A 57,671-nucleotide genomic window follows, 5' to 3' on the forward strand; every position below is an offset into this window, starting at 1 on the left:
TCGGGGGTTGGGGGGCCTCCTGATTAAAAATACAATTACTCCTGGATTCTATTTTTTATTTTGGAAGTCGTGAATGCCCTGGCATTTCTGAAAGCAATTCACAACCTCGCTTTACCAACTAGATAGTGTTGATGGAATCCCAAAATAGGTATAAGTTTGTTGTGCTTTGAGTCAATAATATACAAACTGTAGGACAACCAACTACAAACTAAAAATTACAGGCTTTCAAAATTACTCCCAGGAAAGCCCCCTTCGGGGGTTGGGGGGCCTCCTGATTAAAAATACAATTACTCCTGGATTCTATTTTTTATTTTGGAAGTCGTGAATGCTCTGGCATTTCTGAAAGCAATTCACAACCTCGCTTTTCCAACTGGATAGTGTTGATGGAATCCCAAAATAGGTATAAGTTTGTTGTGCTTTGAGTCAATAATATACAAACTGTAGGACAACCAACTACAAACTAAAAATTACAGGCTTTCAAAATTACTCCCAGGAAAGCCCCCTTCGGGGGTTGGGGGGCCTCCTGATTAAAAATACAATTACTCCTGGATTCTATTTTTTATTTTGGAAGTCGTGAATGCCCTGGCATTTCTGAAAGCAATTCACAACCTCGCTTTTCCAACTGGATAGTGTTGATGGAATCCCAAAATAGGTATAAGTTTGTTGTGCTTTGAGTCAATAATATACAAACTGTAGGACAACCAACTACAGACTAAAAATTACAGGCTTTCAAAATTATTCCCAGGAAAGCCCCCTTCGGGGGTTGGGGGGCTTTCTGTTTAAAAATACTCCCTGCGGTTAGAGGCTGAAAGCAATTCACGATTCTTCATCTTTTTTACTCCTGGAGCAGACTTTTTAATTACTTTCAACATTTTAACGCGATCGAAACTAGTGATTTTTAGGCGATAATAATATTAACATTGTTTTTGCGCAATTCTTCGCGCTTGGCCAGGGGCATGCCATCATCGGTGATAATGGTGTTTACCTTATCAAAACTACAGATAAAGGCAAGACCCGACTTTTCGAATTTTGAACTGTCTGCCACCACAATAACTTCTTCTGCTATTTCAATCATGAGTTGATTTAAATAAGCCTCTTCCATATGATGTGTGAAAATACCATGACCGGTTTTTATACCATCAACACCCAAAAAAAGTTTATTACAATATAATTGTCTTAGATTACGCTCAGCCATAGGACCTACCAACGACATCGAAAATTCCTTTAAGTAGCCGCCAGGCATAAAAACTTCTAGGTTTTTATACTGCGCCAGATTGTTAACAATATCAAGAGCATTGCTAATTACAGTTAGTCTTTCGAAGCCTCCCAGGTTATTGGTGATCTCAAAAGTTGTAGTTCCCGAATCAAGAATAATACTATCTTCTTCATTTATAAGTGAAATGGCTTTTTTTCCTATACGCCGCTTGATGTCAAGATTTATCTTTTTTTTCTCGGTAACAGGGAGGGCGGCATTGTTAGGTTTAAAAGCACCACCATGGGCTCTAACAAGTAAATTATTTTTCTCAAGTTTATCCAGATCATTGCGTATGGTGACTTCACTCACTCCAAGGGCAGCACTCAATTCATTAACATTTACCTGACCATTAGTATCTAACTCTTCAAGGATACGTGATCTACGATATGCGGTTTTTTTCATTTGACTAATTTTGATACTAAAAGTACTTGTGATAGCTTATCAATTTGCAATTTCTTATTTTTTATAATGAAAATAAAAAAGAGCGAAGACATTCTACGCTCTTTAAACCGAAACTATTAAAAAATTGAAACATTTTATTTGAGAGGAAGGTCTAAATTATAGGTATCAACTGCGTTTCGAAAAAAGATCTTATAAAGAACTTCTTCGGGTAATTTAAGACCTTGAAATTTTCCTTCAAATTCTCGAGCTTCCATCCAATTGTCGGTTGCAAAATAGGTCCAATGGTAGTTCCATAAATATTCAAACTTAGAAGCAACTTCCTCAGCTGTCATATTTCCATCATCTATCACATCTGTGCCGTAAATTATTCGATCCTGATAGGCTATAAAAAAATCTCTTACTTTTTCCCGATTTTTCATGCCCTGCAACTGTACGTGACAAATCCGCTCGGCTAAATCTGTTTTTGATTTTGGAAATTTGTCCAGTCGTTTAGCTACTTCATCTAAGCTCCATTCCATGCTAAACAAATGAAGGCCTACATAGTTAAGATCGGGATACCGCTCTAAAACAGTGTCTCTGGCAGTCATATGAGCTTCATAGGATGGGTATTCCCGGTTCTTATACATATGGTATTCTGGATGCTCCTCGAAATAAGCGCGATCAGACAGGACCGTCATTTGTTCTAGAGGGAGCCAGCAATTGCGGGGCTCTCCCTGGTGATTTATAAGTAGAATATCATTGTCACTCAAATATTGAAATATAGGGTCGAACCGGGAATCATCTAATAGAACAAAATTCCCTTCCTTATTCTTAACTCGCGGGTCCATTCCTATATTCTTCCAGATTTTGACAGCTTTTGCACCTTGTGCTATTCCCTGTTTAATTTGCTCTAAGGCGTGGGGAATCCATTTTTCGGTATTCCAATGCTCTATATCAAAGGAGGTGATAAAGAAACTTCTTTTGTCAATTGTATTTAACTCCTGAATTATAGACTGCTGTTTCTCCAAACTATCAAAAAAAGGTATATCTGTATTGATGGAAACGAAATAGGCATCATAATCCCTGGCCAATTTCAATTTTGCTTTAGTAGTGGTATTTAGATGTACGTGTGCATCAATGAATGGCCTTTGCATAATCTTCATTTTTTATCATCTTTAATTTTTCGCTAACCAATCTGGTGATTTCTGCCGTTGCCGGTGGAAATACCTTGCGCAAATCAATTTCTTCAGTAGAAGCAAGATTTTGCTGTAAGGTTGACATAAAGATATTTTTAATTTCAGTAGCCAGATTCACTTTACAAATACCCCGTGTGATTGCTGCCTGTACCTGTGTATGCGGCACTCCACTGCTCCCGTGTAAGACCAAAGTTGCGGGGGTCACGGCTGCAATACGCTCTAAAAGATCGAGATCTAATTTGGGCTCTTCTTTGTAAAAGCCATGTGCGGTTCCTATGGCAATGGCAAGTGCATCTACCCCGGTTGCTTCTACAAATGATTTTGCCTCTTCGGGCTGTGTGAAGCCTTGTGAACCGTGTTGTTGCCCCAATTTTGCAACAAAGCCAAGTTCGGCCTCTACGTGGGCGTCATATGCCCTGGCGCGTTTAACGACCTCTTTTGTAATTTTGATGTTTTCATCAAATGCTAATTCGCTGCCATCTATCATAACCGAATCAAAGCCGGCATCTAAACAGCGTTGAGCTAAATCTACAGAACCGCCGTGATCAAGGTGAATATAACCTTCTACTTCATATTCCTTTAAAGCGGCTCGCCCCAGAGCAACTGCGGTATTAAGTCCCATATAGTCTATAGAGCTTTGGGTAAGCTGTAAAATTATGGGTTCGCCAAGATTAGAAGCGGCTTGTAAAACTCCCTGTAAAGTTTCAAGATTGTAAAAATTGGTGGCTAAAAGGCCGCGCTTGGCCTCGGTGTATTTTAATAATCTGTCAGCTAATTTCATTTTCGGCATTTTTAAGTTTGTTCAACACCTGGAGTAAGTTGTTTTTATCGGTGAAGGCTTGAGTACCACCTGTAGCGGTTGTATTGGCGGCTCCCATAAGGTTGCCCCTTATAAGACTTTCTTTAAAATTTTGTGTTTCTAAAAAATGGGTGATAAAGCCTGCATTAAAAGAATCTCCGGCACCGATAGCATCTACAAATTTTTCGGGGCAGAAGGCTTCAGTTTTAATAAATTCTTGTTGGTGTACCCCTAAACTGCCCTCATTCCCCATTTTAAGAGCCAGGTATTTGCTGTATTTTTTGATTTCTGTAATAGCTTGTTCTACTGTTTCTGTACCGGTTAAGGCCACTAACTCACTTTCGTTAGGTAAAAAAAAGTCGACATAGGCTAAACAATTCTTATAATCGAAATCCCAACGCTCCAAAACATCCCACTGGATGTCTAAAGAGGTGGAAACCCCACAGGATTTTAATTTTTTAAAAATCGGGATAATATGGTCCCGAATACCTTCCTGAACGAAAAAATTGGAAAGATGAACATGGTCAAAATCGGCAATATGATCCCATGGAATATCATTTATGATAAATTCTGCCATCGCTCCGCAATATGTGATATTGGCCCGGTCCTGCTCGTAGTTTAAAATTAGAGTTGCTCCCGTATTTTTTTTAGGTGAAATCGAAATGTAACGGGTGTCTACCTGCATATCGGTTAAGCTTTGCACGCAAAGTTTGCCATAGTCGTCCTGCCCAACCTTTCCACAAAAACTTACCGAAGCCCCAAGGGCGGCAGCATTTGCGGCAAAAATGGCCGAAGAACTTCCCAGGACGACCTTCATAGTGTCTGCAAGAATTTCCTTTCCCATTTGAGGAAAGCCCTGAATGCCATTTAATAAAATATCGACATTAAGCTCGCCTATTACCAGTATTTTTTTAGGCTGTTTCATAAGTTGTTTTTAAAGTCACCTGGGGTAATAATTGCATTACATCCTTTTGGAGAAGCAAGCCTAAATCTTCATGCAGGCAATTTGCAGCACCACAAGCAACCGCATATCTGGCAATATCTGAATCAGAACACTCAAGGGATAGGGCATAAAGTAAACCTGCAGTTAGGCAATCTCCACTTCCCACGGTGCTCTTTACTTCGCTTATGGAAACATTAGCATGAATAATTTTTTGATCTTTATATAAATATAAACCTTCTTTACCCAGGGTAAGAGCTATAAGCTTTACTTTTTCTGAGAGTAAAGAAGTGATATTATTTAAACTTTCCGAGTTAGATAGTTCATAAGCCTCGTGCTGATTGATGTGCAAGCCGAAAAAAGAGGTTGTGGTCAAATTCTTTAGCTGTAAGCCAGAGGCATCTGCTATAAGGTGTTTTTTGTAGTAGTTAGCTAGTTTTGCTAACTGTAAATATCCATCTTCAGGGGCTCCATCAGGTAGAGATCCGCTAATATTGACATATTCTACTGTTTGAATTTCTTCGGTATATATTTTCAAGAAAGCTTTCCAGTCTGAAAGTTTTAAATGAGGCCCTGGGGTAAGTAGTTCGGTGTTGGTAGTGTTTGGATCATCAGATCTAAAGGTATAACAAGACCGGTTTTCTTCCTGAAGAAATATTCCTGTACTTTCAATACCTCTTCTCTGAAGCTCATTGCGAATCCAGTCACCCTTGCTGCCCGCCCAAATGCCTAAAACTTTACAAACTGCTCCCAATTCTTTTAACGCCAAAGCCACATGAATGGCTTTACCGCCTGCATAAGCCTTAGTGCGGCTTATACGGTTAGCCTCACCTGGCACCAATCTGGGGATCCAGGCATAGGTGTCAATTGAGGGGTTGGGACATACACAAAGAATCATGGTTTACTCATAAATGATTACACCTTCTACAACACGGCTAATGGCTCCACTGATAGAGGGATTGTCGGGATTTAGACCTAATTGTACAGACTTAAAAAATCCTAATAACTGGCCAATGAGTGTATAAGGTAATATATACAAACCTTTTGTATCAGGCTGGGTCTTGCCTATTGAGGCGATTGTATTTCGAAGATCCTTATGGCTGTCACAGCCTATGCAAATTGATGGGATTTCCCGCGCATCTTGTGCAATACTTTTGATTAGATCATTTTCATATAATTTGGTGTGCTGGTCGTCTGCGGTTAGATAAATCAATAAAGCATCTTCGTCGGCCACAACTCTAGGGCCATGTCTAAATCCTAAAAATGAATCATGCTTGCAAATTACCTGTCCATCTGTTAGCTCCTGGAGCTTAAGATGACATTCACGGGCGATGCCCAATGCCGGTCCAGAGCCTAAGAATATGGCGCGGTTGAAATTGAGTGAAGCTATTCGTTGCAGATCTTCTGCTTCTTTTAGTATTTCCTTCGCCTCCTGGGCTATTTTCGATACGAGCTTCTCTTTAATCTGCAAATGCTTGAGGTCAAAAATTACCAGGCCGCTTAACAGCATTGATGTAAAACTTCCTGTCATCGCCAGACCCTTGTCATTACTGCGCTCGGGTAAAATTAGGCTATAAGAGTTTTGGTTTTCCCGTCCGTAGGCTGCAACTTCACCTTCCTTGTTACAGGTGATTAATAAATGATGAATTGTGTCACAGTGAGAGTCTAGTAATCGAATAGCTTCTAAGCTTTCGGGACTATTTCCTGACCTTGCGAAAGAGACAGCCAGGGTGGGATGATCTTTAAGCAATGCGTGTTCAGGATGAGTAACAAGGTCGGTTGTAGCAATGGCTTGTGTTAAAACTCCCGTTTGTTGCTGAATTATACCTTGTGCCGCTTCTCCAATAAATGCTGAGGATCCTGCGCCTGTTAGTATAATGCGCAGGTTTTTTTGAGCTAAAATAGGCTCGAGAAACTTTTGGAGTTTCGCTTTTTGACCGACTATTAAGGTGTAGACCTCTAACCATAGTTCAGGTTGGGCAAAAATCTCCTTATAGGTATTACTGTTCTTAATATTATTTTGTGTTCTAATATTCATAAATTTTAAGAAAACCTGCTAGTTTCTAAACTTGGGTTGGAGTTTTTCAAAATCTCAACTTAATTTAGGATTGATTAATGATTCAAAGAAATAAAAATAAAACGAAACAAAAAAATCTTTCGATATTTTTATTTTCTTACATTTACTTTTGATATTTAATTTTAATTTGTTCTTTTGAATTAAATTTAATTTACAGTAAGGCAACGAAAATAACTTTACTTACCTATTAGCTAAGATTTGATAAATGTCTTTGCCTTAACTGTTTTCTAATAAAACATCTGCCCTTTTAAAAACTTAACAAAATTTCTACTATGATTGATTTAAATGCTTTAGACTATCTCTTTATATTCGGTTTTTTTGCAATTACGCTGGGTATTGGATTTTATGTGTCTAAAAAATCTGGTAAAAATTCGTCTGAGTATTTTTTGTCTGGTCGTACAATGCCCTGGTGGCTTCTGGGTGTTTCTATGGTGGCTACAACCTTTTCTACAGATACCCCTAACTTAGTAACAGACATTGTGCGAAATCAGGGTGTTTCAGGCAACTGGGTTTGGTGGACATTTTTAATTACTGGTTTGCTTACTGTTTTTATTTATGCCAAACTCTGGCGTCGCTCTGGGGTAGCAACAGACATTGAATTTTACGAGCTTCGTTATGGAGGTAAACCCGCTCGATTTTTAAGAGCATTCAGGTCTATTTACCTTGGAGTGATTTTTAATGTACTGGCTATGAGCGCGGTAACACTTGCGGCGATTAAGATAGGGCAGGTAATGCTGGGTCTCAGCCCAATAGCAGTAGTAGGGATAGCGGGCTTGGTTACAGTGGTTTTTAGTACTGTAGGTGGTTTTAAAGGGGTGATTTATACCGATTTTATTCTTTTTTTTGTAGCCATGGCCGGGGGGATAGGCGCGGCATATTATCTTATTAATATCCCTGAGGTTGGCGGAATTGCTAAATTATTAAGTCACGAGCAAGTTTCTCAAAAACTGAATATCTTACCGGATATAAAGAATACCAACACTTTGATAACCTTATTGATTATTCCTCTGGCTGTACAATGGTGGAGTGCGTGGTACCCGGGAGCAGAACCAGGAGGAGGAGGGTATATCGCACAGCGTATGCTCGCAGCCAAAAATGAAAATCATGCGATAGGCGCAACTTTTTTCTTTAATATCTTACACTATGCGTTAAGACCCTGGCCTTGGATTTTGGTGGCTTTGGCTTCATTGGTAGTATATCCCGACATTGCCAGTATTCACAGGGCCTTTCCAAATGTGGCAGAAGGGAAGCTGGGTCACGATCTGGCTTATTCTGCAATGCTCACCAAATTACCAAACGGGCTGCTGGGGATTGTACTTACTTCATTGATTGCGGCTTATATGTCGACAATATCTACCCATTTGAATTGGGGTTCATCATATGTTGTCAATGATTTTTATGTACAGCAAATCAACGTGAATGCTTCGCAAAAAGAGTTAGTAAATGTAGGTCGTATATCAACCGTGGTGCTAATGGTAATTTCAGCAGCCCTCGCCCTGGTTCTAAATAACGCGCTGCAGCTTTTCAATATTATTTTAATGTTTGGTGCAGGAACAGGGCTCATTTTTATACTTCGTTGGTTTTGGTGGCGTATTAATGCCTGGAGTGAGATCACTGCTATGTTTGTTTCGGGTTTGATTAGTATTATTCTAAATTTTACCGATACCGGGTTGTACTTGTTCGGGGGGGAAGAAGCGGTTTCAAAACTGGCGGTTGAAGGCTTGATGCCTGGATATATGACTTATCCTTTCGTGGTGGTAATTACAACCATTTCCTGGCTTGCTGTTACCTTTCTTGGAAAACCAGAAGACAATGCTGTGCTTTTTCGATTTTATGAAAAAATTCGTCCCGGCGGTCCCGGGTGGTCGCGGGTTGTTAACCGGGCAAGCAGTGAGCAAATTTCTATGCACGCCCGTGAGGCCAAGTGGAATGTTCCTGCAGGAATAGCTGCAACCCTTGCAGGACTTATCGTGGTCTATGGAGCGCTGTTTGCTACAGGTTATTGGATATACGGCTGGTCTACACTGGCTACCATAACGAGTCTGCTGACTTTAGTTGCAGCATTTGTTTTATTTAAGCTTTGGGGTAGAATTAAAGAAGTTATTTTTTAGTGATTATTTTTTTGGATAGCTCTCAAAAACACGGCCATTAGCCGTGTTTTTTTTTGTTCTATTTTAAAAATAGTTCTTTTTTATTCTGAAAAAAATAGAACTCAAATTGTAAAGCTTTAAAATAAAGGTTGAAAATAATCATAATACTGGCAAATACATAATAGGAGCCTAGAAATCCTACTTGAAACAAATTTTTATTAAAAAGAAAACGAAAGAAAATAATTTCGAAATATTTCCTTTTTAATATAAAATTAATATATTAGCAGGACTTTTAGGTTTTAAGTAATAATTCAAAGAAATATTTCAACTGTTTTCATCAATAAATCCTTTAAAATAGACTATTATGATTAAAACATTTTTTATGCTGGCGCTTATCTTTTGCTGTTGTGGTGCTTTAGTTGCTCAGAATATTCAAGTAAGCGGTACTGTTACTGATGCAGATTCCAGTATTCCCATACCGGGTGTTAACGTTCGAGTTGAGGATTCAAATGTAGGAGTACTAACAGATTTTGATGGAAATTTTGAAATTTCTGTACCGGGTGATGGAGTATTAATATTCAGTTACGTAGGCTTTGAAACTCAAAGAGTCGCTGTAGATGGTCGGTCATCTATATCGATCTCCTTAAGTGGCGCCACATCTGAGTTAGATGAAGTAATGTTGGTGGGTTATGGAACCCAGAAAAAAAGTGATTTGGTGGGGGCTATATCTTCGGTTAAGGGTGAAGAGCTTGTGCTTTCAACTGCGCCTTCTGTAGGCCAGGTTTTGCAGGGAAGAGCTGCAGGTTTGCAAATTACACAAAACAGTGCGCAGCCTGGCGGAGGTCTTGATATCGTTATTCGAGGCGCTGCTTCGGTAAATGCCAGTAATCAACCTTTGGTGGTCGTCGATGGTTTCCCATTGGATGAAAATAATTTTGGGCAGCCTTCTAACAGTAACCGCTATAGCGGGGGTACTCAGGGAATTCTAAATTCATTCAATCCCAATGATATAGAGTCTATAGAAGTGCTTAAAGATGCCAGTGCCACAGCAATTTATGGAGCCCGGGCAGCAAATGGAGTGATTTTAATCACGACTAAAAAAGGTGTTGAAGGAGATGTTCAGGTAAACTATTCCGGTTTTTATTCCTATCAGGCCTATGATGAAGAGGATTATGATGTTTTTGAACTCAAAGAATGGAAGCAACTGCGTAACGAGGCGGCCTTCGAAAATTGGGCCTTTATGAACCGGGTTTTTCCTTATAGTGACCGAACCCTGGAAGAAGCCATTGCAAATCCTGTTAATGGGGTTGAGTTTAGAAGGTTTTATTCAGATGAAGACATTCGTAACAGTGGGTCGGGTACTGACTGGTTGGGGTTAGTAACCCGTGATGGTGGTATTCAGCAACATAATATCTCTCTTAGAGGAGGAAGTGCAAAGACCAAGTACTTTCTTTCAGGAAACTTATTTGAAAACAAAGGTATAATAAAGAAATCGGCATTCGACCGGGTATCGCTTCGATTTAATCTCGATCAGGAAGTTAATGAGTATCTGAAAGTTGGTTTGAACCTTACAAAAAGTAAAATCAATAATAATAATTCTCAATTGTCTACGCGTGAATTATCACAATCAGGAATTGATGGGTTTGAAAACTCAGGGATTATTCGAGCAGCGATACAGCAGGGGCCCCATATTGAGGCTATAGATGAAGATGGCAATTATCCCCTTAATCCAGATAGCGCAGTTGAACCAAACCCGTTTTCATTGTTAAATATCACAGACAACGGAACTGTAGACAGAACTTTAGCCAATTTTTATGTTGAGTTTAGACCTATTGATAAAATCCTGTTTCGAGGTCAATATGGTATAGATCAGGGTTTTAGTGATAGAAGGGCATACTTGCCAACTACTGTCTTTGCAGGAGCCTTAGAGAATGGTCGCGCAGATATAGCTAATCAAAAGAAAAATGACGATCTGGTAGATCTTACTTTAACCTATGATGATATATATGCAGAAAAGCATCAATTAACCTTGCTTCTTGGGTTTTCAAGGCAGAAATTTAGATCTGAAGGCTCTAGTGCTACAGCATCTAATTTTATAACCGATGCATTTTTAGCGAATAATCTTGGAACCGGAGCTAACAGGCCTATCGTGTCATCGTTTAACGGTGAGTACGGTTTCATCTCATATTTCACAAGATTAAATTATATCTTAAACGACAAGTATATTTTTACCGGAACCTTGAGAAGAGATGGCGCAAGTGTATTTGCCGAAAATAATCAGTATGGATTTTTCCCTTCGGCGGCATTTGGTTGGAAGATTTCTGAAGAATCCTTTATGCAGCCCCTGCGGGAAACACTCTCTCAGTTAAAACTACGTGCAAGTTATGGAAAGACCGGTAATTCAAGTGGTCTCACTGGTAATGCTTTTGCAGCGCTAAGAGCCGGACCAGCATATTTGGGGCCAGATGAATCTGTGCTAACTGGGGTTTTTCCCTTGAGACTTGCCAATCCTGATTTAAAATGGGAAACAACCACCGAGGCCAACCTGGGCCTTGACTTTGGACTCTGGAAAAACAGAGTAAACGGAAGTCTTGAATTTTATTACAGAGAAGTCTCAGACTTGCTGCAAATGAAGCCTATAAATTCGTACAACCCTATTGGTCAGGTACTAGCCAATGTAGGCACTACAGAAGGGAGAGGTTTTGAATTTACTTTGAATACCAATAACATTAATACTTCTAATTTTAATTGGAAAACCATATTCACGTTCTCTACTTATAGAAACAATTGGAAAGAACGTGCTCCAGATTTTAGGCCAGCTGTTTTTCAAAGCGATACAGACCCCATACGTGCCCGCTATTCTTACATAGCAGATGGGATTATGCAGGTTGGGGAAGAGGTGCCGGCTCAACCCGATATATTTCCTGGTATGATTAAAATCAAAGATCTTAATGGTTTTGAACGTGACGAAGCCGGTAATCCAGTGGTTGATGAAAACGGGAGATTTATTAGAACTGGTGAACCAGACGGAATCATAGATGAGGCTGACATAGTGATGCTTGGCTCCACCGATCCAGATGTAACTGCTGGATTAGTGAATATCCTAACCTATAAAAATTTTGAACTTAATCTTCAATTTAATGGAATGTTTGGCCGCCAAATTACAGACCTTACCGATTTTACTTACGGCGTAAGCGCTTTTGGCGTGGGAGTGAATGGTAGAAATGCCTTAAGAAGTGTGAATGAACGCTGGACTCCTGAAAATCCATCGACCACAAGACCAGCCTCACATTTTGGATTTTCCAGATATGGCTCTGGAGATTTTTTCCTTCAGGATGCCTGGTTTATAAGATTGCAATATGCATCTCTTGGATACCGCCTGCCAAAGCAATGGTTTGGCAACTTATTGGATAGTGCCTCCCTTAGGCTTGATGGCACCAATTTATTTGTAATCACTCCTTACCAGGGTATCGACCCTGAGACCGATGCCTATACTGCAGCATACCCAAATGTTAGAACTTTTACTTTAGGTTTGGATATTAAATTTTAAACAAAAATAATTATGAAAAAAACATATATCTATTTATTATGTATTCTCAGCACCTTGACTATTAGCTGTGACGACGTTTTAGATCCTGTAAATTTTGATGAAATTAATCCAAGTATATTTCCTGCTTCAGAAGCCGATGTAGATGCTTTGGTTTTTGCATCCTACTATCCGCTTCGTGGCTCATATGGTGATGGTATTCATACAACCTCTGAGAATGGGATCATGTTCATTTCTGATGCAACTACCGAAATTATACAGGGACCTTATGGTATTCAACAAGAGGCAACACTGCATAGTTGGAACCCCTCGACCTTTGGTGTTACTCGCTTCTATGACGTGTTTTACAATCAGATTAGCAATATGACCTTGAATATTGATTTAATCGAAAAGTCATCTGTTCCAGAAACTGCAAAGCAGCGTGCCATTGCCGAAATACGTTGTGCCCGTGGAATATTGGCTTATGAATTATTCGATTTTTATGGCCCTATAGTAGTAGCCCCTCTTGAAGTGTTGCTGAATCCTTTAGAAGAAGCCCCTTTATCCAGATTGAGCAACGATGAAATGGTAAGTTTTATTGAAGCAGACCTGTTAGCTGCAGCAGCAGACTTGCCGGGCCCCGAGGAAGCCAATTATGGAAGGTTTAGTAATGCTACAGCTCGTATGTTGCTAATAAGACTTTATTTACACGAAAAACGTTGGGCCGATGTGGAAGCACAGGCCAATGCCATAATGGATATGAATTATTTTGAACTTGAAGAAGATTACGTAGGGCTATGGGATGTTGATGCGCCTATCGACAGTAAAGAAGTGATTTGGGCAATTCCTGCCGACTATGCCGGTACCAGTGAAAACCAATGGCAGCTCATGGTTTTACCTAATAATTTCCCAGGGAAAAGCGGATTTGGAACAATTCAAAGTTCGTGGTATTTCTATGACTCTTTTGAAGAATCTGATATTCGGAAAACAAATCTCATCGCAGAGTATACCGGTACCGACGGTGTAACCTATAATCGTGAGAATCCGGGTAACCGAATGCAATTGGGGCCTCTCCCACTCAAGATAAATCAGGATTTGGATCGTACTACGGCATTAACTACGGTAGATATAATTATGTATCGTTATGCAGATGTCATCTTATCAAAGGCTGAAGCGATAGCGAATAAATCTGGAAGTCCTAATCAGGAAGCCATTGATCTGATCAATATCATTAGGCGACGCGCTCAAATAAGCGAGGTGACCCTGGCTCAATACCCTGACCTGCAAAGCTTTAATGATTTAGTTTTATTAGAGCGCTCTCATGAATACTGGTGTGAAAATGGTCAGTATCGTTCAGATCTTATAAGGCATGGAAAGTTTGTAGAACGTTGCAACGAATTAAATGGTGTGGCCTGCCAAAGTGCACCATACAAAACAGTCTTTCCTTTTTCTTTAGCTCGAATAAGCGAAGGTAAAGGAGCGTTTATTCAGAATCCAGGTTATAACTAATATAATGAAAACGAAAGGCTATAACATAATAACAAAAGAGGTGGCCATTTGCTTGATTGCATTTCTGATGCTTGCAGGTGGTTGCCAGGGAGGAGATGATGCAAATCAAGGAGAATTCGAGAAAATTGATGAGAATATTGCAGAAATAAATTATGAAGTTTCTACAGAGGTAATATCAAATCCTGATAGAGGTTTTATGCACACTTATAGTGTCATGTCTGAGGGTGAGGCTTTATCTCAAAATATGCTTAATTCTTTAAAGAATGAAAAAGTGACTTTGATTCTTAGAGTCTATTATTTCGATAAATTCAAAGATTCACCACTTAGTCAGGCCGAGCTTGATTTAATAGCAGAAGATTTCAATCGCATTCGTAAGGCAGGTTTAAAAAGCATTCTGCGTTTTGCTTATACTAATCAAATGGATGGTGAAGACGCTCCTATTGAGATTGTAGAGCAACATCTCGACCAGCTCAAAGATGTAGTGATCTCAAATTCAGACATCATCCCTTTCGTGCAGGCTGGTTTTATTGGTGCCTGGGGAGAATGGCACGCATCGAGCAACAATTTAACGACACTCGAAAACAAGCGGCGTGTGGTTAACAAATTGCTGAATACCTTTCCAGAGAGTGTACAAATTCAGCTTCGTAGACCAAAATTTAAACGTGAGATTTTTGAATATACTCAGGCCATCGATGGGAATGTGGGTTATGGTAATTCAGATATAGCCCGGGTTGGTTTTCATAATGATTGTTTTATGGCCAGTACTTCAGATTATGGTACTTACGACAATGTTTCAGAAGAAAAAAAATACATTAGTGATGAAGCATATTTTGTGCCTACGGGAGGAGAGACTTGCCCGCCATCTGGAATACCTTTAGCCAGCTGCACAACGGCAGAGCAGGAAATGAGTCTTTTAAAATGGACATATTTAAATTTAGACTATTATGGACCCGTCTTAAATGGTTGGAGAAATTCGGGTTGCTTTGAGAATTTTGAACGTAAATTGGGCTATAGATTGTCTCTAAGTAAAGCAAAACTTCCTAAAAGCCTTTCAGTTTCAGCTTCTTTAGATTTGGAATTGAGTTTTAATAATGATGGATTTGCACCGGTCTACCTCAGTAAAGATGTCTTCCTGGTATTCAAATCACAAACAGGGAACGAAACCTACGAGAAACCTCTGAATATTGACCTTAGGCGTATAGTACCTGACGGTTCTCTAGATTTCTCAGATTCTATTTCTGTTTCCGGAATACCTGCAGGATCTTATAAGCTTTATTTGGCAATAAAAGATGAAGCAGATAACTTAAAAGATATTTTAGCCTATAACATTCGTTTGGCCAATGTTAATACCTGGGATGATACAGTTGGTATAAATGATTTAAAGCATAATCTGGAAATACAATAATTTTATACGTAATACTATGAAAACACTAATTAAATGCTTGATTTTGTTGAGTTTTATCTCTTATTATAGCTGTGCCAGCGATGATGATGGTGCAACAGAACTAATGCCCGTGGCTGATTTCTCTTTCTCTAACGATGGAAGCACCTTCTCGTTTACTAACTTATCGCAAAATGCGACTTCATATCGATGGGATTTTGGAGATTTAAAGTTCTACGGCGATGAAGAAAACCCGGTCTATACCTATGATATTGGAGGAGAGTTGACAGTCTCCTTAACTGCAATTAATGAAAATGGGCAGGAAGATTTTATATCAAAGACTATTCAGGCTCCCGAAATAATTATTATAGATATTAAAATAGATGGTGGATTTGATGATTGGAATGATGTAGACTATGCATATGAGAGTCCAGATCCTACCAAAGGTTCCATGCAAAAGATGAAGGTTTGGGCCAGGGGTGAAAAGATCAACGTGTACCTTGAAGGGAATACCACTATGAATATGGCTATTGTAGATATGTTTATAAATTCTGATGGAGATGCCTCTTCAGGATTTTTACATTCAAACTGGCCTGCCTCCTCAGGTGCCGACTTCCTGTTTGAGGGACCCTTTGTAAGCAATGGTTGGGGGGCATTTTACCAGCATATAGATCCTAACGGCGGTTGGGGTTGGGCAGCCATACCAGGTTCAGGTTCCAATCTTACGGTTTCCGATCTAATCGTTATAGATGCGAATACACATGCGCTTGAGTTTTCAATGCCCAAATCTCAATTTGGTAGTGTAGGCGATAGTATAGGGCTCGCATTTACAGAACTAACTGAAGGCTGGTCTGCAGTGGCAAATTTCCCCGACGACGACTCTTTTGTAGTTATTGAACTGTAACCTTTAAGCGTTTTATCTTTTAAAGACTTATAGAAGCACTTAATGATTAAAAAAAAGGATAGATTAGATTCTATTGATGTCCTAAGAGGTTTTGATATGTTAATGATCATTGTGGCAGACAAATTCTTTTATCATTTAGATGTAGCGGCCGGGATAAGATTTACTGGTTTTTTAGCCACTCAATTTTCACACCCCGATTGGTACGGATTTCATTTCTACGACATCATTATGCCTTTGTTTTTATTTCTGGTAGGAGTCGTAATTCCGTTCTCGATAGATTCAAGACTGAAAACTGGTCAATTATCCCGCAGGCTTCTTAACCTTCATGTCTTAAGACGATTTTTAATTTTATTTGTTTTAGGATGGATTGTGCAAGGGAACCTTTTAGAATTTGATTTGAACTCATTTAAAATTTTTAGCAACACCCTACAGGCTATTGCGGTAGGCTATGTTTTTAGTACTCTAACCTATATACACCTATCCAGAATTAGCCGGTATGTATTTTTTGCAGTTTGCTTGATTATATATGTGCTATTACTCGAATTTATTCCTGTTCACGGCCACGCTATGGGTGTAGTTGAACCTGAAATAAATCTCGCGATATATGTCGACCGCTTAATTTTCGGAAAATTTGATGATGGTTTACAGTATACCTGGGTGCTGTCCTCTCTGGGCTTTGTAGCGACTACCTTATCCGGATTGTTTGCGGGAGAATTTATTAAGGAAAATGCCCACTTAGAAAAGCGACTAAAAAACCTGATTCTGTACGGAGGCCTACTTCTTATAATGGGAATCTTTTTAAACGCCATACATCCGTTTATAAAAAAGATCTGGACCTCAACTTTTGTTCTTATCACCTCAGGGATCTGCACATTAATGTTGGCACTATTTTTTTGGGTTATTGATATCAAAAAACAAAAGAGTTGGATCCTACCATTCAAAATTATAGGCTCAAATGCGATAGTTGCCTATGTTCTATCGCACGTCATCAATTTTTCTGGTATAGCAGACCAGCTTCTTTTTGGATTAAAGCAATTTTTTAAAGAATATTATGAAAGCATTACAGTACTTGGTGGGTTTGCAATTCTTTATCTATTGCTTTGGTACCTGTATAAGAATAATTCACTTATTAAAATTTAATCCTTAATTGTAAAAACCATAGTCAATATTATATCCTATGAACTCAAGAAGAAATTTCATCAAAACATCAGCAATTGTAGGTACAGGTGTGACGCTAGCTCCTAATCTCGTGTTTCCTTATAATCGGAAACCCTCAAAAGATCGTTTAAAAATAGCCTTTATTGGGGTAGGACTTCGGGGAACCAATCATCTGGTTAATGCAATTCATCGTGAGGATACCGAGATTACGGCCATTTGTGATATTGATCCTAAAAGAATTGAATTAGCGCTGGATCTTATTCAAAAAGATAATCGAAAAAAACCCCTGGTTTTTGATAAAAATGAGAACGATTATCTTAATCTGCTGGACTCTCCAGCAGTTGAGGCGGTTGTAATTTCAACCCCCTGGTTATGGCATACAAAAATGGCCGTGTCGGCTATGAAAGCAGGAGTTTATTCAGGTCTCGAAGTCTCAGCCTCTCAAACCATCGAAGAGTGTTGGGATCTTGTAAACACCCACGAGGCAACTGGTACTCACATGATGTTTTTAGAAAATGTGAATTTTAGAAGGGACGTTTTAGCCGTTTTAAATATGGTAAGACAAAATGTTTTTGGAGAAATGCTCCATTATCGATGTGGATATCAACATGATTTACGTGAAGTAAAATTTAACGACGGAAAGCAGCCTTATGGAGGTGGTGTTGAATTTGGTGAAAAGGGCCTTTCTGAAGCGCGCTGGAGAACAAGGCATTCTGTTCTGCGCAATGCAGATACATATCCCACACACGGGGTAGGACCTATTGCAGCTATGGCCGATATCAACCGGGGTAATCGCTTTACCAGCATGACAGCAAATGCGACAAAAGCAGTAGGTCTTCATAATTATGTGGTAAATCATGGGGGTCCCGATCATCCCAATGCGAAAATTAAATTCAAGCAAGGCGATGTGATAACCTCTATGATCGAATGTGCAAACGGAGAGACCATAATTGTAACTCACGATACTAATCTACCCAGGCCTTACTCACTTGGTTTTAGAGTACAGGGGGCAAATGGACTTTGGGAAAAAGATGGAGACCGTATTTATATAGAAGGAAAATCAAAGCCGCATACCTGGGGCGATTCAGAGGAGTGGCTCAAAAAATACGATCACCCGGTGTGGCAAAAATATGGTGAAAAAGCTGACGGTGCCGGGCATGGTGGGATGGATTACTTTGTAATGAAAGCTTTTGTTGAATCTGCTCTCGAAAATGTAGCTCCACCAATTGATGCCTATGATGCAGCTGCCTGGAGCGCAATAACTCCTTTGTCTGAAGCTTCAATCGAGAATAATGGAGAGCCCCAGGACTTTCCAGATTTTACAAGAGGTCAATGGGTAGCCCGGAAACCTTATGATTGGATGAAAGTAGAATATGGTAAATGATATCATTTGAAAAAAGAGACTAAGTGAAATTAAGTCTCTTTTTTTATCTCTGAAAGCTAAGAATATTTTTTGATCTATAGCTGATTACGGTTTAATTAAAGTCTTTTGATTAATTTAAATAGGTGCTATTAGATGTATTGACTACCTACTTAAGCCCTGGCCAGAAATAGCGGTTTACCTCAAGTCATTGTTTTACATCTAATATTTTGAACAAGCTGTTGCTCCTTTTTTTATATAAATTAAAGTTCTATTCGAAAGTAAGATGGTTCTGGGGGTAGTTAAGCTGCACCAAACGGGGCTATATAGTATAGATTTAAACTAATTAAAGAGCCTGCAAGAACTAAGCTTGTTAGAAGATGCATCTATACTTATTGGATTAGAAATGTTTGTTATATGGGTTGTGCCCATCCTTTAAATTATTTAAAAGACCAATAACTAAATTTTATATAAAATTGATAGTGAGTTAAAATTTAACTAGGTTTGTGCAACATAACGCACGGGGTGCCATCTAAAGAGTGGCTGAGAATATACCCGAGACCTGATTTGGATAATGCCAACGTAGGGATGCCGGCCAAAAGACCTATTTTCTGTTTTATTTCCGTTGTCTTATCCTAAAATGAAGTTTCATTTTTTAATTCGATACTATGGAAATAAAAGAATCTCAAAAAAATCTTATTCCTCAAAGTCAGCAGACCTGGCAAAACCGACCTGAATGGTTCTTTAATCGTCAGCATACAGATACCTATGAACAGTGGTACGAAGGGCGTTATAAACGCGCCGAGGTCTGGCAGAAAAAAATAATGAAAGATCTGGTATCTGCAGATTCTAGAGTGCAAAGCCTTCTCGAATTTGGTTGTGGAACTACCCGGTTTACCCGTTGGTGGCAGGAAATAGGTATTGAGGCTACGGGAGGTGATATTTCGCCTTTAATGCTCTCTCAGGCCATCCATCTTTTTAATGGCGATTTAGTCATGGCCGATTCACATCACATGCCCTTTAAAGATCACAGTTTTGATTGCCTGGCTTTTATTACCACTTTTGAATATTATAAAGACCCCGTTAGAGTGATACGCGAAGCGGCCAGGGTAGGGAAATATGGAATAGCGATGGGAATGATGAACCGGAATTCTCCCAAAGTGGCTCGCAGAAGAATACAGGAAATCTTCGGAAAAAATCCCTTTTATCTAACCGCAACTTTTTATACACCTCAAAAACTTACTGCTATAATTCAGGAAGCTCTGCAAGGTAGAAATTATACAATACGTTGGAAATGTACGGGTCTTCCCAAATGGTTTCCGGTACAGCAATGGAATGTTCCAATTGGGGATTTCTTCGGTCTATATGTTCAATTTAACGATGTGGACTAATGGGTGAAAATCTTGGAAAAATAGAGCGTAATCTGGTCGATGGTTTTATTAAACAAAAGTCGGGCTTTAAACGAGATGAAGTAAAACTGGGACCCGGTTTTGGACAAGATGTATCCCTGGTTGAACTTCCCGGGGAGATGACTTTGGCTATGACCAGTGATCCTTTATCATTAATTCCCGGGCTGGGTCTTGAAGAATCTGCCTGGCTATCTGTGCATCTTATGACCAACGATATGGCTACCACTGGCTTTGCGCCTATGTATGGCCAGTTTGTGCTCAACCTTCCAGCCAGCTTTTCTAAATCAGACTTTAAATTATACTGGAACCATATTCATAATATCTGTGAAGATATCGGAATTGCGATTACCGGTGGTCATACCGGTTTCATCGATGGTCAAAATTCAACCATAGCCGGTGGTGGTACTCTTGTAAGCCTGGCTCCCAAAAGCAGTATGAAGCTTTCAAAGAATGCGAATGTGGGAGATTCAATACTGGTGACTAAATCCTGTGCAATCTCATCGGCCGCCATTCTGGCAATGAGTTTTCCTGAAACGGTAAAAAATAAGGCAGGCATAGATATCTATTGGCAGGCCTGTGAGAGCTTCTATCACACCAGTTCTTTAAAAGAAGCTCTGACCGTTATGAATGGGAATGCAGATAAAATTACTGCCATGCACGATGTGACTGAGGGCGGGGTGCTTGGTGCAATCTATGAAATGGCGGTAGCCTCCAACAATGGCGCCCAGGTGCATGATGAACTGCTTCCAATACAAGACATCCAGAAGCAGGTTTGCGATATATTTGATCTGGACTCACGCTTTTGTGTCGGGGCGGGTTCTATGATTATTTCCTGTACACCCGGAAATGAGAGAGAAATTATTGAAAGTTTAGGAAAACAGAATATTACCTGTGCCCAGGTGGGAAAATTTATTCCATTCGATGGTGGGATAAACCTGGTTGTCAATGGCCAGCATACAAAAATGAAATATTACGAGACAGATCCATATTGGGAAGCCTTTTTTAAAGCCTCTAATTTGGGATGGAAATGAAATATAAAATACAGAAGGGAGGTGTCTACCTGGTTATAGACCCTTCTATGGAAGAAAAAACACTCCTGTCACGAATGGAGAAGGCTTTACATGAAACTATCGTAGCTGTACAGATCTGGGATAATTTTATGAAAGACCAGGACATCCTTGCTCTTGTAGAAAAGGTCTGTAAACTTTGTCATTCCAAAAAGGTTCCTGTACTCATTAATAACCGATGGGAATGCTTGAGTAAGTCCTCGCTTGATGGGATTCATTTCGATGAAATACCAGCAAATATTGAGGCTATTCGAAAACAGGTAAATAGAGCATTTTACGCGGGCCTCACCTGTAATAATAATTTGGAATGGGTTGCCTGGGCACAGGATCACAACCTTGATTATATCTCATTTTGCTCGGTATTTCCTTCTGCTACGAGTAATAGTTGTGAGCTGGTTGAATTCGATACTATTAAGAAGGCCAGGGAATCTTATTCAATTCCTATATTTCTTGCAGGAGGTATAAGTCCAGAAAACATACAAAATCTGGCCAATTTAGAATATGAGGGAATAGCGGTGATCTCTGGAATCATGAATGCAGAAAATCCCAGGAAGGCCGTTCAGAATTACTTGAATAAAATAAATCAAAATAGACTATGAGATTAAAAACAACAGAAAAACTATGTTGCCCTTTCGACAAGGCTGACCTTAAACTCAAGATAATTACTAAGGACACCGATGAAAAGATTCTTGAAGGATTTTTCACCTGTTCTCAATGTAAAAGGATATATCCGATTGTAAAAGGAATTCCAATTATGAACCCCGATGAATACAGGGAGCCTGAATTGGAAAGGCCACTGCTTGAGAGTTGGAAGAACCAGCTTGAAGGCAAAGCGGTTGAGAATTTTAAAATAATAGAATAAATATCTTATAAACTTATTTTAGTAATTCAGAAAAATTAGTGTTTTTCCCAGAAGTTGCAACATCACAATTTATGCTTCGTCTTTTTGGTAGAATGGGCCGTGGGCCTCATAAAACCAATTCAAATGAAAACAATTTTTACGCTTTGCCTGTTATGCCTGTCTTTAAGCTTGCAAGCTCAAAAACTAATTGAAAAAGAGATCGATTATTCCGGAGAGCAGGTAAATTTAAATCTGAAATTCGCCAGCGAGATCGAATTAACTGTGACCGATGAAGCCAAAATAAAGCTGAAAGCCTGGCTTAAAACCTCCCACGAACATTATACAGAGATGATAGATCTGGAAATAAGCGAAGAGACCGGGGAAATTAATATTAGTTCAAATACTCAGGAGGTTTTTCAAGCTTTTCAGGATAATGAGTTGCAAATAGAAGGCGGCTTATTGTATACCAATAATTTAGACCACGAATTCATATATCAAATCCAGGTACCAAAACATATAAAACTAGCGGTTTCAAGTATTACCGCAAATATTAGTTCACCATATTTCACGGGTGAACTTACTACAGATTTGTTTAGTGGAGATATTTATATAGAAAATTTTGAAGGAGTATTAGCTTTGAATACTGTAAGCGGGAATATAGAAATCCCGGTTTTAAATTCCAGCATTCAGGCCAATACTATTGTTGGAAATATCGAGGTAGATAAGGAGTTTGACTATGCGCTTCAGGAAAAATTCGTTGGCAAGGAGCTAAAATTATCCAATGCGAATTATACAAATTCAGCAAAAATCAAATCGGTTAATGGGTTGATAAAATTGCGATAGAACCCAACCCAACATTCATCTATTAATTAGATTTTGATTTAGCCTAATATCAAAACCACAAAAACCTCCCGAAATAGGAGGTTTTTGCTTTTTAGAAAAGGAGATTATGCCTCATATAGCTCTATCTCCTTTTAACCCAAAATTGCATTACTAAACTAAGCATACCTTTATTCACTGGCTTTACCGGCCTTTAAATAAATCATTAAGCGCTTTATCTAAAGTTTAGTTCTAAAGGTTTTTTCTATAGAATATTTAACCCGGAGTTTAAAAACCGGCAAAGGAGTTAACCCTCTATTAACCTTAAACCTGTTTGAGCTTTTTAGTTTTGTTTAAAAATGTAATGCTATGAAAATGAACATTTTAAACGGTTATGATCTTGCGCTCGAGACTATCGCCTTCCCGGTATTTTATGACGCCAGGCAGCAAAGCATACGTGATGCGAACGGACTTATGGTATGCGATATTAAAGGCTGGGGAAAGATTCAGTTTATGGAAAAAGCCGAAGCCCGGCAGGATGCCATAGGTGAACTTATCGCGAACCTTTTAAACGTTTATCAGAAAATCGAAAGTTCTGAACTGGATAAACGCCTGTTTAAGCTGCTAACTGCTTAGAAGATTAAACTTTCCATCTTTTTCAAAATAGATTCAGCGAAAATAAAAAAACCGCCCTGTTTTCAGGACGGTCTTTAAGGGAATATCTATTAACCCCTGGCCGGTTAGTAGGGGATTTGAATGGCCACTCTAAATCCCTTTCCTTCGGCCGAGTCAAAGCTAATACTTCCGTTTACAGAAAAAATACGGGTTTCCACATTTTGGAGTCCGTTTTTGCTTCTGAATTGTTTTAAGTCTGCTCCAATTCCGGTATCGTTAAAATTAATATGCAGCTTATTGGCCTTCTTTTCAAATAACACGGCCACCAGTGGGGCCTGGCTGTGTTTTTTCATATTAATCATCAATTCCTGCAAAACCCTGTAGATCACAATTTTCTTTTCATCTGAAATTTTTTCCCAATCTACCTCGCTTGCCCCCTTTAAAATAAGCCTGGCTCTGCCCGAATTATATTTTAAACTTTCGATGAGATTTCGGCCAAAATCACTTCCGGTGGGGATGGCGGCGTTCTCCCGGGAAATATCTCTGGTGCGTTGATATAGTCTTTCCAGCCTGTCCATACTGCTGTTAGGAGCTATAGGTTCGAGCAGGGTCATTAAATTATAAAGATCATTGGCCAGTTCGTCGTGGATTTTTTTAGAGATCTGGCTCTCGGTTTTATGTACCACCCGAATTTTCTCCTTGCGGTTTCTTTGCCTTAGAAAATAAACGTAGAAAACGGCTCCCAAAACCAGGATTAAAATGATAAGTCCCAGGATGATACTGCGATTCTTTAAATTTTCGGCTTCCAGACGCTGTTGGAGGCTTCGAGTCTGTAAGTTTTGAATTTGTTGCCTGTTGCGCTCCTCATCAAGGCGTATTTTGGCAAAGGCATTTTTCGCCTGCAAATTCGCCCGATTTAAACTATCGTTGAGGCTCACAAACCTGTCAATGTACAACCCATCCCTTTCGGTAGGAGAAAGGTCCAGAAGGTTTTTTAAGGCATCGAGCTCTCCGGTGGCGCTGCCATTAGCTTTAGCCGTATTAAGTTGTTCCCGGGCCATAGCAATTGCCTTTTCGGGATTGCGGTTTTCATAAAATCTGGCCAGGTGCTCATAGCTGGCCTGCATCCCGGTTTTATCGTTTACCGCTTTGCGCAGCTTCAGGGCCTCCAGCAATTCAGCTTCAATATCGGTTTCGGGATTTTCCTGCCAGATTATCCAGGCGAGATTATCTTTATACCGGGCATAGGCTATGCTGTCTTCAGGATTTACTTTTTTAAGAACCTCCAGCATATTTTGCCGGGCTGCTTCATATTTCCCGGCCTGCGAATGCGCCATGGCGATATTGTTAAGGTAACTAAGACTATCGCTGGGTTTGGTGCTGAATTTTAAAGCATTCTCATATTCTCTTACCGCATCAGCTTCAAAACCCTGCTGCCGGTAGGCGATGGCGATAACATTGTGCGCGCTGGAAAGATAGGAGGAATCCAGGGCCTGATTCAAATATTTTAAAGCTTCGGTAGCGGTTTCCTGGCTGCCCGAATAATCGTTCATACGGCTTTGGGCCACTGCCATTTCCAGGCTTCGGCGGGCAAAAGCTGTGCTGTCGCCAATGGCGAGATAATATTTTCGGGATTCAAAGCTGTTTCTAAAATTTTCTTCAGGATTATTCTGAAGCCGGTTTAAAACCGCCCTTCGGTAATAGGCTTTTGCAATTCCGACCGTGTCTTTTCTTCTTGTTGAACTCTGCTGAAGACTGTCTATGTAAAAAGCTGCGCTGTCGTAATTTTTTAGCTGATTGTGATAATAGATTTTATAGTCCAATAGCTGCGAAAGCAAGGTATCGGAATCTGGCCCGGTATTTTTCAGGGCTTTATCCAGCCAGCCGAGTTTTTCTGAAATTGCCGAAGCTTCCCGGGCTTTTTCAAAATAAGAAAAGGCTGAATCTTCGGTGGTTTCTGAAGTGTTTTCAGGTTTTTCAGAACAAGCTGAAAAAATCGCCGAAACCAGGAGTAGGGAAAACAAAATTCGGGGCTGAATCATAGCTCAAAATTAACCAAAAAATCAGGTTATTCAGAAGAAAAAAATAACTGAAGCCGCCATTTTCAACTCACTTCGGTGATTTCCATTACTTTTGTAATTAAGTCTAAAAAATCGAAATCAAATGAAAAAATTAAGCCTGTTTTTAAGCCTGTGCTTCAGCATTTTCAGCTTAACGGCACAAGACCTGGCCTCGCCCAATGGGAATTTAAAGATGAATTTCTCCCTGCAGGAAGATGGAAGCCCGCAGTATGAACTTCAGTATAAAGGAAAAATTGTGGTAAAGCCCAGTAAACTGGGGCTGGAACTCAAAAATGAAGAGCATTCGTTTTTAAACAATTTCAGCATCGTAGAAACCGCAACAAATAGCTTCAGCGAAACCTGGCAGCCGGTTTGGGGCGAAGAAAGCGAAATTGAGAATAATTATAATGAGCTTTTAGTAGAGCTAAAGCAGGAAGATGCCGGCAGGAACTTAAAAATCAGGTTTAGACTTTTCGACACCGGGCTGGGATTTAGGTATGAATTTCCGCTTCAGGAGAATTTAGGGCATTTTGTGATCAAAGAAGAGCGCAGCCAGTTTGCGATGACCGGCGACCATACCGCCTTTTGGATTCCGGGAGATTATGACACCCAGGAGTATGATTATACCGAAAGCAAACTTTCGGAAATTTCTGGTTTGATGGAAAAGGCGATCACCGCTAATGTGTCTCAAACTTCATTTTCGAACACCGGTGTTCAAACCGCGCTGATGATGAAATCTCAGGATGGGTTATATATTAACCTTCACGAGGCGGCGCTTATCGACTACCCGGCAATGCACCTAAACCTTGATGAAGAAACTATGGTCTTTGAGTCCTGGCTTACTCCCGATGTGAACGGCGATAAAGGCTATATGGTGGCCCCCGCCCAAACGCCCTGGAGAACGATTATTGTAAGCGACGAAGCCCGTGAAATACTGGCTTCGCGAATTACCTATAACCTTAATGAACCCAATAAAATTGAAGATGTTTCCTGGATAAAACCCACAAAATATATTGGGGTTTGGTGGGAAATGATCACCGGGAAAAGCGCCTGGAATTACACCGATGAATTTTCGGCCGTGAAACTGGGAGAAACCAATTTTGAAGAAGCTAAACCCAATGGCCGCCACGCTGCCAATACCCCGCACGTGAAAAAGCATATCGACTTCGCTGCCGAGCACGGTTTTGACGGAGTTTTGGTAGAAGGTTGGAATGTAGGCTGGGAAGACTGGTTTGGGAATTCCAAAGATTATGTTTTCGACTTCGTGACTCCCTATCCCGATTTTGATGTGGAAGAAATTCGTGATTACGCCAAAAGTAAGGGGGTAGAAATGATAATGCACCACGAGACTTCGGCTTCGGTGAGAAATTATGAAAGACACTTAGATACAGCTTATGCTTTTATGAAGGCTAATGGTTATAATTCGGTAAAAACAGGCTATGTGGGAGATATTTTGCCAAGAGGTGAAAATCATTACAGCCAGTGGATTGTGAATCACTATCAATATGCCCTGGAGAAGGCCGCAGATTATGAAGTGATGATCAATGCCCATGAGGCGGTGCGCCCCACCGGGATCGCCAGAACCTGGCCTAACCTTATCGCAAACGAATCGGCCAGAGGTACCGAGTACCAGGCTTTTGGAGGCAATAAACCCAATCACGTAACCGTATTGCCATTCACGCGCTTAATCGGTGGGCCTATGGATTATACCCCGGGAATTTTTGTGATGGACATTAGCCAGCTCAATCCCGATAATAATTCTCACGTAAACAGCACGATCGCCAACCAGCTGGCTTTGTATGTAACTATGTACTCGCCTTTACAAATGGCCGCCGACCTGCCCGAACATTACGAGCAGTTTATGGATGCTTTTCAGTTTATCAAAGATGTGGCGATAGACTGGGAGAAAAGTCATTATCTGGAAGCTGAACCCGGTCGCTTTCTTACTATTGCCAGAAAAGAAAAAGAGGGCAATAACTGGTTTGTTGGAAATGTGAATGGCACCCAGGCCAGAACTGCCAATCTAAATTTCGACTTCCTCGAAAAAGGGAAAGATTATGTTGCTACGATCTATGCCGATGCCGAGGATGCTCACTATAAGGAGAATCCGCAGGCTTATGAGATTAGAAAAGTAATTGTAAATCATAGGTCTAAACTGAAGCAAAGATCGGCTCCCGGCGGCGGATTCGCGATTAGCATTATGGAAGCCTCAAAAGACGAGATGAAAGGCCTTAAGAAATTGTAAGTTTATTTCTGAAGGAATAATCAAAAACCCCTTGCCGCAGCCGGTAAGGGGTTTTTAATTTTAGATTGCTTTTGGTGGTAGTGATCTTGTTTTCTTCATCAACTGTTCGTGGCCTAAGAAATAATAGATCACAAAAAACAGAAAATACATCACCATGGTTTTTTGACGAATAATAATTCCCAGGTTAGACATCACAAAAGTCATAGACAGGGAGCTACCTATAAACAACAAAAGACTCATCTTTACCTTGGTTGGTGCCACCTTCAAAAAACTGAAAAAATTCTTTCTGAAAAGCTTTAAAACCAGAACCAGGTATAGCAAATTTTCAGCTGAAACGATGACCCCAAAAAAGCCCGGGGCATCAAAAAACAGCGGCCTGAACCAAAAGGTAAATATCTTTTCGAAAAAGCTATAGTCGTTCATCGCTACCCCCGAAGTGGCACTGCTCAAAGCTTCTGAGCGCTTTTCAGTAAAGGCAAGAAAATCGGCGACCAGGTTTTCAGAATTATTGAGGTTCACCACGGCCAGAATCTGGTCTCTGAACAATAGTAACATCCCGCCTAAAAGACCGAAATACACCAGTTTCTGTTTCCATTCAATGCTTTTCTTTCCTATAAATATTCCAAGTAGCGCCACGCCGGCAAGCATTAGGAAAATATGGGGGCGAATACAAAAAATTAGAATTGAGCCCAGGCTAAGGCGTTGAAACCTTTGCTGCGGATTTTTAATCGCATAGGCAAACATCATCAATCCAAGAAAAATGGGAGCTCCTTTTCCAAAAGAAGCGGTCCAGAAGTGCATATTTGGCAAAAACAGGATGAGATGTAACAGATCTATTTTCCTGAAAACTTTAATTTTATGGTTGAGGTTTTCCTTGAAAATAAGGTAGGCGTACATAAAGCCCAAAAAACCTATCCAGGTAAACAAAAGCATCATCATCTCATAGCTGAAGCCCAGGAAGTTGATAAAAGGATAGGAGAGGAAATCTATAAACCCCGTTCCGGTAGTGGCAAAGTCCAGCCATTCTGCACCTTCTTTTTGAGGCACGCTATAATAACGCTTCGAATCTGAAGGATTGAAAAGCGCATAGCTGTAATACACCATTCCGAAGAAAAGATGATAGAAAAACAGGCTGTTCATAAGCTTGAATGAAAAAAAACTATGACGAGCTTTTAAACGCTTAAAAATTTCCTGATTAATTAAATGCAGGAAAGGAATAAGCAGTAATGCCTGAAGTATATTGAGTACAAATTCTATGTCGTTATACATTTCCAGATTTGATTTACCTGTTTTTTTCAATATCCCTACCACTTTTCGGTTTTTATCCTGAAATTTCTCTTTAGTGCTGTTTTTCAGTCTTTTGGGTTAATTTTCTTTAGATATGAACTAAAACAAGGCAGTGATTGAAACCAGAAAAAGTTTAAAACCTGTGGAAATACATCATAAAACTGTGGAATTTGCTGAAGCTCTAATATTTAGTGAAATAACAGCTTATTAACAGAGGATTTTTGAAGCAGTTCTTAATTTTAATGAAGTAACCTTAAAAAATGATGATTATGAAAACGAAACTAATGATGCTGCTTTTTGGCTTATTTGCCGTTTATAACTTGAACGCACAAACCGCCGAACAGCAGGAATTGATCGATGATGCAGAAAAGGCAAAAGCCGCCTTTATGGCTGAAAATGCTGAAACAGGAAATCTTTTCGATGAAGCTGCGGGCTATGTGATTTTTCCTAATGTTGGGAAAGGGGCCTATATTTTAGGAGGGGCTGCCGGAAACGGAGTGGTTTATCAAAATGGAGAATTAATAGGTTTTGCTGAATTAAGGCAATTGGATATTGGTTTTCAACTGGGGGGTCAGGCTTTTAGACAGGCTATTCTTTTCGAAACCCAGGCCGAATTAGATGAATTCAAGGAAGGTAGCTACAAACTTGCCGGAAATGCCTCGGCAGTAGTTATTGAAAAAGGCAAAGCCAAAAGCCTTGAATTTAAAGACGGGCGGGCTATTATTACGATGCCAAAAGCTGGAGCGATGATAGAAGCCTCGGTTGGTGGTCAGAGATTTGACTACCAGGATATGCAGTAATTCATTCTGAAAATCTAAAAAGCCCGGAATTTGTAAGAATTCCGGGCTTTTTTGTTTTAAAATACTTTGCTTAGAAATTGAAGCCAAGGCTAAACATCACCCGGTCGCCATCGTCTCCAATATAATATCCAATATTTGCGGTGAGGGCGTTGAATCCGTTAATGAAAAACGAACCCCCATAATTGCTGAGCCATTCGTTAGATTCGGGAACTTCGCTCCAAACCCTTCCGTAGTCAAAGCCACCACTTATCCCGAACCGCAGCGGTACAAAATTGGTTCTAATCTGGCTTAGCCCTACGCGCACATCGGTGCTGTGATAGAATGAGCTCTTCCCGTTAAATCTTTCATTTCGGTAACCTCTAAGGCTGTAATTGCCTCCCAGGGTAGCGGCGTGATAGAATTCATAATTGTCTCCAAAAATCATCTCGCTGCCCACTTTAGAAGCTATAGTTGCAATACCACTGGAATGCAGCGGATAATTGATAGAAAGCGAAGGCTTCAAATATCCAAATTGGTTGTTGTATTGGTCGATATTGGTTTTATAACCCGTAGTTACATTAAAATTGAGTCCGCGGCTGGGGAAAGCCGGGTTGTTTTGGTTAAGATATTGATAGCTCACTTCGGTGCCTGCGTATAATTGTTGATTGAAAACATCGTCTTCAGGGTCAAAGGCCAGGCCAATAAAGGCATTTTCATCGTATGCGGTCTCTAAAGATTCAAACATCGCTTTGAGTTCAAAACGGCTTCCACGATTATTGTTGTTTATTAAAGACGGGGCCACAGCAAATTGCTGAATTCGAACCCGGTTATAATCCAGATCTACTGCCTCTTCATCGTAGCTGCTGCTATTTCCGGTTCCAAAGTAGTTTAAGGTATAATTCGGGCTGGTGTATTTGGCGTCAAGTCCAAAATTCCAATTGGGGAAAATATGAGCAAATTCGCCATAGTATTCGGCTGAAAATCCATCGGTGGCAAAAAAGTAATTCAGAGAAACATCGTGTTTCGCGGTAAATGGATTTCTCACCAGGTTATAGGTGGTGAAAGTATTGCGAACGCCTACTTTAAATCCGGCATCGGGGTCAAAACCTATACTTGGAAAAAGCACATTGGTGGTTCTTTTCTTCTTATTTGGGTTATAATTGTTGATCTCGTAAGAATCGGTTAGCAGTTTTGACCCGGTTTTTTCCAGGCTGTTTTTCTTGCTGCGATAATCATACACCTTGGTGCGTCTGGTGTTTTCAAGACTGTAAGTGTCATTGTTTTTTCCGCCTATAAGCTTCAGCTTGATTAGATTATTCCCTTTTCCTGAGCTGGTGAAAGTATCTTTTCCTTCCAGGCCATACACCCAGATTTCTTTGGTTTCAGCAGAATTATATTCTCTGCTGAATTCAGAACCATCCCCGCCTTTTACAGTGATTTCGGTAATGCCGCCGGGTTTACGGAGAATTTCGATTTCATCATCTTCTTCAGTAGCGGTGATCACATCAAATTTTATGAGGTAATCGTAATAGCGTTTAGCAATGCCTTCCAGGTTATCCCGACGGGCTTTTAAAGAACTTTTGATGGTTTCAATGCTTTCATCCTGGACATCTTCGGGCAGTGTGGCAAAGGCAGCTTCAATTTCTTCATCGGTAAGATTCTGCTGAATGTATTCAACCTGCTCTTTCCAATCCTGCCAGGTGGCATTTCGAATAAAGGCTTTATCGAGCGAAAATGCAGATTTATTGAACCATTTTACGTCTTTTAGATCGGCCTCAAAAGTTTGCATGGCCCGCATCTCTGGGAAACCGAATTTCAGCAGTCGCACCATCAAACCATCATATTTTGAAAAAGCCTGGTCCCGGTCTCTGGGAATGGGTTTGTACACCTTGATGCTGTCGTTCTCCTCGAATTCTGCCCAGCGCCACTGGTCTTCGTGCCTGTCCCAGTCTCCAATTAACATATCGGCAAGGCGGGCTTTGATATAGGCCTGTTCATCTACATAGATATTTTTGGTCTCCCGCAACTCAAGCAAAAGGTCTGAAGTACTTATGATATCGTCGGCATTTCCAAAATCGAAAAACTCCTTGTTGTGATCGCCTACGTGTTCTTCAAGCATATAAAGCTTATCACCATAATCTTCGTTAAAGATGTTGAGGTTCTCCTGTTTTGGCAGGTAGTAAAGTTTTGGGTTTGCGTGAAAAATTCCCAGATCTTCCATAATGCTGTTCACCGCAAAGGGCGCATAGGGATGGGCCGTAGTATAAAAATCCTGAACAATTCTTTCGGCTATGGTGTTGTCCATAAATTCCAACACATAATTGGTGGGAATATTTGCCTGGATAAAACGCAATGCGCTTTTTCTAACCTCTCGTAAGGTATATTCGTGATCATCGTCGTCTTTGATACGCAGGGATCGGGATTGCTTCCCGCCGCCTTCGCTTATCGCAACCGGATTGGCGGGAAGTGTATCGATAAACAATACCGGAACTTCTATCTTTCTTCCATAAATATCCCGATAATGTTCACCCCACATTTTGCGGTAGGGGAAAGACTTTTCTACTTCTTCGGTCTCATATACCGAGGCTTTATAGGTAGCTCCAAAATCTTCTTTAGAATGCCAGCTTACCTCGTCCAGGTCTATGCGCTCCCGTTTAATGTATCGGCTTTCCAGCAAATTTGGTCCGTTTTCCCCGGCTTCATAAAAATCTACCACCGAGCTCCCGTCTTCAAAAATATTAAGTTTGCTGAAGCCTGGGGTACTTGAAGCAAAATAATCTTTTTCCTTTTTCACTTTCTGAAGTTTCCCCATCGCCCCGCTAATGATTTGCGGGGTATTGTCATCCAGAATATATTGGAGGTTCCTGTCATTACCCGAAACAAAAATCACATCTTCAAACTGGCGGGAAAGGGTTTTTAACTTTCCGCGAAGTTCTTTCATTAGAGGGTTTTCATAAGATTGCTCGGTGAAGCCACCTATTTTATTGAAAAAACCAAGCCTCGTATTAGACATCACCGGGTGGTGCACGCTTACAATAATGGTTTTTCCCTGTTCATCTTTTAACTCATCTTTAAATTCAATAAAAAATTGCTCCCGTGTTTTGATTTCACATTTATCGTTTATGTAAGGGTGGTCATCCCAGTTTTCCAGAAACCATTGCGAGTCTACCATCACCAGGCGTACGTCATCGTTTAGATCTTCGCCTTCAATGGGGCAACCATCGTTAGGCCAAAATTCAGCTTCGCTTTCATCCTGAAGAAAACTCTCCAGATCATCGATATTCTGGTGGCCTTCTTTGTTCCATTCGTTTCGGCCGGGATTGTAAATGATATTCCCATTAAATCCTTCAAGCGGAGTCATAAGGCTTCGTTTCAGAAAATCTTCTACCTTTTTTCTGTCCTCTTTTTTGGGGGGATAGCCACCTTTAGGAGTGATATTTCCCATTACCACCACGCTGGCTTCAGCGTCATTTTGGGAGGCTTCATTTATCTGAGTAAGAATACGTTTGGAGATTTCTGAATCGTCAAGCCCCGTGTTGGCGGTAAAATAAATGGAATGTATGATTTCTTTACTGTTTTCCTGAGCCTGGCTCTGAATAGAAAAAATCAGAAAAAATAAAAATCCTGAAAGTCTAAGGATAGATTCTGTAGGATGTGAGAAGAATTTCCCGTTCATAGATTTATGATTTGTGAGACCTTAAAGCGTGATTAAAAATAAAGATTCAGAAAAATTTTTTTCTTATTTATAAATTTTAACGCTTTATAACATTTTTCAGGTTTTGCAGGCTTAAAGGTTTGTGAATCCAAATTCGCATTAAAATTCATAGAAAATTGTCTTATTAATTACATCAAATATAATTTGTTAACAGGCCCCGGGAAGGATTGAGCGTAACTCAATTAATCCTAATTTCTTACCTTGACCCACTCTTAAATAAATTAAAATTTTATGCATAATAAGTCTTATCTCATTTTGACTACCATAGTTTCTGCCCTGGGCGGACTGCTATTTGGGTACGATACCGGTGTTATTAATGGATCTCAGTATTATTTCAGCCAGTATTTCGACCTGGATGCAGCGATGAAAGGCTGGGTTGTTGGAAGTGCACTGCTGGGCTGTTTTGTAGGTGCTATTGTCGCTGGGCCTTTAAGCAATATGGTAGGTAGAAAGTATTCGCTTATTATTTCATCTATACTGTTTTCGATTTCGGCCTGGGGTTCAGGTTTGCCTTCATTTTTACCCGAATCGGTTAGCTTATTGGTAGCTTTTAGGCTTATTGGAGGCTTGGGAATTGGCCTGGCGTCTATGAATGCTCCCACTTATATTGCTGAAATCGCCCCTGCTAAAATTCGGGGTACTCTGGTTAGTTACTACCAGCTGGCTATTGTAATTGGATTTTTTGTGGTTTTCCTGGCCACCTATTTTATCGGAAGCAGCAATACCGAAGCTGAAAATATCGAATTTGGCTGGCGTAGTATGTTCTGGTCTGAACTTATCCCCAGCAGCCTTTTCTTAATTCTGCTGTTTTTTGTTCCCCGCAGCCCGCGATGGTTGGCCTTAAAGGGCTTTAAAACCCAGGCCCTGGAAGTGCTTACCAAAATTCACGGAAAAGAAATGGCTAATATCGAATTTCGGGAAATTGAAAATTCCCTGCAAAAAGAAGATAAAAAAGTGAAAGTAAATATCTTCGCCAAAGGGGTTTTCTCGATCATTGCTATTGGAACCGTGCTTTCGATTTTACAGCAGTTTACAGGAATTAATGCCGTGCTTTATTACGGGGCCGATATTTTTGAAAAAGCGCTTGGCTTTGGAAAAGAAGACGTCCTGGCACAGCAAATCTTACTTGCAGCTGTAAACCTGGTATTTACTTTCGTTGCGATGGCTACAGTAGATCGTTTTGGGCGAAAACCACTTATTTACATTGGATCGGTAGGAATGATCGTTGGGTTCTTATTGCTTGGTGGAACCCTAATGACCGGCAATGTTGGTTTGGTATCTCTAATAGGCGTTTTGATGTTTGTGGCAGCCTTTGCAATGTCTATGGGGCCTGTGGTTTGGGTGGTTTTATCTGAAATGTTCCCCAACAAAATTCGTTCAGTAGCTATGTCTATAGCCGTTGCGGCGCAATGGGCAGCCAATTACGTGGTATCTCAAAGTTTCCCGATCGTTGCTGAAAGTGAAATGAACAACTCGGCCTTTTGGAGTGGCTCGCTGCCGTATTTCATCTTTTCGTTCTTCATCCTCGGAATTATATTTTTCACGATGAAATTTATCCCGGAAACCAAAGGAAAATCGCTTGAAGAGCTTGAAAAAATCTGGGATATCCCCGATAAATTGAAAGAAACAAAAGCTTAAAAATAATTACTACAAACCGCCTTCGGGCGGTTTTTTGATTAATTGAGGTTTCGCTTTTCGATAAAGAAACGTTTTAGAAGTGCTGCAGCTTCTTCGGCCAGGATTCCAGATTCTACTTTTGTCTTTGGGTGCAGTTGTACCCCCGTTTTGCGGTATCCCCGTTGGGGGTCTTCCGCAGCAAACACCAGCCGCGAAATCTGGCTCCAGTAAAGCGCGCCGGCACACATTTGGCAGGGCTCCAGGCTTACATACATAGTGCAATTCACGAGGTATTTGCCGCCTAAAAATCCGGCTGCGGCCGTAATCGCCTGCATTTCGGCGTGGGCCGTTACATCGTTAAGGGTTTCGGTAAGATTGTGTCCCCGGGCGATGATGCGATCGTTAATCACCACGACCACCCCCACCGGAATTTCACCTTTGGAGTAAGCTTCTTCAGCTTCGGCCAGGGCTTTCCGCATAAAATATTCGTCGTTGAAAGGACTTTCCATGTCTTTTTTTACTTCGGAAGGATAAAATTAATCAAAGCCATTAACTAAAATGCATAGTCTTTATTTAAAATCAAACTTTAACTTTGCGGCTATGCAAGGAAAAATTCTTGAAAAGATCAATTCACCCGAAGATTTGCGACAGCTTCCCGAAGCGGAACTCAAGCAATTAGCTTCCGAACTGCGACAATTCATCATTGAAATTGTGGCAAGTAAAGAAGGCCATCTGGGGGCCAGCCTCGGAGTGGTAGAATTGACCATTGCCCTGCATTACGTATTTAACACCCCCGATGATCTTTTGGTTTGGGATGTGGGCCACCAGGCCTACGGGCATAAAATTTTAACCGGAAGAAGGGATATTTTTCATACGAACCGACAGCTTGGAGGTATAAGCGGTTTTCCAAAACGCGGGGAAAGCCCCTATGATAGTTTTGGAGTTGGCCATTCTTCAACCTCAGTATCTGCTGCTTTGGGGATGGCTTTGGCTTCAAAGCTCGAAAAGAACCACCAAAGGCAGCATATTGCAATAATTGGAGATGCCTCAATAGCCAGCGGAATGGCCTTTGAAGGCCTTAACCACGCCGGGGTAAGCGATGCCAACTTACTGGTTATTTTAAATGATAATGCAATTGGAATAGATCCCAGCGTAGGTGCCCTTAAGGATTACCTCACCAAAGCCAGGGTGGGTTACAAGCCGAAACAGGCGAATATGATCGAGGCGCTTAACTTTAATTATTTTGGGCCTGTAGATGGGCACGATTTCCCGGCTTTGTTGAAAATTTTAAAAGAATTAAAACAGGTAAAGGGCCCCAAATTTCTGCATCTTATCACCACCAAAGGAAAAGGCCTAAAAAAAGCTGAAGAAGACCAGGTGAAATATCACGCCCCCGGCAAATTTCGTCCCGATACCGGGGAGCTCCTGGCTTATGATACCGAAGGGCTCCCTCTGAAGTATCAGGATGTTTTCGGGTTAACTTTGGTGGAACTGGCCAAAAAAAATGAGAAAATAATCGGTATTACCCCTGCGATGCCTACAGGAAGTTCCCTCAAATTTATGATGGAGGCTTTTCCTGAGAGAGCTTTTGATGTGGGCATAGCCGAGCAACATGCGGTTACCCTGGCCGCAGGGATGGCAACCCGGGGCTTTAGCGTTTTTTGTGCTATTTATTCTACCTTTTTACAGCGGGCTTATGACCAGGTAATCCACGATGTGGCTATACAAAAGCTTCCGGTGATCTTTTGCCTGGATAGAGCAGGTTTGGTGGGGGAAGATGGTGCCACGCATCACGGCTTATTTGATATTGCATATTTGCGCTGCATTCCCAATATGATAATTGCGGCTCCTTCAAACGAAATTCAGCTGCGCAATTTGCTGTATACCGCTCAACTGGGTCTTGTAGCTCCTATAGCGATTAGATACCCCAGGGGACGTGGAGAAGTGGTAGACTGGCAGCAGGATTTCAGAAAAATCGAAATCGGGAACGGAGAATGTCTTTCAGAAGGAGAAAACATCGCCGTGCTAAGCCTGGGAAGTATGACAGGGCTGGTGAGAAAAGCCATTCAGCAAATTTCTGAAGAGAAAATAGGGCATTATGATATGCTCTTTGCGAAACCCTTAGACGAAGAATTATTACATAAAATTTTTAAAAATTATACCCGGCTTATCACTGTTGAAGATGGCGTGAAAGCAGGCGGTTTTGGCAGCGCAGTTCTAGAATTCGCAGCTGCTCATCAATACCGGGTACCTATCCAGTGTCTTGGTATCCCCGATGTATTTCCCGAGCACGGAAGTGTGAGCGAATTACAAGAAATCGCCGGAATTAGCGTTGAACATATACGACGGGCTATAATTTCTCAAATCCGAAAATTATAAATTGAAAATCCGAAGAATCCAGATTATCCATGAAAATCCTACTTACCAGCCTGCTGTTGTGCTTATGCACAATTTCAGGTTATGCTCAAATAGACCCTAACCCGGGAGATACCCTTACCTATTCGGCCAGCGATATAATACGTATGCTTGAACAACGAAGCAAGCTTAAAGCCGTATCGGAAATTAACCGGAGTAAACTTAGAACCCGAAAGATGGAAGCCGATTTAAGACGGCTAACCACCCGCGACAGTGTAAATGCATTGAAACCTACCCGGCATCACGAAAATGTGGTAATCAACTGGACAGAGAAAAATTCGGTGGGAATTAATTTGAATGAGGTGGCTTTTGTTAACTGGAATGCAGGGGGGAATAATTCTATTTCAGCATTGTTTCACGCCAATTTTGCCCGAAATTTTAAAAAGCGGCATACGGTGTGGAAAAATTTAATCAATTGGCGCTACGGGGTAAATGCACAGGAAGGCAGGGAATTAAGAAAAACCGAAGACCTTTTGGAGCTTACCTCCACCTTTAGTTATCGCAAGAACGAGAACTCAAACTGGTTTTATTCTGCCCGGTTTAATTTTAATACCCAATTCAGCAATGGATACCGCTATCCCGATACCGATACGCCCATATCGAGATTTATGGCTCCGGGATACCTGTTCCTGGGGGTTGGTAGTGAGTTTTCACATCCTTCAGAAGATCTTACCGTTTATATGTCTCCTTTAACTCAAAAATCGACTTTCGTTTTTAGCCAGCGCCTGGCCGATGAGGGAATGTTTGGGGTTACCGGTGCAGTTAAAGATGAAGATGGGAACATCATCGAGCGGGGTGAAAATATGAGAACTGAGGTGGGGATTCTGGTCACCAGTGAATTTTCCAAAACTATGTGGGAAAATATAGATGTAAGTAATCGTATAAGCCTATATACCGATTATCTCAATGACTTCGGAAATGTAGATGTAGACTGGCAGTTAAACGTGAATATGAAGGTAAATGACTTTGTTAAGGCCAGCGTGGGGACACATCTTAGGTACGATAATGACGTAAAGGTAAAAAAAGACGTTACCGGTGACGGAAACCTCGAAACCCTGGGAGCCAGAATTCAGTTGAAGCAAACCCTGGGCGTGGGAGTAGTCTATGAATTTTAGTTTACAGCCTTAAACCCTGATATTTTTCGAAAGAAGCAACGGTTAATCCATCGGTAAGCGAGGCGGTGTAGGAGCAGATTTCCATCAAAGTACGGTAGACCGAGGTCTCTTCCTGCAAATGGGCCAGCTTTGGAACAGATTTTAAAACCAAAGCATTATAATTGGAGTTTTCCTGATCTTTCTCCGGGAGAAATGCCCGGGTGTAGGTGTTCAGGAGATGGGCTAACATTTTATAGCCTGCTATCTCTTTATTGATCACTTCCACGCTTTGATAAATCTTTTCCACACTAATTTTAATGATGTCTTTTATCTGGGCCTCATAACTGCTCTTGTCAAATAAGGCTTGCTGAAATTCTCCACTTAAAATAGCTTCTTCATTCCTGATAAAGCAGTCTACAGCTTCGCCAATAAGGGTGTTTATAGCCAGGGCTCTAAGATATGCCAGCCTATCGGCCGTGTTTTGCAGGCTGTGATATTTTTGGGTGTTGATGTTGGCTTTTACAAGATTGATAAGATATTCCAGCGCATATTCCTCGTCGATTAGGCCAAGGTTAATTCCGTCTTCGAAATCTATGATGGTGTAGCAAATATCATCGGCAGCTTCTACCAGGTAGGCGAGCGGATGCCGAGCAAAACCAAGGTCATCTCCCTTGCCCCTTTTAGGCAGGCCTAATTCCTGTGCTACTTCGGCAAATTTTTCGCGTTCGGTTTGAAAAAAGCCAAATTTTTTATCGGCAATGTGCGGGCTGGGTTTATGGGGTAGAGATTCTTTCGGATATTTGGTAAAAGCCCCCAGGGTTGCGTATGAAAGTCGAAGTCCCCCGGCAATGCCGGGCCTGTCTTCGGTGAGTATTTTAAATCCGTTGGCATTCCCTTCAAAATTCACAAGATCGGCATATTCTTTTTCGCTAAGATGTGCTTTAAATCTTTTGCCTTCGCCGTGCCTAAAGTATTCACCAATAGCCTTTTCACCCGAATGCCCAAAGGGAGGATTACCTATATCGTGAGCCAGCGCGGCAGCCGCTACAATAGCTCCAAAATCGTTCATTTTATAGCCGTGAATAGTTTCCAGATGCGGATGTTTTTCTAGAATTTTTTGACCGGCCAGGCGTCCTAAAGATCGTCCTACTACCGAAACCTCGAGGCTATGAGTGAGGCGGGTATGTACAAAATCGGTTTTAGAAAGCGGGATTACCTGGGTTTTATCCTGAAGGCTTCTAAAGGCCGAAGAAAATATGATACGGTCGTAGTCTACCTCGAAACCAAGGCGGGTTTCGTTTTGTTCTTTTCTTAATCTTTTATTGGTGTCTCCAAATCTTTTAAGCGAAAGGAGTTGTTCCCAGTTCATCATAATGCTGTATTTCGGCTAAGGGGTCAAAAATAAGAAACTCTGCGAATAAAAAGGGCCGGCAATACGTGGGGGTATTACCGGCCAATAACTACCGGGGGTAGATTGTATTTTTCGAACTCAATAAACGCCGCGTTGGGGGTCGCGACGTTATTGAGATCGTGAAATGGCATCTTCGCCAAATTCTTTATTTTCTTTAGGGTCTTTTTTACTGTTCTGCTGAAGTTTGCTCGCCCGGCTCTGAGCCAGCGAAATATTTGGCTCTGATAAAACTGCGGTTTCTTCAGCTAAATTCTTGTCAAAACCTAGATTTTGTAAGAGATCTTCGGTAACTAAATTCACATATTGCTGCAAATGCTCCTCCTGCATTTCAATAAGGCTTACCGGGAAATCGTTTAAAAATATCTCCAAACTCAAATTTCGGGTGCCAATAATTATTTGCCGGGCTTTTTCAGCCGACACCTTTTCCTGAAGGTAATCGTTGAAAAGGTCTATCACTAAATTTCGATGAAGACTTTTATCCCGGGAAATTTGATCGCAATAATTTGAAAGCCCGGGCATAATATTCTTTTTCTTCAGAAATATGAGAATTGAAAGCCCGGTAGAAAAGAAGATGGCATTAAATGCGGCAGAGGCTAGCAGAAGTTCGCCAAAACTGGCATTTTTGCTGTATTTCGATATAAATTTTTCAAGCTTTTGAAGCCTGGGAGCCACGGCGGTTACCAGCTTTTTTTCTTCTCTCGGGGTTTGGGTCCAGATACGGCTGAATACTGAAAATGCCTGTAGGTGCACATTTTCGGCCTGTAATAAAAGGTTGATAGAAAACCCGGCTTCAGGTAAAGCGATTTTATTTTGTATGTTTTTGCTTAGGTTTTCAGTAACCTTTTTCTGGGTTCCTGCAAAAAAGGCTAAAAGATTGTTGAGGTATTCGATTTCGGCTTTTGCCGAACGCGGTTTGCGTACTTCTAATTCTTCGGTGGTTTGGGCGGGATCCAGAGTCCAGAGATTCAACTCCAGTTTCTTGTACCAATCCCAAATATCGTGATGTTTAACCGGAAAAATTACAAAACGATTCTTGTCCTGTTGTAGTAAAATTTCCTCTGATGGCATTGACATATTTTAGCTGTAAGAAGCGTTTGTTGTTATATTCTCAACAAATATGTAAAAATAAATTGTTTTTTAAAGATTTAATAATAAAAGCTTTTGAACAAAGTTGTTAACAATTTGAGTCTCAGAGTTTTATAAGCTGTAGAAAGCAAAGGAGAAATTTAACTATAATGTTGAAAATTAAGGGTTTACCCCCGAGTATTTATTAAGTTTTAATTATGAATTGTGTAAGGGCGTAAGAATTAAAAGATGAGGATTTTAACTAAAATGAAAGGGATAGCCTACAAAATCTTTTGCCTGCCTATCCCTTTGATTTATTAGAGATTTCTAAACCATTCTTCAAAGTATTTCCCAAAAATGGGAACCGGTTTTTTTTCGTTATTAATGGCGTGGATAAGTCCCATAATCCACAGATAAAGCAGGAATAAAGTTCCTAAAAAACTTAGAATTCATCCAAGGATGGGAATCATCCCTACAACAAAAAGTCCCAGGCTAAGAACGACCAGGCCCAGGGATTGTTTGATATGGTAAGTTGCGAAATCTTCCTGCTTGTCTTTGTTCATCACAAAGGCTATGGCTAAACCTATGATGGTGAGATAGGCGATTATTGCGATGGTTTTCGCATCAGAGCCTGTGGGTGAGGCCTGGCTTTGAGTGTGTGCATCTTTCATATTTTTGGTTTTTATAGTGAGTTGTAATCGTTTTTATTGATAGTGAGTTGCTGTTTTTCCAGACCTACACATTTCATACTGCCGCTTTCTTTGGGCCTTTTCTTATTCTTAAAATCCATCTCCATCATAAGAGCGTTTCCTTCTTTAAGCCAATCGGCGTTAAAACCTTTAGGGAATTTTACCTGCTTATTTTTCTGCATATTCATAAAACTCACGGGAGCTTCGTTGGTGACATACATCGTCATTAGGTGCTCGTCATCTTCGACCTGGTAGCCTTTGCAGCGATAACCCAGTATTGTTTTCTCACCCAGCTCGGTGATGCGATAATCGTCGAGGTAATCTTCTTCCATATCTGCATCCTCTATATCAAATTTGCTGGCCATTAAAAGTTTATTTCCTTCAGAATTGAAATACATCACGCTAAGGTTTTTATCCATATCGAGCACCATATACATATCGCCGCCTTCTTTCATATGCATTCCGAAATAGGAGTCATTTTCACTTAGAAAATAATTCAAGTTTAAGGTACCCTGTTCGGTGGTCATTTGCATTTGGTAAGCCCAGTCGAATTCATAGCGCTCGGGGACCTCGCTGGCATCTACCCGGTTGGCACCCATAGCCATTGGGCCTTTGCTTAGCTGGGTTTCCCACATCTTGTTGAGGGATTTGTCGGCTTCAGTGGCAGCTTTATCAGCGATATTATCGGTCACCTTTTGCTCTACCCGTCGTTCTACCTTGTCTTTGAGATTTTTTAAAAATTGGGCATTGGAACTAAATACCATACCCAATGCGCAGATAATGCTAAAAATTAAATTTTTCATCACTTAAAATGTTTAAATTTTAAGCAGGTTAGGTAAGGGGGATTCGGGGTTCTGCGGGGCAGGGCAGAAATGCAGGGTAAGTATTATTTCAACAGCAAAAGATAAGGAATTTAAATCGAAGTTTGAAATTAAATCCCTTAAAATGAAGCTTTTAGATCAGGTGATTTTGGATTGAATTTATGCCCGGCTAATCGCAATTATTTCTTCAAATCCCTGGCGGCTTTTTCAAGTTCGGCATACCAGGTCTGGCCAAATTTTCTAATCAGCGCATCTTTTGTGAATTTATATACCGGCACCTGTAGTTCTTTTCCAAGACTGCAGGCATCGTCACAAATTTGCCAGCTGTGATAATTCACGGCCGAAAATTCTGAGTATTCCTGCACTCTTACCGGGTATAAATGGCAGGATACCGGTTTTTTAAAATCGATCTTTCCGGCGTTGTAGGCTTCTTCAATTCCGCATAAGGCGGTGCCTTTATCATCAAAGGTCACATAAGCACAATCGCCCCCATCGATAAGCGGGGTTTCGATTTCATTATTTTCAGTAGTGATATAGGTGCCCTGTGCTTCAATAGCTTTTATTCCTTTTTCCCGCAAATAAGGTTTTACCTCGGGGTAGATTCGGTCCAGAATTTCGCGTTCTTCGGGTTCTACCGGAGCCCCGGCATCGCCTTCAACGCAACAGGCTCCTTTGCAGGAGGCCAGATTACACACAAAATCCTGGCTTATAAGCTCTTCTGAAACTATGGTTTTTCCTAACTGAAACATGGGGCAAAGATAATTTTATGCCGGTAATTCGAAAACAAATGCTCAAAATTAATCTGAACTCACTTCCTGCAGGCTTAGTTCTTCATAAATATAAAACTGGCATCGGTAGGCATGGCGTCCAGACTCGCATATTTAACATCTTTAGCGTAAGCCCTGCCGTCTTTATCGGTAAACAGATCTACCACTTCATATTTTATGAGGTTCCAACCCGGTTTCAGGTCGAGCTCGTAATGTGTGGTGCCTATATAATTTTCACCATTATGCACATAGCTTTCGATGCTACAGCTACCGCTTATTTTCGCTGGTTGGCTTACATAATAATAATCCAGGGTGTATCCATTAACCGCATTTTCCTGGCCAAATGACGAAAAGTAGCTCGCGAATTCTTTTGAGCTAACAGGCATAAAAAAACCTATATTTTCCCGGCCATTGCTATCACTTAATTCAAAAACCCCCATAGTCGATAAATTTGCAACCGGTTGGGCAGCATTCTCATATTGGAGGTCACCGCTGTAGCAGGAAAAGGCTTCATTGAGATTAAGCCGGCGACTGGACCATTGGCCTTCAGGATCGCTTTGTTCATCGGCATTAAAATCGCTGATTTCTACCAGCGGAATATTAAAACTCCCATCGGCATTGATAAGGCCCTGGCGTTCGGGCTCATTGGAATTTCCCATAAAATCGGGTTTTACAATCAGGGCTTCACCCATATTCCAGTCCTGAATTTTTCCTGAAAAACTGTTCTGCGCACCGGCTGTAGAGAAAATTAATCCCGCCAACAACATCAAATAAATTGCTTTCATAAACCTTGAATTTTAAATTATCGGGGGGAGATTTTGACCTGGGGAATTCAAGAGAGAATTTACGAAATTATGCAATATGAAGCTGAATTTTTCTTCTGAAAATCCTTAGGCCCAAGTTTATAATTATTTAATGTTCAGAAGTATGGCCCGGAAAGAAATTAAAATTAGTTTTGCCGAAAATTTGGAGCTATGTGGGAAACTATCAACACCAAAGAGATTTTTGCTGCAAGTATGGTTCTTTTTGCGGTAATTGATATTATTGGGGGCATCCCAATTATCATAGATTTGCGCCAAAAGGCCGGGAAAATTCAAAGTGAAAAGGCTTCTTTAGTCGCCGGGATCTTAATGATCCTGTTTTTATTTGTAGGTAAAGAAATTCTGAATTTAATTGGGATCGATGTAAATTCCTTTGCCGTGGCCGGTGCCTTTATTTTATTCTTTCTGGCTTTGGAGATGATTCTTGGAATTACTTTGTATAAAGACGAGGCCCCTGAAACGGCTTCGGTAGTTCCCCTGGCTTTTCCGTTAATTGCCGGGGCGGGAACCCTAACTTCGATCTTATCGCTAAGGGCCGAATACGCCACCCTGAATATCATCATCGCAATTGTTATAAACATTATTATAGTTTATATAGTTCTAAAATCTTCAGGGAAAATTGAGAGCATCCTGGGCAAACAGGGAATTAATGTGATCAGGAAAATTTTTGGTGTTATCTTGCTGGCCATTGCCGTAAAATTATTTACCGCTAATATTCAAAGTTTATTTTCATGAAATATTTGATTTATACCATCGCAATTCTTGCTGTAGTCCTAACCGGCTATAATCTAACCTATATCGATTTTAATGAGCCTTTAGAAGGCGATAGCGGTACCGCTGTATTACTTAGCGTTGCCGGCCTGTGTGTGATTGTGTTAATGGGAATTCTTCTAATCTCCAGAAAAATAAATGCCAAACATAAATAAACCCGATTTTGATGTGCTTATCGTGGGGGGTGGTGCAGCCGGGCTCTCCTGTGCGCTCATTTTAGGTTCGGCACTGGAGAAAGATTTTGCCCGCAATAAACGAGTGGGCATTGTTTTGCATCAAAAAGCTTCTCATTTACAAAGTGCGCTATTCAATAATGTTCTGGGACTGGAACCCGGCACTACCGGAATGGAAATCCTCAGCACCGCACCCGGGCATTTGGCTCAAAAGTATCCGGGTGTAATTCAGCTGGAAAAGGAGAGGGTAAAAGAAATTCGAATATCGGGACAGGTTTTTGAGATTCTTACCAATAAATCTGAATATACGGCAGCTTCAGTAGTCGTGGCGGTGGGCTATAGCAGCCCTATGAGAATTAAAGGGTTTGAGGAATATATTATTCCGCATAAAAAAGCTAAACCCGAAAAGCAGCGCCTTCAGCTAAAAAATGAAGATCACCTGGGTTTACCGGGATTATATGTTGCGGGTACCCTGGCCGGCTGGAGAAGTCAGTTCGCGATTGCCTGCGGCAGTGGTGCCAGTGTGGCTACCGATATTTTAACCCTGTGGAACGATGGGGAGCACACGAAAGTGCACGATAAACTGCTTTAGTTAAGGATGAAGAATGCCATAATGGTAAGTGGCATACAACAAAACATAAGGACCAGGAAAACCCGGTGTAGCAACCTGAAAATCAGGGCTTTTTGTAAGCTGGATTTAAAGCTCAGGTCCTTGCTGTTCTGAATGTGGTATCTTATACATTTAATGGAAACATTAGAAGAATTTACCAATATTTCTTGTTGAAGCAAAATTAGGGTGCTATTGTCTAAAAGCCTGAAGCTCACTGCGATGATGTAGCAAAGCAGCGGAGAGACCAACATAAAAATTACAAGATTTTCGTAAAATTCGTTCACCTTGCCAATTTAAGGATTTTCAACCGATAATTCTATAAGTTTTTTAATTATCAGGTCATCTTCGTTCTTCAATTTTTCGTAGGCGGTAGTACCAAAAAGCTGCTGGGCCATAGTAGCTTTAAGATAACGAACCAGCACATCTTTGTATTTATAAACCCTGATGCTCAGATTTTCGCCCCGGCCAAACCTAATGAAGTCGTTGATGAGGTCGTCTCCAATTTCAAGTTGTTCGAAGTCTTTTCGGCTAAGCGAATTATAATAACTGCGATCTTCTTCAAGCACTTTAAAAATAAACCTGTCAATAAAACCTCCTTTAAGAAGAATGTTGAGTTGCTCCCTTTCGGTATCTGTATCTTTCGGAACAAAAACATCGGGAATTATGCCCCCGCCGCCATAAACTATGCGCCCTTTAGGGGTTTTGTATTGCAGGGAGTCATCTACACTAATGCTGTCGCGATTATTCAGTTCGCCATTTTTGTAGCGCTGCATATAATCTTTGAAATAGCTCTCATTTCCATTATTATACGGTCTCTGAATTGACCGCCCGGTAGGGGTGTAATAGCGTGCAATGGTAAGTCGCACCGCGCTACCGTCGCCTAACTCCATTTCCCGCTGCACCAGGCCTTTCCCGTAAGATCTGCGGCCTATTATAGTACCCACGTCATTATCCTGAAGCGCTCCTGCCACCACTTCGCTGGCCGATGCCGAATTTTCATTGATAAGAACGTAAACCCCTCCATTCTCAAAATCTCCTTTACGGCGTGCGAAGGTTTCTTCTATGGCCCCGCTTTTGTTTTTGGTGTAAAGTATAGGCTTTCCGTCTTTTATAAATTCATCGGCAATATTGATGGCTTCAGAAAGATAGCCTCCGGGGTTATCGCGCAGGTCTAAGGCAATTTTTTTTGCACCCTGTTTTTTGAGCTGGTCCAGGGCCGCTTTAAATTCCTTGAAAGTACTTTCGGCAAAACGGTTGATCTTTATATATCCCAAATCTTCGGTAAGCATATAAGACGCATCTACACTTTTTAAGGGTACCCGGCCGCGACGCACATTAAAGGTGAGCAAATCTTTAATTCCTTTTCTGAAGACTTTGAGAGTAACTTTTGAGTTTTCTTCTCCTTTTAGATGTCGGGTAAGAGAATCGGCGCTGTATTGTTTGTCGAATAATTGATGGCCATTGGCGTAGAGAATTCGGTCACCCCCGCGAATGCCTATCTTTTCACTGGGACCACCTTCAATGGCCTGAATCACCACCACGGTATCCTGCACATTGTAAAAACTAACGCCAATCCCCACAAAATCTCCCTTCATATTTTCGCTTACATTGGCATATTCAGCTGAAGGGATATAAACCGAATGAGGGTCGAGATTCTCCAAAATCCGGTTTACAGTAAGGTCTACAATGCTATCGGTATTTACATTGTCTACATACTCATAATCTATATAATCGATGAGCCTGTTGAGTTTTTCTTTTTTGGGGTTTGAGGAGAACAGGCCATCTTTTGAAGAGGAAAAATTGAGTTTCCCGCCCAGTAAAATACCAAGGCTGCAGGCCAGGGCCAGCAATAAGGGCAGGTATATTTTCGATTTTCCTTTCAATCTTCCAGTTTTTCTATTTGTTCCAAATTCACTCCGGCTTTGCGAAGAAATTCAAGACCCGAATTGTCTTTGTAATCTATATGGTACACCAGCCTGGTAATGCCCGCCTGATGTATGAGCTTGCTGCATTCCTTGCAGGGGGACATCGTGATATACAGCGTGGCTCCCTGGCAGGTTTGCGTAGACCCCGCTACTTTTAGAATAGCGTTGGCTTCAGCGTGTAAAACGTACCATTTGGTGTATCCTTCATCATCTTCACAATAATTTTCAAAGCCTGTTGGGGTACCGTTATATCCATCAGAAATTATCATTCTGTCTTTTACAATAAGCGCGCCAACCTGTTTGCGTTTGCAATGAGATAATTTACTCCATTCTCTTGCGATTCTTAAATAAGCTTTGTCAAATTTTAGTTGTTTTTCTTTATTCATGATCTCAGGCCACTAAGGCGGTTTTGGGGGGAGAGGTTATACTTGGGTAGCCTGCATAAACTTCAGCTCTAATTTATTAAATCGCGAGAAAATTTTCCTGCAGAATTGGTAAAATAATTCCGACTACCAAACTCGAGCTTACCAGGATCCAATCGCGCTTGCTTACATTAAAAATATTCTGGGCTGCAAATGCTATAATCATTACAGCCAGCACTACGATTATCTGGGCAACTTCTATTCCCAGGGCAAACTCAAGCAAGGGCAGGAATTTGCTATCCTGGTTGGCCGAAACCATTTTAAAATAACTTGAAAAGCCCAGGCCGTGAATTAAGCCAAAGAAAACCGTGCTGAAATACAGCATACTCATATTTCTTTTCGCTTCCTTCTTGCCGGCGGTGAAAATATTATAAAAGGCAGTTAGCAAAATGGTGACCGGTATAAGCAATTCTACCCAGGCCGGGTCTACTTTTACAATTCCGTAAACCGAGAGAAATAAAGCCAGGGTATGCCCCAGGGTAAAAAGGGTGACCAGCCAAATGATTTTCTTCCAGCTGCTAAATCCATAAGCGGCAACCAGTACTATTAAAAACAGAACGTGATCGTAAGCCTGCCAGTCTAAGACATGTTCCAGCCCGAGCCTGAAATACAACCAAAATTGGGACATAGAGTTTTTTTATTAAGAAAAGGCCGAAAGTACAACATATTCAATAATTTGCAAAAACAGGCCGAAGCCTAAAAGATGGCTCTACTTCAGCTTTGGAGCTTGGGCTTTATTGGTTTAATCCTGATAAAACTCAGCTTTTTAAGCGGGCGTATGAAGTATCTTTAACTCAAACTCCAGCCTATGTCGAATTCTGGTTTTGATTTTTGGATGTTTTTCGCCGGTCTTGGGATTTTTCTCTTCGGAATGCGGCATCTCGAAGATGGGATTAAAGGCCTTACCGGGAAGGCATTCAAACAACTTCTGAAACGTTTTACCGGAAAAACCTGGAAAGGCATTCTCACCGGCGCCGGCATTACCGCCATCCTGCAAAGCAGTTCTATGGTGACCTTGCTGGTGCTGGCTTTTCTGGGCAGCGGAATTCTAGGCCTGAAAAGTTCGTTAGGGATTATTTTAGGAGCTAACCTGGGAACCACTATTACAGCCTGGATTGTGGCTACCCTGGGTTTCAAGATGAATATTGCCGATTTTTCCTTTCCTTTTCTCGCAGTAGGGATTTTAAGTTACTTGTTTCTTAACTCCAGACCCATCCTCAAAAACCTTGGCGGATTCCTGGTAGGTTTCGGGCTGCTGTTTCTGGGTCTTGATTTTATGAAAGATGCCATAGAAAACCTGGCCGAACAACTGAATCTAAATTTAGTGGCCTCCTATGGTTTATGGGCATTTTTGCTCGTGGGTATTGTGGTGACTGCTTTGTTGCAATCCAGTTCGGCACTTATCGTGATTATTTTAAGCGCGCTTAACGCAGAACTTATCGATATCGGTCAAGTATAAAAGCAGTAGCGGATTTCAAGGCTATTACCTGTCCGCCACCACCAAAGTTTATTAAATGCACAGACCTTGATTTTACCACTACACCCGCTATTGCTTTTATACAATGTTGTGCGTTCGGTGTTTTTTTTCGGTCGTCTGTCAGCGTTGGTAAAGACATACTCTTTTGCAATTTTGGGCTTGCGTGGTGGCTGGTGCGAATTGCAAATGTGTATGGCTTTTAGCGTTGGCATTACTTTTTTCTTTCCTTATAGATTTGTCTTAATTCTGAAATTTCCTTCAGTTCATCATTGATTTTTATTTTCCAAAATTTCCACCCATTAACACTTAAGTTAACTAATGCCCTTGCTGCACCACTCGGAAATGGATAAAGTTTCTGACTCCCGTCAATTTTCAGGTCAATAAAACCATCTGAATTTATCTTTGCTGTTTTAGTAGGATTAGTGTCAGAATATAAAACTGTTCCATTTTCAATAATTCCTTCGTCTAAAAGCATTTTTAACGTTATTTCAGTCAGGTCATTTGTTTTTGTTTCCATTTTCAAATAATTATATATCCTTAACTGCAAATCTTATATTGTATAGATGCAATAAGGATGATTTTATCGCTTCGTAATGTTGAGAAATTTCAAAAGCATCAAAAAGAACTCTCTCAAAATTTATTCTATCTGCTTGTTCAACTTCTTGTTCTAATGGTAGTCTGTTTCTATTTATGATTGGTTGAAATGATTTGACAATATCTTCTTTTTGCTTAGGTGTCAAATTGCTAATATTTAACACTTTATAGTCGTTCTTAAATTTTGTTGCTCTCAAATCAAGAGCTCCTTGTCCTCTACCAAAACCAAAACTTTCGATAAAAAACATACTTAAAACGCTGTTTAAAATTGCAAGAAATAAAGCTTGATTTTCATTTTTATATTTCTCCTTAATTGCAAATACAATCATCCTTTGATCGATAAACATTTCACCATTCACATAAGATATAAATAAACTTTTGTCATAATTTACGTTAGCGACAAAGTCTCCTTCCTTTTTAGGACGCATCTCATACCATTGCATACCTGTTTTTGCAAGAACTTTAGGTAAAGGTTTTCCTGTTCCATTTTTTTGATTTTCAAAAGATCTAATCCATTCTAAAGTACCGGTGTGCCCAAGAAACTCCAACTCCTCAATAGTCTTTGAACAGCAAAATGCGACTTTATTTGGGACGCTTTTCAGGCTTTTTGTGTTTTTTAAATCTTTCAACAAAGGCTTGAGATAATCTTTTTCAATCTTATTTTTGGAATGTGGATAGAATAGAGCATTTTTTCCTCTTCTTTCACCACGACTAAAACTAAAAAATGATTTTGCGTCAATTAGTTTTGCGCTCACTGAGTTGAGCCAATCAATATTAGTAAATAATGGCATCCAAGGCATACCGAAATCGTGATATACCTTTATTTTTTTTATTGAATAACTTTGTATTCCAATTAATTCATTCTCCTTTTTTAAGAGTATTCTTTCGCTCAATTGTTTAATATCAGGTATTTCGTTTATGCTTTCTTTTAGGGTGCAAAATGAAATTGTTCTGTTTTGGTCTATTGGAGTATTTGGGTTTCGCTTTTTTGCAATTAGGAAAGTAGTTACTACCTCTGCGTTGTCAAACCATTTTCCTTTTCCTGAAATTACAACAGTTTCAATGTCATAGAATTTTTGAATAAGCTCTAAGAAAATTTCTCCATAATCTGTTCCCAACCAAGCATTCGAAAGTATAAGCCCAATTTTTCCGTTTTCAGAAAGTAGCTGATGCAGATAAAAGGGGATGTAAGCGAAAATATCGCTTTTGCCACTTAGTGATTTTGTGGTGTCAGCTTCTTTTTGAATGAAATTGTTTATTTCTGTTATGTTCGGGTTTAATACTTCAATTTCTTTACTCTTGATGAATGGTAAGTTTGAAACAACATAATCTATAGTTGGGAAAATTTTTACAATATCGTTTCCATTGTTTGGGTCTTTGAAAGTTACATTTTGCCCTGTTGCTAATTCAATCACATCTTTTCTAAAAATGTTTAACACCTTGCCAATGTTGTTTGGCTTTGCCAAAGTAAGTGTAGACAATTGAATAGGGAAAGATTGTTTATCTGATGCCCAAATACTGTTTATAATTTGGTCTTGGTTGAACTCGTATTCTTCTTTGAGCAAATATGCTTGATTGATAATTGTTCCTGTTCCGCAACAGGGGTCAATTACAATTCCCTCTTTGTCTTCTATTGTTAACCTAACCAATAAATCGGCTAATTTTTTAGGTGTAGCGAATTGTCCTGCAACTTTCCGTTTTGCTGATACTATCGAAGATTGGAGCAAATTATGGAGGATTTCTATTTCAATTCCTGCAATGTTGATTGATGAAAGAAACTGATTTAACTGGATAATCTGTTTCCAAGCAGAAGTTGAAATGAACTCAATTGCAAGGTTATCGCTGAAAATATTCCAAAAATTACAATGCTCGGATATTGAGGCAATTATTTCCTTCGCTTGCTCAATCGAAGTTTCATTGTTTATTGATTCTATTGCTCTTGCTTCATTAAAATGTCTTTTCAGAACATTTGCGAAGATGATTTTAAAAACCCAATCTGTTAATATTACTTTTGAAAGAGTAGGTAATTTATTTGAAGCGTCTTTTGCTGCTGTCGGATTATAACCATATTCTGTTGCAGAGGATAACCACCAATTATTTATTTGAGCTTCAAGTCTTGAGTTTCTCCTTAAATTAGCCCTTATATTTTCTGCTGTCGAGGATATATTTTCGAGAATAACATCAATGATTGCATCAACAGCTAAAATTTCTGCAGAAACTTCATCCGATATTTCTCCTGATTCAAAATAGCCGTTTAAGTCTGAAAGTATGGTATGCAGTAATGACTTCCAAAGAGATTCTTTTGGTTTTACTTCTGATCGGTTATTAATGTCAATGTCATTCCAAGTTTTTAAAATTGTGAATGAATCTCCTTGTTTAGAATAAAGAACGGCACTCTTTACATTCCACAGAATAAAACTGTCTCTTTGTAAAATTTTGGCTTTTTTGATTGCATTGACAATGAGTTCAGCATCATTAATTGGCGTGTCAGGCATTTTCAATTCCCAACCTTGTAAAATGATATTTCTTGTTTGGTCTTTGAAAATCAACACATCAGGAAATAGACTTGACTTTTCGTTGCTTATGGTACTTTCACCACCTGCACTTTTAAAGTGCCAACTCTTATTTGCAAGGTGTAAGCCTATTTCACTTATTACGTCTATTGCCCAACTTCTTTCGTTGTAAGTAACTTTTGCCATTTCAGGTAGTTCAATTAATAAATTGCTGGACTTGCTTTAGCCTTTCCGTTTTTGTAATTAAGTGTATGATATTTTGCAATTGGCTCATTGAATAATCTTAAAGTTGATTCTTCAATTTCCTTGCGTTTAAGTGTTTCTTGAATTCTGTCAGTGCAAATTTTTATGTAATCAACTGGCTTTACTTTATGTAGCAGAACATCTTCATTCTTTTCAATCCCAATAAATTGTCTGTTTTCAAGAATTGCAGAAAGTAGGAAACTACCACTGCCACAAGCATTGTCAAGAACAACATCTCCTGGTTTTGTAAAGGTCTTTATGAGGTATCTTCCTAATTCAATTGGTTTTTGTGTCGGATGCAAAACAGGCCCTTCGGATTCCGCTGTTTTCACATATACAAAATCGTCAATGGGTTGTTCTTCATAGCAAACAACATCATTCGGGTATCTCTCACCATTGCTTTTTACGTGTTTTGGTTTAAAATCTCCATAACTACCTGTAAATTGGTCTTTTCTAATCCCTTTGTCGTATGCCTCTCCGTTCGTCATCTGAGGATTGTATAATGGTTGTTTTTTATAAAAAAGACAGATATCCTCGTGTTTACGAAGCGGCTGTTTTTTTGCATTAAGGAAATTTGTTGATTTTGACTTAATCCAAACAATTTTGTATTTGAACAATTTTTCGTTGCTCATAATTAACTTAGCTGTAAAAAGTCCTTGTGAGGTCAAGGCTATTGCTCCATTATCTTTGATGATTCTCTCATAATGTTCCCACAGTTGGTCTAAATCAATCACGGAATCCCATTTATTTTGTGTTGTTCCGTATGGTAAATCACAAAGAATCATATCTATTGACTTGCTTGGAATGTTTTTCATAACTTCTAAGCAGTCGCCTTGAATAACTTTGTTTATATATTGCTCTATTGATTTTGCCATTTTTTAAAATTTTAAATTTCCTTGTTTAACCTTAGACAACCTGTAGTATTTTGCCTTTTCCTCTGCCAATGTCAACAATTCTGTTGAGTCTGGAACTCGGTAAATCATTTCAGCGATCTTTTCGCTGTAAAATTCCTTTTCAAGAGATGTAATGTCAAGTTTAAAAACTTTGGCAAGTTTAGGAAGTATTTCCTCTGGAACATTGCGTTTTTTATTTTCAATCTTGGAAAGAGTTGATTGGTCTATATCAAGTGCTGCCGCAAGTTTTGTTAGCGTTAAGCCTTTCTCAATCCGCAAATTGTGAATGTATTCTCCAAATGTTTCTTTCATTACCTTGAATATTTTGCCTTGACAATTTTGTCAAAAATACTAATATTTCTCTACAATCAGAATTCTTGAGAAGTTTTTTTAGCTACGGCTTATGTCAGCGCGGTGGCAAAAAATGGCTCTTTTGGTTTTTTTTTAGCGTTGGCTCGTGTGTCGGAAAAAACCAAATGTGCCATTTGCGGGTCGGCTTTTACACTGACGCACAACTACAGTGCAGTAGCTATGGTGATAGGAGCTAACATAGGCACCACCGCCACTATGGTGATTGGTGCTCTTGGTGGTACCAGCGATAAAAAACGGCTGGCGCTGGCACATGTGACTTTTAATGTGGTTACCGGTACCTTGCTTTTCTTTCTCATAAGGCAGTTGGTAGATGTCACTTATTATTTCTTCGGAATTGAAGATCGTTTAGTGGAGCTGGTATTGCTTAATACCCTGCTTAATCTTATTATGATCGTTTTGTTCTATCCCTTTATCCCGGCTTTTACCCGATTTTTAAAGTCGCGTTTTGTGAGTAAGGTTCCGCAGGGAAGATCTGTGTTTATTCAGAATATCCCTCCTGAAGTGTCCGATGTGGCTATACAGGCATTAGGAGGGGAACTAAGGCAGGTTTACGACCTTACCCGGGCATTTATCAATGACTGTTTCCAGATTGGGAGAAATGCCAAAAGCAGGGAATTTCAGTGGAAAACGATCTTCAGCACCGCCACGAATTTAAGCCGAAAATACGAGGAGATTAAAAGTCTTGAAGATGAGCTTACCGGTTATTATGCGGTAATTCAGGAAAAAAACCTAAGCCCCGAAGAAGCTGCCCGATTGACCTCGGGGATAATGGCCCTGAGGTCTTTGATCTATTCAGCAAAAGATGTGAAGGATATTATGCATAACATTAGATTTATCCTGGACAGCGATGATGAATTTGCCAATAAAATACTGCTTAGGCTAAAAGATTTTGTAGATTCCCGTTTTCAAAAAATCGAGGTTTTTCTGGAGAAAGAGGAGTTTGTGGAGACTTCGGCGGGGATAATCCAGACCTGTCTGGAAGAAAATGAAGAATTTTATGAGAAAAGCATTCAGTTTTTATACGAAAATATTTCCCATAAAAAGCACTTACAGGTGCCGGTTTCTACTTTAACCAATATGATAAGGCAAAGCGTATCTTCAATGAATAATCTTTGTAATGCAATTCTGTATTGGAAATTTGGCCAGAAAGCAGCCAGAGAACAGGAGTATTGAGCCCGGCCTATGCCGACATTCGGGCGACCAAAACCACCGCTAAAATTACCCCGCCAATTAAGAATAGAATTTTTATGATATTTTCAAGCCTGTCATCTCTCATGGAAAATGAAATTATCGGCTAAGCAGGGAAGAAAGGGGGAGTGCACTAAAATTACAAAAATTGTAATCCAATATTTAAAAAACCTGTTAAAATTTGAAAATCAATAAGTTAGATCAGCTGATTTTTCTTCAAGACGCTATGGTAGGAATAGGTCATTTCTCTCAAAAGCCGTTTTTCCCGCTTATCAAAATTTCCCTGAAGCGTTTCGGGGGTTTCGTGAGAATAGTAATGCCAGGCAATAGCTTCGTGTTTATAAAGTTTTTGGATATCATGAGAGCAAACACTGGTGTAGGCTTCTTTAATACCGGAGTACCCTGGAGCATTTAAATTAGAAGGAGATACCACGAAAGTTAAAGCAGTTCGGTTACTAAAAATTATGCTTATACAATCGTCTTTAAGGAGATTAAATTCATTATCGCGTGTTAAAAATACAATTTGATTATCTCCATTAATCGTGCGCAGACCAATCCCGAGATTATTTTGTTGCTCTTCATCGTTAATCCAGAAATTCCCGAGTTTGAGTCCGCTAATACGTGAAAAGCTAAGCGAGGCCCTTTGATTTTTCGCTGGTTTAGAAAATGCTATAAGCGAATCGTTTGAAAAGCTATACACTTTCCAGTTTCCATCTTTAATTATAGTTTCCAGTCTCGGAAGTTCGGGAGTGGCAATGTCGAATTTTGAAGACCAGTTAGATTTAAGTCTGCTTAGAAGATTTCGCATATTTCGATGGTTAATAGAGAATAAAACTACAAAAAATGGTATTCGGGCTTCAAAATATTTTAAGTTTTTTTTAAGATTTAACGTTTAGGAAACCTGGCGGTGAAAAAATTGAAACAATAAAAGCGGGATATGAAGATTTTTTTTACTTTTGCCCTCCAATTCAATTTGCCTTGGTGGCGGAATTGGTAGACGCGCTGGATTCAAAATCCAGTTTCTTCGGAAGTGCGGGTTCGATTCCCGCCCAAGGTACTTGCAAAACCTCTGCTCCCGGCAGGGGTTTTTTTGTGGAAAAAAACTACACCCTTATAAAAAGGATGATATACCTTCAATATAAAATTTAGGGGAACTTATTATAAATTTCTTTTCGATGTAGAATAGTTATGAAATACAATTGGTTGGGTTTTATATACTCCAGGCCAATTCGATATGATTTTAATTTGATTCTATAGTAGCTTTTAAACCCAGCTAATTTTTTCAGGGTCTGAATATGTTTTAAAGATTTTTTTATTGAAGTTTCTATCAAATAATACCTTCATTAAGGTTTTAAATTTTCCATGATGCTTTCCCTGGAAACTGTTTTTCCTGTTTTATCGGCAGCCATTATAGAGCCTAACAGGAAATCTTCTTGTTCTTCTTTGCTTAACTTTCTTCCTTTCTCACCAAGTTTTCTTGCAAGCTCCAGAAGGAGCTCAGCATTGCCACTATTTTTGGTGTTAATAACAATTGTTTCCATTTCAAATAGTTTTATCTCAAATATAACAAAAATCCAGGTAATAAGTTTTGCTCTAAATATATGGAGTTGAATGCACTACACCTCCTGCAACTCCCTTTTATATTTGGCCTGAGGTCTTTTCTTCTTCGCTTTAAACTTCCTTCCGTACCAGAGCAAAAATCCGGTTACCGGCAGGCTGGCGATAAATAAGCTTATGCAAAAGGCTAAAATTTTTCCCGGCAAACCGGCAATGGCGCCCACGTGAATATCGTAGTTCATCCTTAGAATCTTATCGGCTACCCCGGCTTCTTCGTAAACTCCGTAGATGGTTTGACTGGGAATCTCACGAAGGTCGTTTTGATCATAATACCGGTAATCGGCATCGTAATAAATCCCTTCCGAATTTCCCACCTCTACGTACAGGCTGTAGCTGTCATCGTAAGGATAGTGAATTTCAAAATCTTTGGCATCGGGGAATTTAGCTTTTAACATAGGCAGTAATTCCCGAATAGGTTCCTCGCCGGCGGTGGCTTTAAGGACCCCGGTTTCATTTAATGGCACATCGAATATCGCCGATTTCTCTCCACCAATACTTTTGTGAACCGCCTCCTTAAAAGGTTCAAAAGCCATAACCAGTCCTGTAAAAATGAAAATCACCGCGATAAAACTGGCATAAAAACCAATCACCTGGTGCAAATCGTAATTTTTGCGTTTCCAGCCGGTAGTGGCTTTCCACTGAAACCTACTGCGTTTTTTCCAGATTTTCAGGTTTTTTGGCCACCAGAGAATAATTCCCGAAACCAGGATCAAAAAGAAAATCACCGTACTCCAGGCCACGATCTGTTCTCCGATTTCCT

50 protein-coding genes, 1 tRNA gene and 1 riboswitch (1 of these 52 only partly in view) are annotated in these 57,671 nt (G+C 40.1%); of the genes, 24 read left to right on the forward strand and 27 right to left on the reverse strand.

Features of this window, described 5'->3' with window-relative positions:
- Window positions 1-898: 898 nt before the first annotated feature.
- The 6 genes from agaR to ACW6QP_RS01865 form a co-directional block, all read right to left on the reverse strand.
- Entirely contained in the window at window positions 899-1,657 is a 759-nt protein-coding gene (gene agaR / locus ACW6QP_RS01840; protein ID WP_457909125.1) for a transcriptional repressor AgaR, read from the reverse strand.
- Between the two features lie 134 nt (window positions 1,658-1,791).
- Complete coding sequence (locus ACW6QP_RS01845; RefSeq protein ID WP_457909126.1) at window positions 1,792-2,790, reverse strand: amidohydrolase family protein; 999 nt, start codon at window positions 2,788-2,790, stop codon at window positions 1,792-1,794.
- Window positions 2,771-3,613 carry a class II fructose-bisphosphate aldolase gene (locus tag ACW6QP_RS01850; RefSeq protein ID WP_457909127.1) on the reverse strand — a complete coding sequence of 281 codons (843 nt, stop codon included), beginning with the start codon at window positions 3,611-3,613 and terminating at the stop codon, window positions 2,771-2,773. The genes ACW6QP_RS01845 and ACW6QP_RS01850 overlap by 20 nt, the downstream gene beginning before the upstream one ends.
- Window positions 3,600-4,556 carry a carbohydrate kinase family protein gene (locus tag ACW6QP_RS01855; RefSeq protein WP_457909128.1) on the reverse strand — a complete coding sequence of 319 codons (957 nt, stop codon included), beginning with the start codon at window positions 4,554-4,556 and terminating at the stop codon, window positions 3,600-3,602. Before ACW6QP_RS01855 ends, ACW6QP_RS01850 begins: the two co-directional genes overlap by 14 nt.
- Window positions 4,543-5,469 (reverse strand): 1-phosphofructokinase family hexose kinase, encoded by a 927-nt coding sequence (locus ACW6QP_RS01860; RefSeq protein WP_457909129.1) that lies wholly within the window; start codon window positions 5,467-5,469, stop codon window positions 4,543-4,545. The genes ACW6QP_RS01855 and ACW6QP_RS01860 overlap by 14 nt, the downstream gene beginning before the upstream one ends.
- Before the next feature lie 3 nt (window positions 5,470-5,472).
- Window positions 5,473-6,609 (reverse strand): SIS domain-containing protein, encoded by a 1,137-nt coding sequence (locus ACW6QP_RS01865; RefSeq protein WP_457909130.1) that lies wholly within the window; start codon window positions 6,607-6,609, stop codon window positions 5,473-5,475.
- Between the two features lie 311 nt (window positions 6,610-6,920).
- Here ACW6QP_RS01865 and ACW6QP_RS01870 point away from each other — a divergent pair, with 311 nt between their 5' ends.
- The 13 genes from ACW6QP_RS01870 (at window position 6,921) to ACW6QP_RS01930 (ending at window position 23,348) form a co-directional block, all read left to right on the forward strand.
- The gene (locus ACW6QP_RS01870; RefSeq protein WP_457909131.1) at window positions 6,921-8,759 is read left to right on the forward strand and encodes a sodium:solute symporter family protein; all 1,839 of its coding nucleotides are present in this window, start codon (window positions 6,921-6,923) and stop codon (window positions 8,757-8,759) included.
- A 343-nt stretch (window positions 8,760-9,102) separates the two neighbouring features.
- Complete coding sequence (locus ACW6QP_RS01875; protein WP_457909132.1) at window positions 9,103-12,288, forward strand: SusC/RagA family TonB-linked outer membrane protein; 3,186 nt, start codon at window positions 9,103-9,105, stop codon at window positions 12,286-12,288.
- A 12-nt stretch (window positions 12,289-12,300) separates the two neighbouring features.
- Complete coding sequence (locus ACW6QP_RS01880; RefSeq protein WP_457909133.1) at window positions 12,301-13,773, forward strand: RagB/SusD family nutrient uptake outer membrane protein; 1,473 nt, start codon at window positions 12,301-12,303, stop codon at window positions 13,771-13,773.
- A gap of 4 nt (window positions 13,774-13,777) precedes the next feature.
- Window positions 13,778-15,178 (forward strand): DUF4832 domain-containing protein, encoded by a 1,401-nt coding sequence (locus ACW6QP_RS01885; protein ID WP_457909134.1) that lies wholly within the window; start codon window positions 13,778-13,780, stop codon window positions 15,176-15,178.
- Between the two features lie 16 nt (window positions 15,179-15,194).
- On the forward strand, window positions 15,195-16,058 hold the full coding sequence (locus ACW6QP_RS01890; protein ID WP_457909135.1) for a PKD domain-containing protein: 864 nt from the start codon (window positions 15,195-15,197) through the stop codon (window positions 16,056-16,058).
- Between the two features lie 42 nt (window positions 16,059-16,100).
- On the forward strand, window positions 16,101-17,198 hold the full coding sequence (locus tag ACW6QP_RS01895) for an acyltransferase family protein (RefSeq protein ID WP_457909136.1): 1,098 nt from the start codon (window positions 16,101-16,103) through the stop codon (window positions 17,196-17,198).
- Window positions 17,199-17,235: 37 nt separating this feature from the next.
- Window positions 17,236-18,600 carry a Gfo/Idh/MocA family protein gene (locus ACW6QP_RS01900; protein ID WP_457909137.1) on the forward strand — a complete coding sequence of 455 codons (1,365 nt, stop codon included), beginning with the start codon at window positions 17,236-17,238 and terminating at the stop codon, window positions 18,598-18,600.
- A gap of 487 nt (window positions 18,601-19,087) precedes the next feature.
- Window positions 19,088-19,182: riboswitch (TPP riboswitch) on the forward strand.
- 62 nt (window positions 19,183-19,244) lie between these two features.
- Complete coding sequence (locus tag ACW6QP_RS01905) at window positions 19,245-19,967, forward strand: class I SAM-dependent methyltransferase (protein ID WP_457909138.1); 723 nt, start codon at window positions 19,245-19,247, stop codon at window positions 19,965-19,967.
- On the forward strand, window positions 19,967-21,016 hold the full coding sequence (locus ACW6QP_RS01910) for an AIR synthase-related protein (protein ID WP_457909139.1): 1,050 nt from the start codon (window positions 19,967-19,969) through the stop codon (window positions 21,014-21,016). Before ACW6QP_RS01905 ends, ACW6QP_RS01910 begins: the two co-directional genes overlap by 1 nt.
- Window positions 21,013-21,651, forward strand: coding sequence for a thiamine phosphate synthase (locus ACW6QP_RS01915; protein WP_457909140.1), 639 nt, complete (start codon window positions 21,013-21,015; stop codon window positions 21,649-21,651). Before ACW6QP_RS01910 ends, ACW6QP_RS01915 begins: the two co-directional genes overlap by 4 nt.
- A complete protein-coding gene (locus ACW6QP_RS01920; protein WP_457909141.1) occupies window positions 21,648-21,914 on the forward strand; it encodes a Trm112 family protein in 267 nt (88 codons plus the stop codon). The genes ACW6QP_RS01915 and ACW6QP_RS01920 overlap by 4 nt, the downstream gene beginning before the upstream one ends.
- Before the next feature lie 123 nt (window positions 21,915-22,037).
- The gene (locus ACW6QP_RS01925) at window positions 22,038-22,736 is read left to right on the forward strand and encodes a hypothetical protein (RefSeq protein ID WP_457909142.1); all 699 of its coding nucleotides are present in this window, start codon (window positions 22,038-22,040) and stop codon (window positions 22,734-22,736) included.
- A gap of 345 nt (window positions 22,737-23,081) precedes the next feature.
- The gene (locus ACW6QP_RS01930; protein WP_457909143.1) at window positions 23,082-23,348 is read left to right on the forward strand and encodes a hypothetical protein; all 267 of its coding nucleotides are present in this window, start codon (window positions 23,082-23,084) and stop codon (window positions 23,346-23,348) included.
- A gap of 104 nt (window positions 23,349-23,452) precedes the next feature.
- On the opposite strand, the gene ACW6QP_RS01935 is transcribed toward ACW6QP_RS01930, so the two are convergent.
- Complete coding sequence (locus ACW6QP_RS01935) at window positions 23,453-25,369, reverse strand: tetratricopeptide repeat-containing sensor histidine kinase (protein WP_457909144.1); 1,917 nt, start codon at window positions 25,367-25,369, stop codon at window positions 23,453-23,455.
- Between the two features lie 121 nt (window positions 25,370-25,490).
- Between ACW6QP_RS01935 and ACW6QP_RS01940 the strand changes: the two genes are divergently transcribed.
- Window positions 25,491-27,632 carry a glycoside hydrolase family 97 protein gene (locus ACW6QP_RS01940; RefSeq protein WP_457909145.1) on the forward strand — a complete coding sequence of 714 codons (2,142 nt, stop codon included), beginning with the start codon at window positions 25,491-25,493 and terminating at the stop codon, window positions 27,630-27,632.
- Between the two features lie 60 nt (window positions 27,633-27,692).
- Here ACW6QP_RS01940 and ACW6QP_RS01945 read toward each other — a convergent pair whose 3' ends face one another.
- Window positions 27,693-28,901 (reverse strand): hypothetical protein, encoded by a 1,209-nt coding sequence (locus ACW6QP_RS01945; RefSeq protein ID WP_457909146.1) that lies wholly within the window; start codon window positions 28,899-28,901, stop codon window positions 27,693-27,695.
- A 287-nt stretch (window positions 28,902-29,188) separates the two neighbouring features.
- Between ACW6QP_RS01945 and ACW6QP_RS01950 the strand changes: the two genes are divergently transcribed.
- Window positions 29,189-29,719 (forward strand): lipid-binding SYLF domain-containing protein, encoded by a 531-nt coding sequence (locus ACW6QP_RS01950; protein ID WP_457909147.1) that lies wholly within the window; start codon window positions 29,189-29,191, stop codon window positions 29,717-29,719.
- A gap of 70 nt (window positions 29,720-29,789) precedes the next feature.
- Here ACW6QP_RS01950 and ACW6QP_RS01955 read toward each other — a convergent pair whose 3' ends face one another.
- Window positions 29,790-33,374, reverse strand: coding sequence for a metallophosphatase (locus ACW6QP_RS01955; protein ID WP_457909148.1), 3,585 nt, complete (start codon window positions 33,372-33,374; stop codon window positions 29,790-29,792).
- Between the two features lie 270 nt (window positions 33,375-33,644).
- Here ACW6QP_RS01955 and ACW6QP_RS01960 point away from each other — a divergent pair, with 270 nt between their 5' ends.
- On the forward strand, window positions 33,645-35,051 hold the full coding sequence (locus ACW6QP_RS01960) for a sugar porter family MFS transporter (RefSeq protein ID WP_457909149.1): 1,407 nt from the start codon (window positions 33,645-33,647) through the stop codon (window positions 35,049-35,051).
- Window positions 35,052-35,089: 38 nt separating this feature from the next.
- Here the strand turns inward: ACW6QP_RS01960 and ACW6QP_RS01965 are convergent, their stop codons facing one another.
- Window positions 35,090-35,539 carry a nucleoside deaminase gene (locus ACW6QP_RS01965; RefSeq protein WP_457909150.1) on the reverse strand — a complete coding sequence of 150 codons (450 nt, stop codon included), beginning with the start codon at window positions 35,537-35,539 and terminating at the stop codon, window positions 35,090-35,092.
- A gap of 91 nt (window positions 35,540-35,630) precedes the next feature.
- Between ACW6QP_RS01965 and ACW6QP_RS01970 the strand changes: the two genes are divergently transcribed.
- Window positions 35,631-37,409 carry a 1-deoxy-D-xylulose-5-phosphate synthase gene (locus tag ACW6QP_RS01970; RefSeq protein ID WP_457909151.1) on the forward strand — a complete coding sequence of 593 codons (1,779 nt, stop codon included), beginning with the start codon at window positions 35,631-35,633 and terminating at the stop codon, window positions 37,407-37,409.
- A 29-nt stretch (window positions 37,410-37,438) separates the two neighbouring features.
- Window positions 37,439-38,560: a DUF3078 domain-containing protein gene (locus ACW6QP_RS01975; protein WP_457909152.1), complete on the forward strand. Its 1,122-nt coding sequence runs from the start codon at window positions 37,439-37,441 to the stop codon at window positions 38,558-38,560.
- A 1-nt stretch (window position 38,561) separates the two neighbouring features.
- Here ACW6QP_RS01975 and dgt read toward each other — a convergent pair whose 3' ends face one another.
- The 6 genes from dgt to ACW6QP_RS02005 form a co-directional block, all read right to left on the reverse strand.
- Entirely contained in the window at window positions 38,562-39,908 is a 1,347-nt protein-coding gene (gene dgt, locus ACW6QP_RS01980) for a dGTP triphosphohydrolase (protein WP_457909416.1), read from the reverse strand.
- 150 nt (window positions 39,909-40,058) lie between these two features.
- Complete coding sequence (locus ACW6QP_RS01985; RefSeq protein ID WP_457909153.1) at window positions 40,059-41,018, reverse strand: ribonucleotide-diphosphate reductase subunit beta; 960 nt, start codon at window positions 41,016-41,018, stop codon at window positions 40,059-40,061.
- 446 nt (window positions 41,019-41,464) lie between these two features.
- Window positions 41,465-41,686 carry a hypothetical protein gene (locus ACW6QP_RS01990; RefSeq protein ID WP_457909154.1) on the reverse strand — a complete coding sequence of 74 codons (222 nt, stop codon included), beginning with the start codon at window positions 41,684-41,686 and terminating at the stop codon, window positions 41,465-41,467.
- Window positions 41,687-41,697: 11 nt separating this feature from the next.
- Window positions 41,698-42,507 carry a DUF4412 domain-containing protein gene (locus ACW6QP_RS01995; RefSeq protein ID WP_457909155.1) on the reverse strand — a complete coding sequence of 270 codons (810 nt, stop codon included), beginning with the start codon at window positions 42,505-42,507 and terminating at the stop codon, window positions 41,698-41,700.
- Window positions 42,508-42,704: 197 nt separating this feature from the next.
- Window positions 42,705-43,274: a DUF3109 family protein gene (locus tag ACW6QP_RS02000; protein ID WP_457909156.1), complete on the reverse strand. Its 570-nt coding sequence runs from the start codon at window positions 43,272-43,274 to the stop codon at window positions 42,705-42,707.
- A gap of 74 nt (window positions 43,275-43,348) precedes the next feature.
- Window positions 43,349-44,077: a hypothetical protein gene (locus ACW6QP_RS02005; protein WP_457909157.1), complete on the reverse strand. Its 729-nt coding sequence runs from the start codon at window positions 44,075-44,077 to the stop codon at window positions 43,349-43,351.
- A 189-nt stretch (window positions 44,078-44,266) separates the two neighbouring features.
- Between ACW6QP_RS02005 and ACW6QP_RS02010 the strand changes: the two genes are divergently transcribed.
- From ACW6QP_RS02010 to ACW6QP_RS02020, 3 genes are read left to right on the forward strand one after another with little or no spacing between them, the layout of a single operon-like run.
- Window positions 44,267-44,848, forward strand: coding sequence for a MarC family protein (locus tag ACW6QP_RS02010; RefSeq protein WP_457909158.1), 582 nt, complete (start codon window positions 44,267-44,269; stop codon window positions 44,846-44,848).
- A complete protein-coding gene (locus tag ACW6QP_RS02015; protein ID WP_457909159.1) occupies window positions 44,845-45,039 on the forward strand; it encodes a hypothetical protein in 195 nt (64 codons plus the stop codon). The genes ACW6QP_RS02010 and ACW6QP_RS02015 overlap by 4 nt, the downstream gene beginning before the upstream one ends.
- Window positions 45,023-45,649: an FAD-dependent oxidoreductase gene (locus ACW6QP_RS02020; protein ID WP_457909160.1), complete on the forward strand. Its 627-nt coding sequence runs from the start codon at window positions 45,023-45,025 to the stop codon at window positions 45,647-45,649. Before ACW6QP_RS02015 ends, ACW6QP_RS02020 begins: the two co-directional genes overlap by 17 nt.
- On the opposite strand, the gene ACW6QP_RS02025 is transcribed toward ACW6QP_RS02020, so the two are convergent.
- The 4 genes from ACW6QP_RS02025 to ACW6QP_RS02040 all read right to left on the reverse strand — a co-directional run bounded on the left by ACW6QP_RS02025 (window position 45,646) and on the right by ACW6QP_RS02040 (window position 48,642).
- Window positions 45,646-45,951, reverse strand: a complete 306-nt coding sequence (locus tag ACW6QP_RS02025; RefSeq protein ID WP_457909161.1) for a hypothetical protein — start codon at window positions 45,949-45,951, stop codon at window positions 45,646-45,648. The genes ACW6QP_RS02020 and ACW6QP_RS02025 overlap by 4 nt on opposite strands.
- 9 nt (window positions 45,952-45,960) lie before the next feature.
- The gene (locus ACW6QP_RS02030) at window positions 45,961-47,550 is read right to left on the reverse strand and encodes a S41 family peptidase (RefSeq protein WP_457909162.1); all 1,590 of its coding nucleotides are present in this window, start codon (window positions 47,548-47,550) and stop codon (window positions 45,961-45,963) included.
- Window positions 47,547-47,978 (reverse strand): deoxycytidylate deaminase, encoded by a 432-nt coding sequence (locus tag ACW6QP_RS02035; RefSeq protein WP_457909163.1) that lies wholly within the window; start codon window positions 47,976-47,978, stop codon window positions 47,547-47,549. The genes ACW6QP_RS02030 and ACW6QP_RS02035 overlap by 4 nt, the downstream gene beginning before the upstream one ends.
- Before the next feature lie 76 nt (window positions 47,979-48,054).
- Window positions 48,055-48,642 carry a HupE/UreJ family protein gene (locus ACW6QP_RS02040; RefSeq protein WP_457909164.1) on the reverse strand — a complete coding sequence of 196 codons (588 nt, stop codon included), beginning with the start codon at window positions 48,640-48,642 and terminating at the stop codon, window positions 48,055-48,057.
- A gap of 180 nt (window positions 48,643-48,822) precedes the next feature.
- Here ACW6QP_RS02040 and ACW6QP_RS02045 point away from each other — a divergent pair, with 180 nt between their 5' ends.
- The gene (locus ACW6QP_RS02045) at window positions 48,823-49,473 is read left to right on the forward strand and encodes a Na/Pi cotransporter family protein (RefSeq protein WP_457909165.1); all 651 of its coding nucleotides are present in this window, start codon (window positions 48,823-48,825) and stop codon (window positions 49,471-49,473) included.
- 229 nt (window positions 49,474-49,702) lie between these two features.
- On the opposite strand, the gene ACW6QP_RS02050 is transcribed toward ACW6QP_RS02045, so the two are convergent.
- From ACW6QP_RS02050 to ACW6QP_RS02065, 4 genes are read right to left on the reverse strand one after another with little or no spacing between them, the layout of a single operon-like run.
- Window positions 49,703-50,008 (reverse strand): restriction system modified-DNA reader domain-containing protein, encoded by a 306-nt coding sequence (locus tag ACW6QP_RS02050; protein ID WP_457909166.1) that lies wholly within the window; start codon window positions 50,006-50,008, stop codon window positions 49,703-49,705.
- Window positions 50,009-50,018: 10 nt separating this feature from the next.
- The gene (locus ACW6QP_RS02055; protein WP_457909167.1) at window positions 50,019-52,784 is read right to left on the reverse strand and encodes an N-6 DNA methylase; all 2,766 of its coding nucleotides are present in this window, start codon (window positions 52,782-52,784) and stop codon (window positions 50,019-50,021) included.
- Between the two features lie 14 nt (window positions 52,785-52,798).
- Window positions 52,799-53,716, reverse strand: coding sequence for a DNA-methyltransferase (locus ACW6QP_RS02060; RefSeq protein ID WP_457909168.1), 918 nt, complete (start codon window positions 53,714-53,716; stop codon window positions 52,799-52,801).
- A gap of 3 nt (window positions 53,717-53,719) precedes the next feature.
- On the reverse strand, window positions 53,720-54,046 hold the full coding sequence (locus tag ACW6QP_RS02065; protein WP_457909169.1) for a helix-turn-helix domain-containing protein: 327 nt from the start codon (window positions 54,044-54,046) through the stop codon (window positions 53,720-53,722).
- Between the two features lie 219 nt (window positions 54,047-54,265).
- On the opposite strand from ACW6QP_RS02065, the gene ACW6QP_RS02070 reads away from it, so the two are divergent.
- Window positions 54,266-55,279, forward strand: a complete 1,014-nt coding sequence (locus ACW6QP_RS02070) for a hypothetical protein (protein WP_457909170.1) — start codon at window positions 54,266-54,268, stop codon at window positions 55,277-55,279.
- A gap of 211 nt (window positions 55,280-55,490) precedes the next feature.
- Here the strand turns inward: ACW6QP_RS02070 and ACW6QP_RS02075 are convergent, their stop codons facing one another.
- Complete coding sequence (locus ACW6QP_RS02075; protein WP_457909171.1) at window positions 55,491-56,102, reverse strand: hypothetical protein; 612 nt, start codon at window positions 56,100-56,102, stop codon at window positions 55,491-55,493.
- 167 nt (window positions 56,103-56,269) lie between these two features.
- On the opposite strand from ACW6QP_RS02075, the gene ACW6QP_RS02080 reads away from it, so the two are divergent.
- Window positions 56,270-56,351 (forward strand) — tRNA-Leu (locus ACW6QP_RS02080).
- 286 nt (window positions 56,352-56,637) lie between these two features.
- Here ACW6QP_RS02080 and ACW6QP_RS02085 read toward each other — a convergent pair.
- Both ACW6QP_RS02085 and ACW6QP_RS02090 read right to left on the reverse strand, forming a co-directional pair.
- Window positions 56,638-56,835 carry a hypothetical protein gene (locus tag ACW6QP_RS02085; RefSeq protein WP_457909172.1) on the reverse strand — a complete coding sequence of 66 codons (198 nt, stop codon included), beginning with the start codon at window positions 56,833-56,835 and terminating at the stop codon, window positions 56,638-56,640.
- Window positions 56,836-56,910: 75 nt separating this feature from the next.
- On the reverse strand, window positions 56,911-57,671 hold the 3' portion of the coding sequence (locus ACW6QP_RS02090) for a PepSY-associated TM helix domain-containing protein (RefSeq protein WP_457909173.1). The gene runs 421 nt beyond the window's last position; the window shows 761 of its 1,182 coding nt (coding positions 422-1,182); its start codon lies beyond the right edge, outside the window — the gene reads right to left on this strand; the stop codon is at window positions 56,911-56,913.

The organism is Salegentibacter haimaensis, assembly GCF_054121495.1.

Coding starts and splice junctions, on each gene's coding strand:
- agaR (WP_457909125.1), bottom strand. CDS start 1,657: ATGAAAAAAACCGCATATCGTAGATCACGTATCCTTGAAGAGTTAGAT.
- ACW6QP_RS01845 (WP_457909126.1), bottom strand. CDS start 2,790: ATGCAAAGGCCATTCATTGATGCACACGTACATCTAAATACCACTACT.
- ACW6QP_RS01850 (WP_457909127.1), bottom strand. CDS start 3,613: ATGAAATTAGCTGACAGATTATTAAAATACACCGAGGCCAAGCGCGGC.
- ACW6QP_RS01855 (WP_457909128.1), bottom strand. CDS start 4,556: ATGAAACAGCCTAAAAAAATACTGGTAATAGGCGAGCTTAATGTCGAT.
- ACW6QP_RS01860 (WP_457909129.1), bottom strand. CDS start 5,469: ATGATTCTTTGTGTATGTCCCAACCCCTCAATTGACACCTATGCCTGG.
- ACW6QP_RS01865 (WP_457909130.1), bottom strand. CDS start 6,609: ATGAATATTAGAACACAAAATAATATTAAGAACAGTAATACCTATAAG.
- ACW6QP_RS01870 (WP_457909131.1), top strand. CDS start 6,921: ATGATTGATTTAAATGCTTTAGACTATCTCTTTATATTCGGTTTTTTT.
- ACW6QP_RS01875 (WP_457909132.1), top strand. CDS start 9,103: ATGATTAAAACATTTTTTATGCTGGCGCTTATCTTTTGCTGTTGTGGT.
- ACW6QP_RS01880 (WP_457909133.1), top strand. CDS start 12,301: ATGAAAAAAACATATATCTATTTATTATGTATTCTCAGCACCTTGACT.
- ACW6QP_RS01885 (WP_457909134.1), top strand. CDS start 13,778: ATGAAAACGAAAGGCTATAACATAATAACAAAAGAGGTGGCCATTTGC.
- ACW6QP_RS01890 (WP_457909135.1), top strand. CDS start 15,195: ATGAAAACACTAATTAAATGCTTGATTTTGTTGAGTTTTATCTCTTAT.
- ACW6QP_RS01895 (WP_457909136.1), top strand. CDS start 16,101: ATGATTAAAAAAAAGGATAGATTAGATTCTATTGATGTCCTAAGAGGT.
- ACW6QP_RS01900 (WP_457909137.1), top strand. CDS start 17,236: ATGAACTCAAGAAGAAATTTCATCAAAACATCAGCAATTGTAGGTACA.
- ACW6QP_RS01905 (WP_457909138.1), top strand. CDS start 19,245: ATGGAAATAAAAGAATCTCAAAAAAATCTTATTCCTCAAAGTCAGCAG.
- ACW6QP_RS01910 (WP_457909139.1), top strand. CDS start 19,967: ATGGGTGAAAATCTTGGAAAAATAGAGCGTAATCTGGTCGATGGTTTT.
- ACW6QP_RS01915 (WP_457909140.1), top strand. CDS start 21,013: ATGAAATATAAAATACAGAAGGGAGGTGTCTACCTGGTTATAGACCCT.
- ACW6QP_RS01920 (WP_457909141.1), top strand. CDS start 21,648: ATGAGATTAAAAACAACAGAAAAACTATGTTGCCCTTTCGACAAGGCT.
- ACW6QP_RS01925 (WP_457909142.1), top strand. CDS start 22,038: ATGAAAACAATTTTTACGCTTTGCCTGTTATGCCTGTCTTTAAGCTTG.
- ACW6QP_RS01930 (WP_457909143.1), top strand. CDS start 23,082: ATGAAAATGAACATTTTAAACGGTTATGATCTTGCGCTCGAGACTATC.
- ACW6QP_RS01935 (WP_457909144.1), bottom strand. CDS start 25,369: ATGATTCAGCCCCGAATTTTGTTTTCCCTACTCCTGGTTTCGGCGATT.
- ACW6QP_RS01940 (WP_457909145.1), top strand. CDS start 25,491: ATGAAAAAATTAAGCCTGTTTTTAAGCCTGTGCTTCAGCATTTTCAGC.
- ACW6QP_RS01945 (WP_457909146.1), bottom strand. CDS start 28,901: ATGTATAACGACATAGAATTTGTACTCAATATACTTCAGGCATTACTG.
- ACW6QP_RS01950 (WP_457909147.1), top strand. CDS start 29,189: ATGAAAACGAAACTAATGATGCTGCTTTTTGGCTTATTTGCCGTTTAT.
- ACW6QP_RS01955 (WP_457909148.1), bottom strand. CDS start 33,374: ATGAACGGGAAATTCTTCTCACATCCTACAGAATCTATCCTTAGACTT.
- ACW6QP_RS01960 (WP_457909149.1), top strand. CDS start 33,645: ATGCATAATAAGTCTTATCTCATTTTGACTACCATAGTTTCTGCCCTG.
- ACW6QP_RS01965 (WP_457909150.1), bottom strand. CDS start 35,539: ATGGAAAGTCCTTTCAACGACGAATATTTTATGCGGAAAGCCCTGGCC.
- ACW6QP_RS01970 (WP_457909151.1), top strand. CDS start 35,631: ATGCAAGGAAAAATTCTTGAAAAGATCAATTCACCCGAAGATTTGCGA.
- ACW6QP_RS01975 (WP_457909152.1), top strand. CDS start 37,439: ATGAAAATCCTACTTACCAGCCTGCTGTTGTGCTTATGCACAATTTCA.
- dgt (WP_457909416.1), bottom strand. CDS start 39,908: ATGAACTGGGAACAACTCCTTTCGCTTAAAAGATTTGGAGACACCAAT.
- ACW6QP_RS01985 (WP_457909153.1), bottom strand. CDS start 41,018: ATGCCATCAGAGGAAATTTTACTACAACAGGACAAGAATCGTTTTGTA.
- ACW6QP_RS01990 (WP_457909154.1), bottom strand. CDS start 41,686: ATGAAAGATGCACACACTCAAAGCCAGGCCTCACCCACAGGCTCTGAT.
- ACW6QP_RS01995 (WP_457909155.1), bottom strand. CDS start 42,507: ATGAAAAATTTAATTTTTAGCATTATCTGCGCATTGGGTATGGTATTT.
- ACW6QP_RS02000 (WP_457909156.1), bottom strand. CDS start 43,274: ATGTTTCAGTTAGGAAAAACCATAGTTTCAGAAGAGCTTATAAGCCAG.
- ACW6QP_RS02005 (WP_457909157.1), bottom strand. CDS start 44,077: ATGAAAGCAATTTATTTGATGTTGTTGGCGGGATTAATTTTCTCTACA.
- ACW6QP_RS02010 (WP_457909158.1), top strand. CDS start 44,267: ATGTGGGAAACTATCAACACCAAAGAGATTTTTGCTGCAAGTATGGTT.
- ACW6QP_RS02015 (WP_457909159.1), top strand. CDS start 44,845: ATGAAATATTTGATTTATACCATCGCAATTCTTGCTGTAGTCCTAACC.
- ACW6QP_RS02020 (WP_457909160.1), top strand. CDS start 45,023: ATGCCAAACATAAATAAACCCGATTTTGATGTGCTTATCGTGGGGGGT.
- ACW6QP_RS02035 (WP_457909163.1), bottom strand. CDS start 47,978: ATGAATAAAGAAAAACAACTAAAATTTGACAAAGCTTATTTAAGAATC.
- ACW6QP_RS02040 (WP_457909164.1), bottom strand. CDS start 48,642: ATGTCCCAATTTTGGTTGTATTTCAGGCTCGGGCTGGAACATGTCTTA.
- ACW6QP_RS02045 (WP_457909165.1), top strand. CDS start 48,823: ATGTCGAATTCTGGTTTTGATTTTTGGATGTTTTTCGCCGGTCTTGGG.
- ACW6QP_RS02050 (WP_457909166.1), bottom strand. CDS start 50,008: ATGGAAACAAAAACAAATGACCTGACTGAAATAACGTTAAAAATGCTT.
- ACW6QP_RS02055 (WP_457909167.1), bottom strand. CDS start 52,784: ATGGCAAAAGTTACTTACAACGAAAGAAGTTGGGCAATAGACGTAATA.
- ACW6QP_RS02060 (WP_457909168.1), bottom strand. CDS start 53,716: ATGGCAAAATCAATAGAGCAATATATAAACAAAGTTATTCAAGGCGAC.
- ACW6QP_RS02065 (WP_457909169.1), bottom strand. CDS start 54,046: ATGAAAGAAACATTTGGAGAATACATTCACAATTTGCGGATTGAGAAA.
- ACW6QP_RS02070 (WP_457909170.1), top strand. CDS start 54,266: ATGGTGATAGGAGCTAACATAGGCACCACCGCCACTATGGTGATTGGT.
- ACW6QP_RS02075 (WP_457909171.1), bottom strand. CDS start 56,102: ATGCGAAATCTTCTAAGCAGACTTAAATCTAACTGGTCTTCAAAATTC.
- ACW6QP_RS02085 (WP_457909172.1), bottom strand. CDS start 56,835: ATGGAAACAATTGTTATTAACACCAAAAATAGTGGCAATGCTGAGCTC.